The organism is Streptomyces wuyuanensis (assembly GCF_900103455.1).
In the GTDB taxonomy this organism is placed as follows: Bacteria; Actinomycetota; Actinomycetes; order Streptomycetales; family Streptomycetaceae; genus Streptomyces; species Streptomyces wuyuanensis.
In genome coordinates this window covers 1-56,444 of sequence record NZ_FNHI01000026.1, presented here as the reverse complement: position 1 = coordinate 56,444, position 56,444 = coordinate 1, and the positions used below count along the sequence as shown (strand labels likewise).

Sequence of the window (56,444 nt, the reverse complement as noted above, 5' to 3'; positions counted from 1 at the left end):
GCGGTGCGCAGCGCGATCGCCGACCTGCGCTACGGCACCTTGGGCGTCAACTGCTGGTCGGCGGTCGGCTTCCTGCTCGGCTTCACACCGTGGGGCGCCCACCCCGGGCACAACCGCCAGGAAATCGGCAGCGGCATCGGCTTCGTGCACAACGCCTTCATGCTCGAGGACATCGAGAAGACCGTGCTGCGCGCCCCGTTCACGCCCGCTCCGCGTGGTCTGGTCACGGGCGACCCGTCACTGTCCCCTCGCCCGCCGTACTTCGTCACCAACCGCACCGCACTGACCACCGTGGAGCGCGTCACCCGCTTCACGGCCGCGCCCAGCGTGATGAAACTGCCCGCTCTCCTCGTATCCGCGTTGCGGGGCTGACTTCTTCGCGCCTGGTGCAGGGATCGGTTCAGCGCAGCGCACCAGGATGTTCCGCCCGCGCACTGCCCTTGCCGTGACGTGCCGTTCCACGGACCGGCTCCGGTGGCCGATTCCTCTTTCCGCCGCTTCCACCGACACACCCCACGGAGACCTCACATGCTGAATCTCGCCGTCGCGCTGGAGAACAGTGCCCGTGCCGTGCCCGACCGCACGGCAGTCGTGCTGGGCGACCAGCGGCTGACCTATGCGGAGCTGGACGCGTCGGCCCGCCGCGTGGCCGGCCTGCTCCGCTCACGCGGCATCGGGCCGGGCGACAAGGTCGCGCTGTCCTGCCCGAACGTGCCGTGGTTCCCGGTCGTCTACTACGGCATCCTCAAGGCCGGCGCGGTCGTCGTCCCCCTCAACGTGCTGCTCAAGGGCCGGGAGATCGCGTACCACCTGGCCGACTCCGAGGCCAAGGCCTACTTCTGCTTCGAGGGCGGCGCCGAGCTCCCGCTGGGGCAGGAGGGCTGGGCAGGCTTCGGCGAGACGCCGGGCTGCGAGCACTTCTTCCTGATGCCCGCCACCCCCACCGAGGACTCCCCGATCACGGGCGCCGAGACCCTGACGGCGGCGCTGGCCGGGCAGAGCACGGACTTCGAGACGGTGGCGACCGAGTCCGGTGACACGGCGGTCATCCTCTACACCTCCGGCACCACGGGCCGGCCCAAGGGCGCCGAGCTCACCCACTCCAACCTGATGCTCAACGTGCTGACCTGCCACAAGCTCTTCGGCGAGATCGAGCACGACGTGCATCTGATCGCCCTGCCGCTGTTCCACTCCTTCGGCCAGGTCGTTCAGATGAACGCCGGCCTCGCCTCAGGGGCGACGCTGGTGCTGCTGCCGCGCTTCGACGCCCGGGCCGCCCTGGCCCTGATGCAGCGCCATGCTGTCACCTTCTTCGCGGGCGTCCCCACGATGTACTGGGCCCTGCTCGAAGAAGAAGGGTCCGACCTCGACCTGCCGCGGATCGCCGAGAATCTGCGCATGGCCGGCTCGGGGGGCTCGGCGCTCCCGGTCGAGATCCACCGCCGTTTCGCCGAGCGGTTCGGCGTCACCATTCTGGAGGGGTACGGCCTGTCGGAGACCAGCCCGGTGGCCACGTTCTCGCCGCGCGGCGAGAAGGTGCGGCCGGGCTCCATCGGACGCCCGGTGTGGGGCGTGGAGGTGGACCTGGTCGGCAAGGACTGGACCCCGGTCCAGGGTGCCGACGCGATCGGCGAGATCGTCATCCGCGGGCACAACGTGATGAAGGGCTACTTCAACCGGCCCGAGGCGACCGCCGACGTGATGCGCGACGGCTGGTTCCGCACCGGTGACCTGGCCCGCCGGGACGCCGACGGGTGGCTCTACATCGTCGACCGCGCCAAGGACATGATCATCCGCGGCGGTTTCAACGTCTACCCGCGGGAGATCGAAGAGGTGCTCCTCACCCATCCCGCCGTGAGCATGGCGGCCGTCATCGGCCTGCCGCACGAGCGTCACGGTGAGGAGATCAAGGCCTGCGTGGTCCTCGCTCCGGGAGCGACCCTCTCCGAGGAGGAGCTGATCGATTGGTGCAAGGAGGAGATGGCCGGCTACAAGTACCCCCGCCTGGTGGAGTTCTTCGCGGTACTGCCCACGAACGCCACCGGCAAGATCCTCAAGCGCGAGCTCCGGGACGCGGGCACCGTGGATGCCGCCGCGATCGAGGGGGCCCGATGAGTGCGCTGCCCGGCGACGTCGACCACGTCGTCGTCGGAGCCGGCCCGGCCGAGCCGCGCTTGCCGGAAGGCTGACCGAGAGGGGCGCGGCCTCGGTCTTGCTTTTGGAGGCGGGCGGCCCGGACGAGAAGGCGGCCGTCCACATCGCCGCCGCCTTCTCCACACTGGAAAGAGGCGCTGAACCAGTTCTCAATGTTCTTCGAGGACCGGCTCAGCATCCAGTGAAATCAGGCCGCTTACACAAGATCGCTGACACGTCCGTGACGGCACAACTCCTGTGGTGCCGCACGGTGTCCGACGTACCGGCGCTGACTTCGCGAAGTGCACCGCTCCGAGCCCGTCGGCGAGCCGACCGAGAGGTCCTGAACAGCGACGCGCAGGTTCGGTTACACCAGCCCGGTACGGCGGGCGATGTCCTCGGTGTGCCTCATGTGCTGATGGGCCTCGTCGCCGAGCGCCGTGATGAGGCCCGCGACGACGGTCTCGATGACGGCGAGGGTGGGCACGAGGCTGTCGTACGGGGAGGGGGTGGTGACCTGGCTGGGCAGGACGACCTCGGCGTGCGCGCTGGTGGGTGAGAGCCAGGTGTCGGTGAAGACGACGACCTTGCCGCCTCGTTCCTGCGCGAGCTGAGCGAGGGCCGTCTTGTCGCTCTCGTAGCGGCGGTAGTCGAGGACGACGAGGACGTCGCGACGGCCGAGCCGGGCCAGCGCGGCGGCGCGTTCGACGTCACGTTCGGGCAGGATGTGGACGTCGTCTCGCAGCTGCATCAGGTGCAGGCCGAGGTACTGGGCGAGCAGGTGAGTGAACCGGCCGCCGACCAGGGTGATCCGGCGCTTGCGGTCGGACAGCAGCGTGATGGCCCGTTCGAGGTCGTGCGGTGGGGTCTCGGCCATGGTCTGGGCCACGGCGGTGGTGAACAGCCTGCTGCTGCGGGCCATGAGGCCCGCGGCCGAGTCGTCGCCGGGGGCGTCCTCCGTCTCCTCGTACAGGGACAGTGGCGAGGCGTTGCGCTGGTCGAGTTCGGCGCGTAGGGCAGCCTGGAACTCCGGGAACCCGCTGTAACCGAGGCGGGCGACGAAGCGCAGGACCGTGGGCGCGCTGACGGCGGCACGTTCGGCGATCGTGGCGACCGTCTCGAAGCCCGCCGCCGGGTAGGCGGCAAGGAGCACCCGCGCGACCTTCCGCTCGGCGGGGCTGAGAGTGCCCAGCTTGAGGCGGATGTCGTCGGCGAGGGTGCCGGAGGTCATGAGGGCTCCTTTCGGACCTTGTGTGCGCCGGTGCCGAGCCTAATGCCCGAGCGGGCGGCTCGGGTCGGCCGGGCGTGCCGGCCGGCCCGAGCCGCCGACGGGGTCGGGAACGCGGTTACCGGGGTGCGATGTCGATGCGCAGTCCGACCAGGGACTGCGCGGTGGTGCCGTCGCTCGTCCAGGCGGTGAAGCCCGGCCGCTTCGTGAAGGTGACCGTGAAGCGGGGAGCGCTCTCGTAGGTGGTGGCGGTGGCAGTGCGCTGGTCGCGGGTGGCGGCGAGTGCTGCGGCGGTGCTGAGGAAGGAGTACGGGACACCGGCCGGGTTGTCGGCCGAGTGGAAGACGTCGTTGTTGGCGGGCACGGGAGACGCGCCGCTCGGGGTCAGCGGGCGCTTGCCGGGAGCCGGGCGGGCGGCCCAGCGGCGGGCGTCGTAGCGGTCGCCGTCGGTGAGGTGGGTGTACCTGGCTCCGCTCAGCGTCCAGCCGTCCCGTGTGGTGCGGGCGCAGGCGTCGCGCAGGTCGAGGATGCCGATGCCGTTGGTGCCGAGGACGGTCATGGACTCGTCGCGTGTGCCCGGCTGGTCGACGACGAGGGCGCTGTTCTCCTGCAGGGCGTAGACCCGGTCGTGACCGGTGTCCGCGGTCAGGCGCAGGGCCCGGCCCTCCCTGCCGTAGGCGCCGGTGTGGGTGTCGACGAGCCCGGAGCGAAGGAAGCCGAAACCGCCCGCGGGAAGGTAGCCGAGCCGGGTGGGGTCGTCGAAGTAGCCGGCCGCGCTGCCGTCCCGCAGGCCCTGGTAGGACTCGCCGCCGGTGACCATGTCGCGCCCGGCGGCGATCTGGGCGCCCGCGGAGGTACCGGCGACGACGGCGCCGTCCGCGAGCTTGGCCCGTATGGCGGCGAGCACCTTGGAGTCGGTGTGCCGGTCGCCGTGCAGGAGGGTGGTGACGTAGCGGTACTGGTCGCCGCCGCCGAAGAAGAACCCGGTCATGGAGTTGATCTGGTCGACGACGGTGTCGGAGTCGGCGTTGGCGACGTGGTCGAGGTCAACGGGGATCCACTGGGCATCGGCCGCGCCGTGCTTCTCGAACAGCCCGGCGTAGTAGGCGCCGTTGCAGGCCGAGTTGCTGCACCGGTCGGGGTCGTTCGCGTGCGGGTCCCGGCTCTCGGGCACGGAGGCGGCGGTGAGGACACCGATACGGGCGCGGGAGCCACCGGCCCGCTCGATGATCTCCCCGTACACCTGGGTGTTGTTCTCCTTCAGCGCGCCGCCGATCAGGACCAGGGAGCCCGCCGCCCGGCCGGCGTCGGGGCGCGTGGTCGCCTGGGCGGCCGCCGGAGCGGCGGTGAGGGCGAGGGCGGTGGCGGCGGCGAGGAAGTGGCGCCGACCGGGTCGAGGACGCTCGCGCATGGTGTCTCCTTGGGTGGTCTCGGACGTCGGTGTGGGGCCGGGCCCTCGGCCGGGATGCACGGCCGAGGGCCCGGCGGTCATGCGTCGCCGTCGCCGAGCGCGGTGATCAGCGAGGCCAGCAGGGCGATGCGCTCGGGCACGGTCGCGGTGTCGAGCCACTCCTGCGGGCTGTGGTCGGCGCCGCCGACCGGACCGAGGCCGTCCAGGACCGGAACGCCCGTGCCGGCGATCAGGTTGGCGTCGCCGACGCCGCCGGTGGCCGTGGCGCCGAGGGTGAACCCGAGCGCGGCGGCCGCCTGCTGGGCGACGGCGAACATCCGGTGCGTCGCCGCGGTCGCCTCCATCGGCGGGCATTCGTCGAGTTGTTCGACCGTCACGGTGGTGCCGGGCACTGTGGGGCGTGCGGCTGCGTCTTCGATGGCCCACCTCACGGTGCGGACGTCGACGGCCGTGGCCGCGCGTACCTCCAGGCGGAGTTCGGCCTCGGGGCAGACGATGTTGGGGCGTTGGCCGGCCCGGACGACGCCGACGTTGACGGTGACGCCGTCCCAGCGCCCGTTGAGGGCCTGCAGAGCCACGACGAGGTGAGCCGCGGCGAGGGCCGCGTTGGCGCCGCGCTCGGGTTCGATGCCGGCGTGGGCGGCGCGGCCGGTGACGGTGAGCCGGAAGTCGGCGACGCCCTTGCGGGCGACCACCAGATCTCCGTTCTCGCGCGCGCACTCCAGGCCGAGGGCGTAGTGCATGTCGCGCGCGACCTCCTCGGTGATTGGCCGGCTGACCGGGGAGCCGATCTCCTCGTCAGGGGTTGCCAGGAACACCAACTCGGCGTACTCCGACGTCCCTTGCTCCTGGAGCAGTTCAATCGCGGTCAGACCGGCCAGCAATCCGCCCTTGTCGTCGCTGACTCCGGGCCCGTGCGCGTGTGTGCCGTCGAGGGTGAACGGCCGCTCGGCGGCGGTCCCGTCCTCGAACACGGTGTCCATGTGGGCGACGAGCAGGATCCTGCGCCCGCCGTCTGCCTCCGCGAGGCGGCCCGCCTTGCGGGCGACGAGTACGTCGCCTGTGCGGAGGGCGTCAGAGGGCGCGCCGGCGGCGGCAGGCGGCCGGATCCGTTCGACGGCGAATCCTCGTGACGTCAGGCGCGCCTGCACCCAGTCGGCGACCGCGTTGACCCCGTCGGGGCTGTACGAGCCGGAGTCGATGGCCACGAGTTCGGCGAGGTCGTACAGGTAGTGCTGAAGACGGCTGCGGGCCGGGCCGAGCAGGTCGGCGGGGTGGGGGCGGGGCCGCTGCCGGGAGGGGGCGCTCACAGGACCTTCGACAGGAACGCGCGGGTACGTTCCTGTTCGGGGTTGACCAGAAGCTGCCGTGGGTCGCCGGCCTCGACGATGACTCCCTCGTCCATGAAGACCGCCGTGTCGCCCACTTCGCGGGCGAAGCCGATCTCGTGGGTGACGACGACCATCGTCATCCCCTCGTCGGCCAACTGCCGCATCACGTCGAGGACATCGCCGACGAGTTCCGGGTCGAGGGCGGAGGTCGGCTCGTCGAACAGCATCAGCTTGGGTTTCATCGCGAGGGCGCGGGCGATGGCCACGCGCTGCTGCTGGCCGCCGGAGAGCTCGGAGGGGTAGTGGCCGGCGCGGTCGGCTAGGCCGACCCGCTCCAGCAGCTGCACGGCCTCCTCGCGGGCCTGTGCCCTGGCCACGCCGGCGACGCGCACAGGTGCCTCGATGACGTTGTCCAGCGCTGTCATGTGCGGGAAGAGGTTGAAACGCTGGAACACCATGCCGATGTCGCGGCGCCGCTCGGCCACTTCCCGTTCCCGCAGTTCGTGCAGCTTTCCGCCGTGCTGGCGGTAGCCGACGAGTTCGCCGTCGACGGTGAGCCGGCCGCCGTCGACCTTCTCGAGGTGGTTGATGCAGCGCAGGAAGGTGGACTTGCCCGAGCCGGACGGACCGAGCAGGCAGCACACACTGCCGCGCCGGACGGTGAGGTCGATGCCCTTGAGGACCTCCAGCCTGCCGTAGTGCTTGCGCACGCCCTCCGCGTGCACCAGCGGCACGCCCTCGACGTGCTCCGTGGGGGCGCTCACCGGCCCGCCTCCTTGTTCATGACGCGGTTGCCGACGCGCGCGGTCCGGGCCGTTCCGCCGAGCAGGCGCTGCAGGGGGGACACCTGCTGGGCCTGGGCGGTGCCGCGCCCGTAGCGGCGCTCCAGCCAGGCCTGAGGGATTCCGAGCAGGGTCACCAGGGCGAGGTACCACAGGCTTGCGACGACGAGCATGGGGATGACCTGGTAGTTCTGGGCGTACACGTCCTGGATGTTGGACATCAGGTCGTGGGCGGAGATGACCGAGACCAGGGCGGTCATCTTCAGCATGTTGATGGTCTCGTTGCCCATCGGGGGGGTGATGACGCGCATCGCCTGGGGCAGCACGATCCGGCGCATGGTGAGGGCGGGACGCATGCCCAGCGAGTGCGCTGCCTCGGTCTGCCCCGTGTCGACGGACTGGATACCGGCGCGCACGATCTCGGAGGCGTAGGCGGCCTCGTTGAGCCCGAGGGCGAGCAGTGCCGCGACGGCCGGGGTCAGCAGGGAGTTCGTCTCGGCCCGGAAGAAGGTGATGTCGGTGAACGGGATGCCGATCATCACGTACTTGTACAGGGCAGCCGCGTACCCCCAGAAGATGATCTGCACGAGCAGCGGAGTGCCGCGGAAGATCCACACGAAGAAGGTGGCGAGCCCGTAGAGGACGGGGCTGGAGGACAGCCGCATGACCGCGATCAGCGTGCCCAGGGCGAGTCCGAGGACCATGGCGGCGGCGGTCAGCCACAGGGTGGTGAACAGGCCGTCGAAGATGAGGTCGGCGAAGAGGTACTGACCAACGATGTCCCAGCGCAGGTTGTCGTTCCCGGCCAGCGAGCCGACCAGTCCGACCAGGGCGGCCAAGGACGCCGCGGCGGCCACCCAGCGGCCGTGGTTGCGCACCGGCACGACGACGAGATCGTCCGCCGTGAGGCCGTGGGCGGGCGCGGCGGTGTCCCGGGATGTCTTCAGCTCGACCATGCTCAGTCGACCGCCGCGTTCTTGGTGGCTTCCTTCACGGCGATGGAGGCGACGCCGTACTTCTCGAAGATCTTGGTCGCGGTGCCGTCGTCTATCAGGGCCTGGAGGGCCCTCCGGATCGCGTCGGTCAGTTCGGGCAGCTTCTTGCTGACGGCGATGCCGTTGGGCGAGGCGTTGTAGCCGCCGGGTGCGGCAGGGTCCTCGACGAGGTCGAAGGTCGTGCCGTCGTCGGCGGTCTTGGCGGTCCAGCCGGCGGCAGGCTTGGTCAGCACCTGGGCGACGACCTTGCCGGAGCGCAGGGCGAGTTGGGCGTCGGAGTCCTTGGGGAAGGTCTGGATGTCGATCTGGCCGCCGCCGGCCTTCCTGCACTCGGCCTGGTGGCTCTTGAGCAGGTCGAGCTGGTTGGTGGCGGCCTGCACGGCCACCTTCTTCCCGCACAGGTCGTCCACGGTGGCGATGTTCTCGGGGTTGCCCTCGGCGACGAGGATGCCGGAGCCGGACTGCGAGTAGTCGACGAAGTCGACGACCTTCTGCCTCTCCTTGTTGTCGGTGATGGCCGACATCGCCGCGTGGAACCTGCCGGCCTGGATGGCCGGGACGATCCCGTCGAACTTCTGCGGGGTGAAGGTGAACGGCACGCCCAGCTTGGCGCCCAGGGCTTGGCCGAGGTCGTAGTCGAGGCCCGTGAGCTCGCTCTCGCCCTCCTTGACGTACATCTCGAAGGGCGGGTACGGCACATCGGTGGCGACCTTGACGGTGCCCGCGTCCTTGATCTCCTCGGGCAGCGCGTCGTGCAGCGCGGGATCCTTCTCGATCTTGACGCCGGCGACGATGACGCTACCGCTCGCGGCCGGTGCGGAGTCGTCGCCGCCGGAGCAGGCGGTGAGCGCGGTAAAGGCGGTGGTCACTACGGCGGCGGCCGCCAGGCGGCGGACCGTGTGAGGGTTCATGGGGGATCGGACCTCTCGGATGACGTGGCCGGCGGAGGTGCCGCCGACCGCGCTCCGGAAGTTACAGAATGCCTCACAAGTTGGCTAGATGTATCGCACGTTACGTTCGTGTAACGCGCCGTCCGACGCCCCCTTTCGCTTCCGCATCTGCCTGTTCACCTCGAATTTCTCCAGAAGTGCCGGGTTCTGCGGAGCGGATCGCGTGATACATCTGCCAGGCTGGAGTGCTCGTTTGTACCGTCTGCTAGCACCCTTCGACTCGACTCTTGAGGATTCATGTCCCGACGACCGGGACACCGCGGGCGGCGAAAGGGGGTCAGGCCGGTGAGCGCGCCCGCTTCTACGGCGAGGTCGTGGCCGCCAAAGAAGAAGATCGTTGCTGGCGTCGTGCTCGCTGGCGGGCGCAGGCCGGGCTCGACCGCGCCCACGGTGCCGAGACCAGCCGCGTCAACGCCGCCGCGGACGCCTGGTCTCCCTCGACGACCAACTGGCCACGCTCCTGCGGGACAGGGCCCCGGATGAGCGAGCCGCTCCGCGTAGAATCCGGTGCCAGGTGCCGTTCCGCTGCCATCGGAGGAACAGGTCGTAGGCCCGGCTCCAGGGTCCGTACTCGACAGGGACGTCCCGCCGCGACGGACCGGCCGCCCAGCCCCGTAGAGCAGATGGAGTCCCATCCCCAGGCCCTGACCCGGCCGACGCACGTGGCAAAGCCGGCCGGGCCCATGGCGTGCCGTCAGTACGCGAACGTGATCCGGCTGCGCGGATGCGCGTTGCTCTCCAGTTCCTCCACACAAGCGGCCGCGTAGTCCTCCGCGCTGATACGGCTGCGTCCCTCGGCGTCGACCAGCAGCTCGTCCCCGCCGACGCGGGAGTTGCCGGTCCGCGTCCCCGGAGCGATCTCGGCCGGCGGGGACACGTTGGTCCACTCAAGATCCTCCACGGTGCGGTAGAAGGCGAGGGCATCGCGGTGCGCCAGCGCCACACCGAGAAGATCGGCGGGGAAGACGGGCTGCACGACCAGCTCCTCACCCGGCGCCACCAGCAGACTCCCCGCACCGCCGACCACCAGGAGCCGGGAGATCCCCGCGGCCCGCGTGGCGTCGACCACAGCGCGGTTCAGGGCCACGAAGCGCTCCCGCTGCTCGCCGCCGTCGCCCGACGGCGCCAGCGCCGAGACGACCGCGTCGTGCCCGGCGGCCAGCTCCGCGATACGGCCCGAGTCGGCCGCGTCCGCAGCGGTCGCCGTCACCCCCGGCACCGGAGGCCTGCCGGAGCGACTGACGCACGTCACCTGGTGGCCCCGGTCGACTGCCTCGGCGGCGATCCGGCTGCCGATCATGCCGGTGGCGCCCAGCAACACGAACTTCATGTACGACTCCTGTTCGGTGATGTGCCCTCAGCGGCCGGGGAACCGCTCCGTGATCTCCTGCAGCACCCAGCCGTTGCCGTCCGGGTCGGCGAACGAGGCGAATGAGGAGTAGGTGTTGCCCTCCGGGTGGCGGCCCGCCAGCCGTTCCTGGCCGGGAAGGTTGTGGGTGACGTCCCCGCGCTCGTGACCGTGGAACAGCACGCCGTTCGCGTCGTGGAAGACGTCGCTGACGTCGATGCCCCGGTCGGCGAGCTCGGCCCGGGCCGCGTTGATGTCGGAGACGATGAGGTACAGGCCCTGCACCGAGCCGGGCTCGGCGGCGGTCATCCCCTCCCCGAACATGATCGAGCACCCGGAGCCGGGCGGGGTGAAGTGCACGCACCGGAAGTCGGTGCTGGGACCCGTGTCGAGATCCAGACGGAAGCCCAGCTTGTCGTAGAAGGCCTTGGCCCGGTCGGTGTCGGAGACGGGAAGCACGAGCACTTCGAGCTTCAGATCCATGAGGGTGTCCTTGCGTGTGAGCGGTGGAGCTGTGTCTACCGTGTTCGACCGCCGGTCACACTGCGGCGCGCACATGGCGGTGGCGCGCAACCGCACGTTTGGCTGCCTTGGTCGCGACCGGGGGCCGCTCGCAAGGGCGAGCCCGGACTGGCCTCCCTCCGGTTCACGCCGCTGACGGCCCACGCCATGCGTTGCTTCCCAGCCGGTCCAGCGGGCTGCTGCCTCGCGGGAGCGTCCGCCCCGGACGCCGCCTTCCTGCGGGGCGAGTCGACCGGTGTACGAATCGTCCTGTCCTCCTCTGTTGCGGCGCATCGCAGCCGGGAGGATCGTGGGATACGCGCTCGGGCGAAGAGGCGATCACGCCTTGATGGGCTCGTCGCCGCGGAAGGGCGCGGGAGTCCCGCACCCCGACACGCTTGCGGACGCTGCCCACGACTTTGGCTCCACGGCCTTGGGTGCGGCCGACTTGCACATCAGGGGCGTGGCGCTTCGACTCAATCGTCGGAGTCGACCGGGCCGGTCAAGGAGACGCCATACCCGCCCACCGCGCCGTCGTCGTCGTGCGCATCGCAGAACCGAGGGACCGGGGAATGTTCACAGAGCCCTGCTTCTCCGTGGACCACTGGAGTCTGAAGGAGTCACCGCTCAAACTGGACCTGCTGCCGCAGAGCGAGTCGGTGTTCGCGCTGGCCAACGGTCACCTCGGCTGGCGGGGCAACCTCGACGAGGGCGAGCCGCACGGGATACCCGGCTCGTACCTCAACGGGCTCTACGAGGCGCACCCCCTGCCGTACCCAGAAGGAGGATACGGCTATCCGGAGTCCGGTCAGACGGCGATCAACGTCACGAACGGCAAGGTGCTCCGGCTGCTGGTCGGCGATGAACCCTTCGATCTGCGCTACGGCAGGCTCCACAGCCACGAGCGCACACTGGACCTGCGTTCCGGCCTGCTGCTCCGCCACTGCGAATGGACTTCGCCCGCCGGCTCCACCGTGCGTGTGCACTCCACCCGGCTGGTCTCCTTCACCCAGCGTGCGATCGCGGCCGTCGCCTACGAGGTGGAGGCCGTCGACGCCCCGGTGCGCGTCGTCGTCCAGTCGGAACTCATCGCCAACGAACAGCTTCCGGCGGTCTCGGGCGATCCCCGCACAGCGGCAGTCCTGGAGTCGCCCCTCGAGTCCGAGGAGAACCGCACGATGGGCAACCGTCTCCTGCTGGTGCACTCCACTCGCATGAGCAAGCTCCGCATGGCGACCGCGGCCGACCACACCGTCGACGGACCCGCCGGGACGCGAACCAGCAGCGAGAGCACTGCGGACGTCGCACGCCTGACCGTCACCTCCCGACTGGGAGCCGGCGAGAAACTGCGGATCGAGAAGCTGGTCGCCTACGGCTGGTCGGGCACGCGGTCGCTTCCCGCAGTGCGAGACCAGGTCGAAGCGGCGCTCGCGGCGGCGAGCAGCACACGCTGGGAGGGCCTGGTGGAGGAACAGCGGGACTACCTGCAGGACTTCTGGGCACGGTCCGATGTCGAGGTCGACGGCGACGACGAACTTCAGCAGGCCGTCCGATTCGCCCTGTTCCATGTGCTGCAGGCCGGTGCGCGTGCCGAACAGCGTCCCATCCCCGGCAAAGGGCTCACGGGGACGGGGTACGACGGGCACACCTTCTGGGACACCGAGACCTTCGTGTTGCCGCTGCTCACGTACACCTCGCCGGGCGCCGTGGTCGAAGCGCTGCGCTGGCGGCAGAGCACGCTTGCGGCAGCGCGCAACCGCGCACGCCAACTCGGGTTGCGCGGGGCCGCGTTCCCGTGGAGGACCATTGACGGATCGGAATGCAGCGCCTACTGGCCGGCCGGTACCGCGGCCTTCCACATCAACGCTGACATCGCCGATTCGGTCATACGCTATGTCTCCGCGACAGGCGACGAGGATTTCGCCCGCAGCAGCGGTCTGGAACTGCTCGTGGAGACCGCCCGGCTCTGGATGTCGTTGGGCCATCACGACCAGCGAGGAGCATTCCACATCGACGGCGTCACCGGGCCGGACGAGTACAGCGCAATCGTCAACGACAACACCTACACCAACCTCATGGCGGCGAGGAACCTTCGCGGGGCCGCGCACGCAGTCGACCGTTACCCCGACGAGGCGGCGGACCTGAGCGTGGAGGACGAGGAAGCCGCAGCTTGGCGTGCCGCCGCGGAGTCGATGCATGTCCCCTACAACGCGGACCTGGGGGTGCACGAGCAGCACGCCGGGTCCACCGACCGCCAACCGTGGGACTTCGCCGCAACCCATCCTGACCAGTACCCCTTGATGTTCAACTTTCCGTACTTCGACATCTATCGGAAGCAGGTCGTGAAGCAGGCCGACCTGGTGCTGGCGATGTGCACCTGCGGCGAGTGCTTCGACGCGGAGCACAAGGCGCGCAACTTCGGATACTACGAATCCTTCACCGTGCGTGACTCCTCCCTTTCCGCCTGCTGCCAGGCGGTGCTTGCAGCGGAGGTAGGCCACGGCCACATGGCTTACGAGTACGCGATCGAAGCGGCGCTCATCGACCTCAACGACCTCCACATGAACACCCGGGACGGGCTGCACATCGCCTCGCTGGCGGGCACCTGGATGGCCCTGGTCGGCGGTTTCGGAGGCATGCGCCACTACGAGGACACCCTGGTGTTCGCACCGAGGCTGCCCCAAGAACTCAGCCGTCTGGCATTCCACATGAACATCTGGGGCCGAAGCCTGAGGGTGGAGATCACGGCCGGATACGCGACGTACCTCCTGCTCACAGGGGAGCCGATGTCGATGTGTCACCACGGCGAAGTCGTTACGCTCGCAGTCGGCTCCCCCACGAGGTGCCCCATCCCCGACGCACCCGCCCAACCGTCCCCGGACCGGCCGCCGAACTGTCGGCCCGGACGAGGCAGCCCCCGACGGGAGCACCGCCGTCCGGTCTGAATCCCGGTCCGCGCGCGGAGTTCGTGGGTCGGCTTGTCCGCGTACGGAAACCACCGGCAGATTGCGGGCGAGGAAGCGATGCAGCCGGGGCTTCGGTCTGTGCCGCGGCAACGGCACGCCCGTCGGCATGGGCCACCGACAGACCCATCAGCGCTGCAGGTGAACGGTGAAGTGCCGCTCGGTCTCACCTGCGGGGACGGTGCGGATGAAACCCTGAGCGGTGCGGAAGTCGCCCGATCCGCCTGTGATGGCTACGTCCACGGAGGACGGAGCAGGCAGGTGCAGCAACGACTGCGCGGCGAACTGCCCCTCGGGGAGCGCGAAGGTTCCCAGGCACTGGAGGGCGGCCGGACTGACCTGGGTGAAGGTACAGACCGCGCTGTGATCGCCGACCTTCTTGCCGTCACGGTAGAGGTCCTCGTGTACGATGCGTTCGTCACCCACACTGATTCCCGGCTTGCCCAGATCTACCTCGCCGGCCGAGGTCTGCTTGCCGACCAGTTCGAAAGTCTCCACCTGCTGCTTCGCGGCGGGCACACCGGCCGACGCAGACGGTGTGAGCGATGCCCCGCCTGCGAGAGCCACGGCTGCTGTCACAGCTGCGCCCAGGTATCGCGTCCTGCTTGCTTTGATGAGGTTCAGCACCTGACTGCTCCGTTTCAGTGGTCGGTGGCGTTGTTGATCACGGGGACGTCGCGGCGGGAAGCCTTGGAGCAAGGGGCCATCGCGGGTGACACTCGACATCACGCGGTGCGGTTGTCCTCATACCAGGGTCCGACTTGAAAGACCGTTTGCGTAGTGGATCAAGGTCGGGCGGTTCGTTCGTGGCCATGAACCGGATGAGCGTCACCGGCTCCGCTGACGCGAGTGCGGGCAGAGGGCGGACTCAAGAAGGACTACCGGGGGCATCCAGGGGTGGTCTACAAGAGCCGGAACGGAGCTTCCCGGCGTGACTGCCGGAACGCTACGGCCCTTGGAAGACGGACCGCACCCCTTCCGCAGCTGCGCCGCCGCCGGTGTGTTCACCTGGGCCTTGCAACGGATCCAGGCGCCGGGGCCGGTGCCGCCCGTGACATGGACTGGCTGGTTCGGATCGATTCCACCATCGCCCGTGCCACCACCAGACGCCGCCATCGTCCGAGGAGGGGAGGAGTGCTGGGTTGAGGACCCGGAAGATCACCTCGGCCGACCCCGAGGATGCCTGAGCTTGGTAGCCCGCAGGACGTGTCCCATGTGATCTCCGCGGACCGTCTGCGCGATCTCCCTCTGGGTGCGTCAGCAGGCGCGGCGGATACGAATGGGCCCTCGGGCCTTGCTCGGTTCGACGGGAAGTCCCCCCTGGGTGATCTCCACAATGCCGGCCGTGGCCAGCCGCCGGGCCGCATGGCGGGCCGGTTCCATGAGTGATCGCCAGCCGTCGTTGCCCTGCGCGTGCATCGCTCGGGCGGCCTCGGAGGGGCAGATCGTCGCCTCCGGGCCGCGGCGCTCCAGCAACTCGAGGATGACGCGTTCCAGGCGCCGAACCGTCTGTCGTTCGCTGTCTGTCACCTCATCAGTGTGGCACCGTTGCGAACTGCGGCCTCTGGACAATGGTCCCGTATCGGCTCCACCAGCAGGTCCGCCAGGGACCGGCGGGCACGGGCTCCTCACCGAGAGCCTCGGGCCGTGGTTTGCGATGTGCAGCCCCGGGGCGCGACCGTCATCACGACCTGCTGCTCGTCGCCTGCTGTGGCCCTCCAGACGGCGATGGTCCTCGTCGGTCCACTGCTGTGGCTCCGTGAACCCGCCGGATGATCATTTGCCAGACAGGCCCGGCGGGAGCTGGGAAACCGCCCTGGTCGACTGGTCGATCAACATTTCGGCAAGTTCTCGGGCGTCCCGGTACGGGAGCGTGTCGTTGAGCGAGGTGGACAGGGCGCGGGCGCCCTCGAAGAGCAAGGCGAGCTGCCGTCCGAGGGATTCGGGCTCGCGCGCGCCTGCCTCGGTGGCGGTCTTGATCAGACGCTCGGTGAACTCTCGCTTGTGACGTTCGACCAGTGCTGCGGCCTCGGGCATCGTCCCGGCCGCTTCGACGGTGGCGTTGTGCAGGGGACAGCCGCGCACGACCTTTGCCGGTGGCGAGTCGGCGAACAGCGCCAGGAGACGCTCGCGCGCGGTGAGGTCGTGGCGCTCCAGAACGGTCTCGATGTGTACGGGCCCTTCCGAGTCTGACGCGACACGTTGCAAGTAGGCGCTGACCAGTGCCTCCTTGCTCGGAAAGTGCTGGTAGAACGTGCGAGTCGACACGTGCGCCACGTCTGTCAGCTTCGCGATGCCGGTGACGTGTATGCCGTCGCGCGCGAACAGCTCGACCGCGGCGCGCAGGATGCGCTCCCGCGCTCCGCGCCCGCCTCGGGGTGCAGCGGCCGTCGTTTCACTCGTTGCCATGCCCCCAAGTATATCGATCGCTTTACCTTCCCTCGGTGTCGTGTTACCTTCAGCAAAGTACAGCGATCACTTTACTTCGTGAGGGTCTGCGCGCCACCCGGACACCACCCGTCCGGTGATCGTGTCGGCGACGACCCTCGCGATCGGAATCGCGTCCGGCGGCACGGCTGCCGATCGGGCCGGTCAGGGTGATCGGCAGGCCTCATTTGCCGCGGTGCGGGAAGAGGCCGCCCCTGAAGAGAGGTAATCATGCAAAACAAGGAAGCCCCCGTCGGCGCGGTGCCGGCATCGGGAGACAACGAACTGGCCGAACTCGGCCTAGCGGCCGCGGCCGCCGCAATCCGTGACGGCGACATCACATCCGAGGCCTACTCGGCCGCGCTTCTGCGGCGCGCATGGCGATATTCCGAACTGAATTCTTTCATCACGATCGATGAATCCGCAGTGCTGTCCGCGGCCGAACAAGCGGACAAGTCGCGCGCGGCGGGTTCCAGAGCGCCTTTCCTCGGCGTCCCCATCGGCGTGAAGGACAGCTACTCAACGCGCGATCTTCCTACAACGCTCGGTGTGAGAACCCTGGACGGTTTCACACCGGCAGAAGACGCCGACGTTGTCGGCTCCATCAAAAACGCCGGCGGTATTGTCTTCGGCAAGAACAATCTCGTGGAGATGTCCTGGGGGCTGACCGGACACAACAGCCGCTACGGACAGGTGAAGAATCCCTACGACGCTGCCCACGTGCCGGGAGGATCTTCGAGCGGCGCGGGAGCGTCTGTCGCGGCCCGCATCGTGCCTGCGGCACTCGGGGGCGACACGGTCGGCTCCATCAGGGTGCCCGCTTCGCTGTCTGGCGTGGTGGGCTTCAAGCCGACCACGGGACGGTGGCCCAGTCGTGGCATCGCGCCGGTATCGCGCACGCTCGACACGGCAGGCATCCTGGCGCGCAGTGTCGACGATGTCGCTCTGATCGACCAGGTCGTCACGAAGAATGCGGCCGCACCCCTTTCTGATCGTTCCGATCTCCAGGGGGCGCGGTTCGCTTACGCTCCCCGGCAGCACATGGAGCTGATCGATGCCGATATCGAAACGCATTTCAAGAGTGCGCTGCTGCGGCTGCAGGACGCCGGGGCCGAAGTCGTCGAGATCGATCTCGGCGAGGATTTCTCCGCGCTGACGGAACGGATAGCATGGAGTCTTTTCTTCCGGGAGACGATGGAAGCGGTGACCGAGTTCCTTCGGCAGAACGACTTCCCCGTTTCGTTCTACGGTATTTACCACGATCTCAAGCCGGAACTCAAGGGAGCGTGGGGTCATCTCGTTCTGCCGAGTGGACAGGGCTATATTTCGGAGGAGACCTACGAGGCAGCCCTGTCCGTCGATCGACCGGAACTTCAGCGCCGACTCGGCAAGATATTCACGCACAGCGGCTTCGATGCGCTGCTCTTTCCGACGACGCCCAGCCCCGCGCCGCTGATCGAGCAGCGGTCGATGTTCACGGTCGCGGGGGAAGAGGTCCGTGACCTGTTCCTCGCGAAGAATACCGTTCCGGCCAGCGGAGCCGGCCTGCCGGGCATCAGCATCCCCATTGGTCTGACCGGGCACGGCCTGCCCATCGGGCTCGAGATCGATGGCGCGCACGGTCATGACAGGAAGCTCCTCGACCTGGCGCGTCGAGTGGAATCCCTCTTCGATGCCCTGCCCGCGCCCGCGTGAACAACCGGGGCCGCATCACCCGGAGTCATCCGGACGGACGGCAGTCGGTAGTCCGTGACTCGAGCGGCCGCCCCGTGGACAGGCGCTCAGCGACGTGACGAGGACCGCCCGACTGGAGTCGGGCGATGTCGGGGTTCGCGGGGTCGCCATCGGTCGGGGCGTATTGCCAGGGCAGGCACGGACGTTCGTGATCGTTGAGGTGGCTCCGACCGATGATCATGAGGTCGCCCGTGCCTGTCCTGCTGCCTCTCTCATCCCCGCAATGCCGGTGAAGCGGCGATCCGCCGGACCCCGCCGGATCGCTGCGCTCCCACTTCGCCTCGGTGCTGGACCTGGGTACGGCGGGCCCGTGGTCTCGCACTGCGTGGTTCAGCTGGTGGTGGGCCAGGTCTGCAGGAGTGCGGCGATCTTCTTTGCAGTGCAGGCGGGGTCCAGGAGCAGGTCCTTGAGTGCGGTGGCGTCGTGGCGGGTGGGTTTGACGGTGATGCCGGAGGCTTCCAGGTACATGACGCCGGTGGCGGCCGCGACGGCGAGGTTGGAGCGTTCCAGCCATCGGCAGCGGCCCAGGGTGTGGACGAGTGCGGCTGCCCGGGCGTAGGGGCCGCCGTAGACGGGGTGCTCGAACAGCTCGGCCCGGTGGCGGGCGACGGCGGCGACCGGCACGCCGTAGTCCTCGGGTGCGGGGTCGCCGGCTCCGGCTGCTTCGGTGACCTGCAGGATCCAGGGCACGTCGATGCGCAGTTCCATCACGCGGCGCGCGCTCCGGGCGAGGTCTGCTGGGCGTCCTCGGCTTCGTCGAAGACGTCCTGGTGCTCGGCCAGGAACCGTGCTGCCGCGTCGACGGCGCGGGCGCGCAGTCCGCTGGCGTCGTCCTGCACGAGGCGGGCGAGGTAGTCCCCCACGCTCAGGCCCAGGTCGGCGGCCCGCTTCCTTGCAAGTTCCGCGACGTCTTCGTCCACCCGTGCACCGAGTTGTGTCTTCGCCATCCGGACATGGTAACAGCTGTTACCGACTCTTGACGCGGGCGGTCCACGATGCGTGCACGCTGCTCGTCGTCTGTTCGCCGTCACGCCCCAGCCCGCCCCCCCGGGATACCGCTCCGTCCCACCCCGCACATCGCGCCGTGGATCGGCGATGCCGTGGCCGTGAGCGCCCCGGGCGGGGCCGCGCCCCGCCGCCCGCTGCTGCATACGACGCGCCTCACCACTGGGCGGGGTCTCGGGCCCAGTTCGGCAGATCGGTGCCCCATGTCGTTGTTGCATGGTTCCAGTTCGTCGGTGCGCCGCCGCAGCGGACCGGGGGAGGGCATGTCGGAGCAGACCGCACGCAGGGCGATTGGGTCTCGGCGAGCCAGGGTCCGGCGTCGTAGGGGTCGACACGGGGCCCGGCGTCGAGGCCATCGGCGAGGTGGCAGGGCTGCGCGTGCTCGACCTCGGCAGCGGGCTCGGCCGGCACGCCGCCCGGCCGGTCGCCCTGGGTGCCGAGGTCACCGCCGTCGACGCCTCCCAAGCCCAGCACCAGCGTGCCCTCGCCCGCTACCCGGGCACGCCCGGCTCTGCCTGGTGTGCGCCGATGCCGTCGCCCATCTGCAGGAAGCGGCTCCCTACGACCTGATCTACTCAGTCGACGGGGTGCCGTACGTGGACCCGCACCGGCTTCTGCCGGCCGTGGCGCACGGCTTGGCACCCGGAGGACGCCTGGTGTTCAGCGCGAACCACACCAACTCCTACGGCACCGGCCCCTCGACCGCGGTGGCCCCGCGGCCCGAGGCTCTCCGGTTGCCTGGTAGCGACGAACACCACTCCGTGGGCATGTGGTGTCCGCGTACTCGTCGGAGTGCTCAGGCAGGTACGGATGATCGTGCTCAGCTCGACGTTCGGTAGCGCGGGGGCTTGGAGGATTTCGGGAAGCCACGGAGAGGTCGTACTTGTCTAGCGTCTTGTGGTGGGGCAGCTTGGGCAGCCGCAGGCCCGGGCGGAAGCGCCGGTCGTCACGACCGGCGAGTTCCTCGGCCAGGACCAGGTCGAGGAAGTCGAGGTAGCCCATCTTGGCCTCGTCTGCCCGGCTGGCCTACTGATTCAGGCTCTCGGCCAGGTGGGGCAGGCCGAGCTTGGCGGACTGCCGCTCCAGCGCGTCGCCCCTGCGCCCGCAGGCATCGTCCGCACCTCGACACTGCGGCGAAGAAGCTCGATGAGTAGCCCTGGCACCCGCGGGGTTGGTCCGTTGCCCTCCCGGGCCGGCCAGTCCTGGCTGCGGTTGCCCCCGCGTCGGCGGGGTAGGTCCCCTGAACGGGCTGACCCCGCACACCTCCGTCATGTTGGCCCGGGGATCGTCCCGACCGTTCGCCGGCAAGGACTAGAACCATGAGTTGCCCCGTGCGCCTGCGGGGATCGTTCGTCGCCCGGCGTCCGCGACTCGCCGTCCGCGCCGTCGCCCCGCGTCCGCGGGGATCGTTCGACGTACAGCCGCGGGGCACTCTCTCGTACGCCTGTTGCCCCCGCGTCCGCAGTGGTGCTTCGGATTGGGTGTTGCCGTCCGGGCGTTCAGTGTGTCGCCCTCGCACCCGCAGGGATTGTCCGCAGCGGAGCTGATCGCGCAGGCGGTGCGGGTGTCGCCCCTGCGCCCGCGGGGATAGTCCGGACCATCACTTCGGCTCCGGATCGTTCCTCGCAAGCCGACAAGCACGGTAGCGGCCAGAGGGCTGATTGGGGATCAAAGTTGAGAAAACGCCTGCCTGATCGCCTGCGGGATGCAGCTTGTGAGGCTGCTTGCCGCTCGCTAATGGGGGCGCCGGGTGGGTGGCCGAGGGTCGAGCTTTTATCATACGGGTCGACTCGTATGGTAAAAAGGGTGGTATGCCTGCTGAGACAACTTCGCGTGGGCGCCCTCGAGATGCGCGTTCGCATGCGGCGATCCTCGCCGCCGCCGCCGACCTCGTGACGGAGACGGGCTATGCCGCCATGTCCCTCGGGGCCGTGGCGACCCGGGCCAGGGTGGGGAAGGACACCATCTATCGCCGGTGGTCGGGCAAGGCCGAGCTGGTCTACGAGGCGGTGTTCACCACGACCGACACCGCCCCGGTTCCCGACACCGGCACCCTCGAAAGCGACCTCACCGTCCTCGTCCAGCAGCTGATCGACGAGTTCAGCGCACCGCCGGCCGCCGCGGCGCTTCCCGGCCTGCTGGCGGACTTCGCTGCCGCCCCCCAACTACGTGCCAGAATCCGCTCCGCTTTCCTCGCACCCGCCAAGCAGCGCCTGGCCAGTGTCTTCGAGCGGGCCCAGGCGCGCGGGGAGATGGGCTTGAGCGTCGAGACCGATCTGGTGCTCGACGCCCTCGTCGGCACTGTCTTCTTCCGGATGGGCATCCTGGGTGAGCCTGCCAGTCTCCAACTGGCTCGGAGTGTTGCCAGGATCGCTGCCAAGGGAATCGAGCCCCGATGAATGGATGGCTGCTGGCTGCGGGCGCCCTGGCAACCGTGACGGCTCTGATCCACCTCGTCGCCGGCGGGCGAGACGTGGTCCGCCCGCTGCTGGGCTGCTCCCTGGAGGCCGAGGCGCGGCGTACCCTGCACGCCGTGTGGCACTTCGCCACGGCCGACCTCTTGTTCAGCGGCGTCGCCTTGGCCACCCTCGCGACACGCCCCGCACCGTATGCCCCGCTCGTCCTGTTCATCGCGGCCCACTTCCTGGCCTATGCGGCGGTGTTCGTGGTGATCGCGCTCCGTGCGGACTGGTCGCGGCCCCTGCTGCGATTGCCGCAGTGGATGCTGCTGCTGCCGGTGGCCGCTCTGGCCGGAGTCGGGGTGCTGTAGCGATCCCGGCTACCGCCGGGAGCGGTGACCGGCCGCAATCGATCAACGTTCGGACCGGAGGCCCTGATGGGGCTCGTAGGGGACAGCCCGGACCGCGTGGGTGTTCACCCGGGAAGGCCGAGAAGGGCTCCACCCGCGCCGTGGCCGCCCGGCTCGGCACCTCCCGGCGGACCGTGGGGCGATATGTGAAGAGCCAGATCCGCCGGCCCGCTCGGGCGGACCGAGGTACGCCTCGACTGGCAGCCCCGTGTCCAGCAGCGGGCTCGCCGGCAGAGGGACTGTTCGGTGTAACTCCCGATCACGGAAGATGCATCGATGACCAGCAGCAACATGCCCGAGGCCGAGTCCGTCGAGCCATCTGAAGCGGCGCCGGCGAAGTCAGTGGACGACCAGCTGCTCGACGAGCTGGTGGGCCGCGCTCAGGCCGAGGGCCTTCAGCTGACCGGCGAGGGCGGGCTGCTCCAGCAGCTGACAGTGAGGATGTAGGCGGCATCGCTCGGGGGTCTGACTCTGGGTCTGACTGGCGCTTCGGCTGCCTGTGCGTTGAATCGTCGGCCCTCGTGGGATGCCACCGCGTGTGCGCGTGGGCGTCTGTGACCTCATAGGAGCTTGGCCACCAGCCTCTTCACTGTCTTGTCCGTCCGCCCGGACAGCACACGCTGACCCGGTACCCATACGGAAGGACGGCAGAGCCAAGCATGACAGCGCCCGAGATAGCGGTGATCGGCGGCGGAATCGACACCCACACCGACGTCCACCAGGCCGCAGTGATCGACTCGGTCGGCCGCCACCTGGACACGCAGCCGTTCGAAACGAACTCGGCCGGCTACGAACAGCTGCTGGCCTGGTTGCGTGCCCAGGGCGAGGTCATCGCGGTCGGGATGGAGGGCACCGGCGCCTACGGCGCCGAACTCGCCCGGTTCCTCACCGCCAGCGGCATCACGGTCGTCGAGGTCGACCGGCCGGACCGAAAGGCCCGGCGGGCCCACGGCAAGTCCGATCTGATCGACGCCTATGCGGCGGCCACCGCCGTCCTGTCCGGTCGCGCGAGCGGAACGCCGAAGAGCCGGGACGGGATCGTGGAAGCGATCCGCGCGCTGCGTGTGGTCCGCAAGAGCGCGGTCAAGGCCCGAACGCAGACCTCAACCAGATCCGCGCTCTGATGGTCACCGCTCCCTCCGCCCTGCGGGACAAGCTGCGTGGGTTGCCCACCGGCCTGCTGATCGACACCCTCGCCCGGACCCGGCCCGCCGCTGATCTCACGGACCCGGCCTGCGCGGCCAAGACCGCACTTCGCCGCCTGGCCCGGCGCTACCAGGCTCTTCAGCAGGAGATCAAAGAGGCGGACGCGGACCTGGCTCCCCTCGTGACCCGGGCGGCACCCAGCCTCGTCGCACTGCCCGGGGTGGGCACGGAGACGGCCGGCCAGCTGCTGATCACCGCATGAGACAACCCCGGCCGGCTCCGGTCCGAAGCGTCTTTCGCGCACCTGTGTGGGGCTGCCCCGGTCCCCGCCTCATCTGGCCGGACCAACCGTCACGGCGTTAACCGCGGCGGCGACCGCAACGCCAACAGTGCCCTCTACACCATCGTCCTGGTCCGCATGCGGTACGACCATCGAACCCGTGACTACGTTGCCAGACGCACTGCCGAGGGCATGTCCACCAAGGACATCATGCGGTGCCTCAAGAGGTTCGTCGCCCGCGAGGTCTACAGGCACCTCAGGACCACACACAGCCTGGACACGCAGGCGCGGGCCGAGCCCAATCACGACGCTGACCGACTCCCGCCCGCGTCATCGAGGTCGAACGACGCGGCCGCAGTCAGCCGCTCGACAAGCGCCGTGAAGTCCGTCGCCAGCGGGAGCTCGGTGTCACCTTCCACGTCGAACCACGTCACGGATGGCTCCCCGAGCTGGCCGCATGACCGGTAGTCGAGAGCGATCCAGCAGTGACCATCACCGGAGAGCAGAACCAGAGGCGACGGCAGACCCCACTCCTCAACCAAGTAGGCCGTGTCCAGCAATGACAGCCGGCCGTCGTGACGGCCGATGCCCATCATGTCGTCGAGCGGAACATGATTCTCGCTCCACGAAGTCGGCCCATCCGTCGGGAACGCGTTCCACGACTCCGCCACCAGTCCGCCGTTCTGAACCCGCAGGATCTCCAGCAACGAAGCCGGCAGGCGGACACCAAGCTGGCGCTCGGCATCCTGAACGACCGCGTCGTTCAGCGGGGGCTGAACCCCATACAGCCCCTCGCCCCAGAACGTCGCCTTCACCTCATCAAACCGAGCCACAAACGCATCCTATGGACTCACCAGACCAGCTTGACGATCTATAGGAGCTTCCAAGCGGCTTCTGGAGTCCGCTCTCGAGGGCGAGCTCACCGACGTCGGCCCGGTCGAGATAGCCCTTCCCCGCGACCGGGAAGGCGGCTTCGAGCCGAGGATCGTCAAGGCGGCAGAAATGCCTGACCGGCGTCGACGAGATGGTCATCTCGCTGGCACTGCTCGGCGCCGAGACCACGGCCGCCGACTCCGTGGATATCGTGAACGGCGACGGTGCAGCCCGAGGACCGGTCACCCTGCCCCCGGCAAGCTCGTCGAGTTGGAGGAGGGGCGCGTCCACCTGATGCTCCGAGGCCTGCGCCGGCAGATCCGCGGTGGTGACTTCGTGTGGATCACCCAGCGCTTCGAACGCGCCGGCGAGATTGCCTTGCAGGTGCACTCCCAGATCCCCACCTACGTGCACGACAACGTCACCGGCGTACCGGGGTTGACCTCACCGTCGCCTGAATGACACTTGCAAACGGTCAACCACGAGAGGGACCGGGGCGTTCCGGCTCCCGCGCCGGGACGACGTCGCCATGCGGGAGGGGAAGGGACGCGGGTCCGTCGGGTTCGTCCTCTCCCCTTGGCCGCCTGTGCGGGTGTGGGACGCATGTCGCCGTGCCGTGCCGTGCCGTCCTCGTCCAGGGCAGCGACCTCGCTGTGTCACCGCAGTCAACGCGGTCAGCCCATTCTCGGGCCAGGGACAGTCGCATCCGGTCGCACGGTCCGCGGTGGGGACTACCGAGCCCATGGGGTCCGGGCACACGCAGCAGGCATGGGGGAGTCTTTGAGTCAGCGCTGTACGAGTTGTGTCACGTGTCGTGGTCTGTAACCTGATCCTGTGCTGATGCCGAAGCGCTCCCTCTGGCTTCCAACAACGGGAACCTCCGTGGCAGCGGCCGGCGTGCCCGCCCGCATTCCTCGCGCTCATGCGTGAGGGACTCCGGACCCAGCTGTGGCCTCTGCCGACGCTGGGGGTCGCTCTCGCCATCGTCGCCGGTGTGGGACTTCCCGTGCTGGACGGACGGACGCAGCACGACATGCCATCCTGGCTGCGGGCCTACCTGTTCGGCGGCAGCCCGGATGCCGCTCGCTCGGTGCTGGGGGCGATCGCCAGCTCGATGGTCACGGTGACGGCGCTGACCTTCTCACTCACCGTGGTGACACTCCAACTGGCCAGCAGCCAGTTCTCCCCGCGGCTGCTGCGCACCTTCACCGCCGACCGGTACGTCCAGGCGACCTTGGCGCTCTTCCTGGCGACATTCACCTTCGCCTTGACCGTGCTGCGTACTGTCCGCACCGGCGATGACGGGCAGGCTGGCTTCGTCCCGCAGACGTCGGTCACCGTGGCCTTCGTTCTCACCCTGGCGAGCGTGCTCGCTCTGGTGCTGTTCTTGTCGCACCTGGCACGCGAGATCCGGATCGAGGCGATGATGAGCAGCGTCCATTCCGCCGCCGACCGCACCATTCACCGGCTCCTCGCGGAGACGCCGGACCTCACCGGTGAGGAGTCGACGAAAGGGACGTCTGCTGTCGCTCCACCGGTACCGCCCGCGAACGCGCTCACCCTGACCGTCGCAGTGTCCGGCTTTCTCCTGTCCGTGGACGAGGTGGCTCTGCTGAAAGCAGCTGTCGAAGCCGACGCCCTGGTGCACATCGACCGCCACCCCGGAAGCTCGCTGATCGCCGACACACCCGTCGGCGCCGCGTGGCCTCGCGCCGGGAAACCGTTCACCCCCGGCACCCGGGCGCGTCTGGCCGAAGAAGTCTCGCAAGCGGTGCGGACCGGTGCCGAGCGCACTGACCTGCAGGACGTCGCCTTCGGACTTCGCCAGCTCACCGACATCGCAGCCAAAGCGCTCTCCCCGGGGATCAACGATCCGACCACCGCCGTACATGCCCTGTCCCACTCCTCCGCCCTGCTGTGCGGGCTGGCGCGCCGTGAACTCGGACCTCGGCTACTGCGCGACGAGCACGAGCAGATCAGGGTCGTGTTGCGACGCCCGGACCTGGAGGACCTGCTGGACCTGGCCGTGGACCAACCTCTCCGGTACGGTGCCGCCGAGCCCGCCGTCCTGGCACGAATCGCGATGCTCCTGCGCGAACTCACCTGGTGCACCGAACCCACCCGCCACCCGCCCATCGCCGCCGCACTCGCCAGGTTGCGTTCCACCATCGAGGCTCAGGACCTCCACACCTCCGAGCGTCTCCGGCTCACCGAACTGGCCGAACACGTCGACGAGGCCCTGACCGGGCGATGGGCACAAGCCCGCAGGCCCTGACCGCACTGGCGGGTCTCGCGCGGCGATGAGCGCCGGTGCGTTGCGTGGGTGTAGCGGGGTAGCCGCGAAGAAGAAGCCGGAGGCGGGTCAGGCACTCGCCGGTTGTGGCACAAGCCACCTGGCCCGACGCAGCCCAGGTCTACGTCTCCGCTTGCGGACGGTGCTCGTTCGGGCGGACGGCACGGTCCGGCACACGCGAACCACTCGCCTGAAGCCGAGGCGTCTTCGGAAGGGAGGATCGCCATGCCCAGGAACGGCGGTACCGTGTCGCCTTCGCCCCCGTACAAGGTCCATCCCGCTCCGGATGCCAGGGGAGTGCGGAACAGTCTGATCAGCGTCATCATGCTTCTCGGGTCCCTTTGGCTGTTCGTCGGCGCCGGGTCATCGGCCACCCGTTCACCGAGGCCTCTGGAGACGCCCATCTCACGGAGATTCTCGTCGGCGTCGTGGTGCTGCTCGTGGCTGTGGCCCGCTTGGTCCAGCCGAGGGGAAGAGTGTCGGACATCCTCGTGCTCATCGGCGGAGCGTGGCTGATCGCGGCCCCGTCCTGTTCGGCTACGGCGACACGGAGGCGGCAGACGCAGCCCGGGTCAATGACCTCACGGTGGGGAGCGTGCTGGTGCTCCTTGCCACGCTGTCACTGGCACTGACGGTCAGGCAGAGCCGGGGTCGGGAACGTGCTCCCGGTGAGGTGGCCGTGGGCGAGCACACGGCCCGGTGCGGGTCCGCATCCTTGATGCGGGTTCTCGCGGACATCACGATCACAGGCTCCGTGATCACGAACGTGGAGGTGGATTCTGATGGAGTGGTGGATCTGGCTGATCATCGCCGTCACTGTGCTGGCGGTGGCCGCCTCGTCAGCGGTGGCGCTGCAGGCCTGGCGGCGCAGTGGCGGCGTCATCGCCGGCGGGAAGCCGCAGACCGGAAAGAGGGGCGGGACGACATGAGCATGTACCTGCGCGCACGAGAGATCAGCAAGAAGCCCGTGATCACTCTCGGGGCGAGGACGTCGCCGACGTCAAGGACATCGTCTTCGACCCGGTAACGGCGGCATCAGCTGCTTCACTCTCAATGGCCGGGGACTGTTCGCCGGCCCGCTGAAGCGTGCGCTCCTGTGGAAGAAGGCCCATGCACTCGGCCCGGACGCGGTGATGATCCAGGACGAGACGGTGCTCAAGGACGACGAAGGAGCCGTGCGGCAGCACTGGGACGCCCCAGGCGGGGCGAACGTCCTCGGCGCGCGCATGCTGACCGAGGCAGGGACCAGTCTCGGCACGGTCGCCGACGTCATCATCGAGACCGGCAGGACTCCCAAGGTCGTCGGCTCCGTTTCGGGGGGAAAAGATCGTCGTACCGGACGACTGTGCCGACTTCACGGCCGGCGACATCGCCGGACTGGCGGCCGCCGCAGAGGGTCTGCGCCGCCGTTCCCGAGAGGAGGAACGATGAGGTTCAGCAGCGCCCGAGGGCGCAGCGTCGTCGCCGTCTCGACCGCTGAGACCGTCGGAACCATCGCCGCGTGCACGGTCGCACCCTCGCCGCCGCGCGTCTCGACCCTTCGCCTGAAGACCCGCGGCCACAGCGGCCACGTCGTGGCCTGGCGCGACGTCCAGTCCTTCGGCAAGAACGCCGTCACGGTTCGCTCGGCAGGCCGCCTGGAACCTGAGAAGGAGGTCGATTCCGACCAGGAGGCGCACAAGAACCACGACCCCGTGGGCAAGCCCGTCATCACCGAGACCGGCGAGAGTCAGGGAACGCTTCAGGACATCGAGTTCGACTCGGAGGACGGGCACATTCACACGCTCATCACCACGGACGGGCAGCTGCCGGGCGATCGGCTCCTGGGCGTCGGGAACTTCGCCCTGATCGAGGACCTCGGAGCCCTGGTCCGACGGCACCGCGCGGACGACTCCATCGCACGGGCTCTCGCGAAGATCATCCGCTCGGACCTGATCATCGTCGATGACATCGGCCTGCTGCCGGTCTCGCCGAACGACGGGCTTCGACGAGATCATGCCCAAGACCCTGGCCACCGCGACGGTCGACCGGCTCATGCACCACGCTCATATCGTTGTCACCCAGGGTGACAGCTATCGGCTCACCCAGGCCACCAGCGGACAGGGAGTGAAGCCCTTCAGCTGACCGGACCGACCCGAGGGCGGGGAATTTTCTGGCCGCCACCGGGGACATCTCGATGGCCGCCAGCGGGGCGAACTACTGGCCGCCTACGGGGAGAACGAAATGGCCGTTGACAGTGGACCATCAGGATGGCACACCGACAAGACCCTGGCGTACCGCTTCTGACAGAGCAACCATTCCACGTACTGCCCTACGAGAAGACGACCTGAACGTGCGGGTCAGCGCGGTTCCGATGTGGGTGCAACCGGCGACGCGGCCCAGCGTTCGGAGTCCTCTGTGGAGCTTTCCTTGAGCACCATTAGCAGCTCCTTGCTGGCGGAAGAGCCGACAGGGACGACGACCTGGTCGGGTCTCGGCTGGGACCGGATTGCCCCGCTCGCGCCGATAGTGAAGGTCATCCGTGCGCGCTTCTCCGGGTCGTCGGAGGTGCAGGGGCGGATGCCGACGCCGGCAGCCTCATCGTCGACTTTGAGGCAGAAAGCGGGATCGGCCATGTTGTGCAGGTGTCCGTCGGCGTCAAAGGTCCATCGCTGGGTCGCTCCCGAACTGCACGGCGCAGCAATGGCGTTGACGCGCTTCTCCACCACTTGATTCTCCACATCCAGGCACAGCCCGGTGGCCGCATGGACTATCTGAGCGGCCTCACCGGTGGGTATGGGGACGGCCGCGCCGGGGACGGAGCCGGAGTTGCACCGCCCGACGGTGCTCCAATAGCGGAACGGGAGGGCGCGGTGGACGGAGACAGGTCGGCTGACCGGCTTGGCTGTGAGCGCGCAGGACCGCTGACGTCCCAGATCTCGGGCACGACGTCGCTGACGGCCACTGCGGCTACAACGATCACGGCGACGATGCCGCTGATGGCTTTGATGGTCCGGTATCCCGGAACAAATCGATACGCGAGTACGGGGCGGTCGGGATCCTTCGATGCCTCACCCGCCATGGCGGGTGCGTCCAGCGTGGTCTCCCGTCCGTCCGTGAACGCACGGCTGTGCCCGGGCGACCTCGCGCCGACGATTCCGTGCGCTGGAACCCTCCTGGTGTAGGCAGCTCCGCCCCACACCAACAGTCCCTCGGCCAGAAGGGTCCGCGGATTCTCGTACAGCTTCGCGAGTCTGGCGAGGCCATCCGACTGCGCAAGGGCACCGCCACCCAGAAGCAGGTGGACGCCGTCATCGACATGATCAAGTCGAACCCGAAGCTGCGAGAAGACATGATCAGGGTGACGAAGGCCGCCAAGGAGGTCTTCGAGTCAAGCGCCAAGGCCATAAAGCAAGGCCGCAATCCTCAGTGGCGTTTCAGCAACGACCGGACCGAGGAGGTTCGCCCGTTGATCGACGCCATGGAGAAGATCGCCGGTCCCGGCAGGCGCAGCTGCCGACGCAAGGGCAAGTGCACACGGCGGGCCGGGGCGCCGCTCGGCCATCCGCTCCTTCAATGCGGTGCCGGGGCGGTCGATGGAGCACCTGCCGTGTCCACGGTCCCGCACACCGCGGCGATGCCCTGCGCCAGGTACGGGATCCTGTGCGCCGGAATCCCCGCGATGTTGATGCGTCCCGAAGCTGTGCCGTAGATGGCGAACCGCCTGCGCAGCCGGCGCATGTCGTCCGGCACGAGCGGCAGCATCGAGAACATGCCCTTCTGCCGTGCAAGCAACTTCGCCTCGGCGCCGCAGCCCAGCGCATCGAGGTGCCCGACCAGATCCGACCGGTTGGCCGTGATCCGGTTGCGCATGACCTCGAGCTCAGCCCGCCACGCGGTCCGCAGCACCTCGTCCTCGAGAATGGTGGTCACGATGGCGGCACCGTGTTCCGGCGGCATCGAGTACAGGGTCCGTGCGGCGTTCTGCAGTGCCGTTTCCACGTGGCGCAGCGCCTGTCGCGTCGGCCCGAGGACGATCGCGCAGCCGGTGCGGTCGCTGTAGAGGCCGAAGTTCTTGGAACAGCTGACGGCGATCAACATCTCCGGAAGCCGGTCGGCCAGCATCCGGGTGGCCCGCAGGTCGGCCTCGAGCCCGTCGCCGAGTCCGTGGTAGGCGAGGTCGACGAAGGGCACCCAGCCGCTCGTCGCGGCGAGCTCGGCCAGCGCCTCCCAGGTCTCGAAAGAGGGGTCGACCCCGGTGGGGTTGTGACAGCAGCCCTGGAGGAGGACCACGTCGTTGCGTCCGGCTGCGCGCAGGTCGTCGAGAATGCCCCCCGTGCCGGACAGCCCTTCCGGGTCGGGGCTGCCGTATGTCCGGACCTTCAGGCCGGCGGCCTGAAGGATGGGCCGGTGGTTGACGTATGCGGGGTCGCTGATCCACACCGTCGCACCCGGGCGGGTCTGGCGCACCAGGTCGGCGAGCAGCCGCAGGGCTCCGGTGCCCGCCACGGTCTGGACGGCCGTGGCCCGTGCGGTACGGGCCTCGCTCCCCAGCACCATCGACAGCATGACGCGGTTGAAGGCGGTGTTGCCGGAGAGACCGCGGTACTCCTTGGAGGCCGAACGTTCCGCCAGGCGTATCTCAGCCTCCCTGACCGCCGACATGACGGGCGTGGCCCCGGTGTGGTCCCGGTAGACACCGAGGACGAGGTTCAGTCGTTCCGGGCGAGTGTCGCCTGCGAACTCGGCAGCAAGATCCCACAGCGGGTCGGCCGGCGGGGGAGCAAGAAGTTCAAGCATCTGCGGAAACCTTGTTTCGGGGGCGTCGATTGGCGAGAACGACGCCGGCGGTGATGAGAGGGACGCCGACCACGACGGGCAGGGTCGGCGACTCGTCCAGGAGCGGGATGGCGAGCAGGACGACGGCGGCCGGACTGAGGCTGCCGACGACCGAGCAACGTTGCGGTCCCAGCCGACGGATCGCGAACGCGTACAGCAGCCCGGCGCACAGGCCGACGCCCAGACCCTGGACGACGAGGAACAGTACGAGGTCACCACCGGTCGCCCGGGCGAGGTTGGTGGGCAGGACGCCGGTCAGGACCAGGAACGCGATGACGGCGAACGACGGAAGGCACAGCAGCCCTATGGATCCGACGGGGTCCAGGTCCACATCCCGCAGCCCCACCGTGTACAAAGCCCACAGTCCGCTGGCGACGAGCAGGATGCCCGAACCGAGCAGGACGTCTCCGTCCAGAACCACGGTGTAACGGCAGACCAGCGCGACAACTCCGGCTACGATCAGCACCAGCCCCGCCGTCTGCGTACCCCGCGGAGCGCCACGCCCGCTCGCGACGAGGAGAGCGGAGACGAACAACGGGACCATCCCGGGGACGATCGCACCGACGAAAGCCGCGGACGTCAGCGAGCCGCCGTGCATCGCCGCGAGAAAGAACGGCACCCCCGCACCGCAGATGATCTTGGCCGCGGGGCCCGGCCGCACGGCGGCCAGCCGGCGCCGACGCCGCCACAGGGCGGGCGCCAGGATCACCAGGGGCACACCGAACCGCAGCAGGGCCGCGTCGGCGGCCAGCAGAGTGGAGGTACTGAGGGCGCGGGCGCTCAACGCGAACGCGGCCCAGATCGCCACGGTCAGCAGCAGTGCCAGCATGCCCGCCACCTGCGGCGAGAGCTCTCCGCTCCTGGCGGCACGGAACGTAGGTGATGCGCTCCGCGTCTCGGAGGACGTTGCCGCCGCGGCCGTGTTCGTCGCGACCACCAAAGTTTCCTCCGCCCATGGACCGATCGGGCGGAACCGATGCCGCGCCCTGACCTCGGCGGCAACGCTAGAGCAATCGCGGGGGCAGCCGATTGCCAGTTGTGCCCTTCAGGCCTAGTTTTGAGGCAGAATCTGCCAAGGAGTGCCCATGGACGCTGTCGATCTCCAGATCGTTCACGAGCTACAGGCGGACGGTCGCCTGTCCAACCAGGACCTCGCCGACCGGGTACGGCTGTCCCCGTCGCCCTGCCTGCGCCGAGTCCGCCGCCTTGAGGAGTCGGGTCTGATCAGTGGCTACACAGCCATGGTGGACCAGGTCGCCTTCGGTCTCCCGATCACCGTCTTCGTACGGGTCCGTCTGGAACGCCACACCGCCGAAGCCGTCAACGTGTTTGAACAGCACGTCGGCCTCATCGAGCACATCCAGGATTGCTACCTGATGGCGGGCAGCAGCGACTACCTGCTCAGAGTCGTCATCGAAAGCCTTGAGGCGTACGAAGTCCTGGTGCGCACGCAGATCCACGCTATCCCCGGCATCACGTCGATCGAATCCAGCTTCGCGTTCGGGAGCGTCAAGCAGTCCAAGGTGTACCCACGCCCCGGCATCCCGTCCCGCGCGGCGCCCGGCCCTCATTGACGTCCCGCGCCAAGATCCGTGGGCAGAAGCGGGCGAGGGGGCGAGGAGGCTCGGGGTCGCCCTCTGACCATCACCCCCTTCGACCACAAGGAGCATCCTCGGTGGGTTTCACGCAACAGGGCGAATGGCATGACCACTACGCCCGCGGTGGGAGCTTCCGGGCCCTCACCGACTCCGAACGCACCGTGCTGCGGACCGCCCTCCAGCCGGACAGCCCAGCCGTCGCCCTGGACGTTGGATGTGACCTGGGCGAACTCGCCCTCTATCTACACGAGCTGGGGTACGTGGTCGACGCCGTCGACTACGCCGAGTCGGCTGTCGAACTCGCCGCCGCTCAGGCGCCGGATGACGCCGACGTGCGCTTCCTGCTCCACGACATCGAACACGACGGCTTCGCTGACCTGCCGCACGCCGCGTACGACCTCGTCGCCTTTCGCTTGAGCTATGCCTTCCTCAAGAACCGCGCCTGGCTCCTCAACCGCCTGCGCGAGCATCTGAACCCCGGCGGCACGGTCTGCATCATCACACCGCTCGCGGACGCCCTCCCCGCAAACCGGCGCGACATCGCTTTGGACGATGACGAGATCGCCCTGGCCACAGCAGGCTGGGCCACGGCCGACCGTTTCGACTCCGACGGCATGGCCGTGCTGGTGCTCCGGGGGCCCGCCACGGGCCCGGTCTCGTTCGCCGACAAACGGCGCCCTCCGCGGGTGTCGTGATCAACGACGAGCAGGGCCGTACTGCTGGGCCGGTCCGTGCGCGGGGTGTGGGAATTACCCGGCGGCAAGCCCGCCCCGGGCGAATCCATCGAGCAGGCCGCCGTACGCGAACTGACCGAGGAGACCGGGCTGACAGCTTCGGCGGACGACGCTCGGGTAGTCGCCTTCCTGATGGACACCACCTACGACGTTCCCCGTCTTACCGCCGCCGTCCGCGTCACCGCCCACCACGGCACCCCCGCTGTGACTGAACCTGAGCTGTTCCACCGCTGGGAATGGCACCGGCCCGACGACCTCCCTGCCCTCGCCGGCACGCTGTTCACACCGCCCGCACACGTCCTGGACGCCGTGTGGCCCGGCCTCCTCAAGGGCCTGCCGCCCGTACACCGCGGCCTCGTGCGCCAGCTCGCCCCGCCCGAGGACCCCGAGCAAGTGCGCGAAAGCCACCGACTGCGCCAAAAAGACGACTGACCAGCTGATCACCCAGGGCTGCATCGCGACCCCACCGTCGAGGCGGCCTTCCGGCGTGTGCACCGCCACCTCTTCCTGCCCGGGACCGAGCTGAGGACGGTGTATGCCGCGGCCGACGCGGCCGTCACCGTCAAGCAGGACCGCAACGCCAACATCACCGCCAACCTCCTGCGCGACGCCGGCATCCCCGTAGACATCACCGACCAGCTGCGGGAGGAGATCGACACCGAGTGGACCTGGGCCAGTCACCCGATGACGTGGCTCGACCGCGACGGCATCCGGCTCGTGTCCGCAGACGCCCAGAAGATCCACGACGACATCCCCCCCTGCCTCCTCACCATCCACCTCCACGCCCACGACGGCCACACCACCGTCGCCGTGGGGACCTACCAGCACGCCGACAGCGTCCACCTCCACGGCGAGAGCCACCTGCGGGTCGTCAGCGGATCCTACGACACCCGGGGCGAAGCCATCGCCGACTTCGAGCGCCTCTACGGCGACGCCGTCCGCCCCGGCCCCCCGCCGCCCACCGACACCGAACGGCAGGCCGCCCGGGCCTTCACGAGCATGCCGACGCGAAGGGCGGCCGGTGCCGCTGACGCGCCGGCGGCGAAGCGGAGGTGGTACCGGTGTATGCAGCCGACCCCGGATCCACGGCCGACATCACGCTTTCAAGTTCAGTAGCCGCACTCACCATGGGGTAAATCGTCGAAGTCTCGTGTGGAGAAAGCGGTGTGCTGGAAAACTGGGCGCCAACTGCGTCAGGAGGTCTGATGACCGAGGTGGATCTCGTGGTGGCGGCGCTTGCCGCCGGTGCGTCGGCTGGGCTGATGGACACTGCGAGCACAGCTGTGCGGGACGCGTACGACGCGCTCCGTGAGGCGGTGCGCCGTCGGCTGTCCGCACGTGGCGAGGAGGTGTTGGACGCTGAGCAGATGGAGCCGGGAGTCTGGGAGGCCCAGCTGCGTGAGGAGCTGATCGCGTCCGGTGCCGACCGGGACCAGGAACTGCTGGCGGCGGCTGAGAAGTTCCGGGCGCTGGTCCGCTCGGAGGGCAAGTACCAGGTCGACGCGCGTGGTGCCAAGGGCGTGCAGATCGGCGGCGACCACCCCACCCAGTTCAACACGTTCAACTGAGGGTGTAGCTGGTGGACAGCCAGGACGGCCAACCTCCGCGGATCGACGCCCGAGGAGTGTCGGGGTTACTGATCGGTGATGGCCTGCAGATCAATGTGCTGGCCAGCGAACCGATCCCGGTCCGCTCAGCCTATCTCTACCAGGTGCGGTCGATCGCACCGGACAGGCTCCATGGCCGGGAGGCGGAACTCGCCGAATTGGCCGAGTTCTGCACCCGCCCCGGCGGGAGCGCCTACCGGTGGTGGCGGGCGAAGGCGTGGGCGGGCAAGTCGGCCCTGCTGTCCTGGTTCGTGCTTCACCCACCGGCGGGCGTGCACGTCGTCTCGTTCTTCGTCACTGCGCGTTTTGCAGGGCAGAGCGACCGCGATGCGTTCATCGATGTCGTTATGGAGCAGCTCGCGGCGCTACTGGGCAGGCCAGTGCCCGCGCACCTGACCGGGGCGACCCGCGCCGCGCACCTACTTGCGCTGCTCGACGACGCGGCCACCGTCTGCCGGGAACAGGGGTCGCGGCTCGTCCTGGTCGTGGACGGGCTCGACGAGGACCTGGGGGTGACCGCCGGCCCCGACGCGTACAGCATCGCCGCACTGCTCCCGGCCCATCCTCCCGCGGGGATGCGCGTCATCGTGGCCGGACGCCTTGCACCGCCGTTGCCCGGCGACGTGCCCGACCATCACCCACTGCGCGAGCCCGCAGCCGTACGGCTCCTGGAACCGTCCCGTGACGCCGCGGTCATCCGTGACGCCGCCGCGCGGGAACTCAAACGGCTGCTGACCGGCACACCCACCGAGCAGGATCTGTTGGGCCTGCTGACGGCGGCCGGCGGCGGTCTGTCCGTCCAGGACCTGGTGGAACTCACCGGCACCCGCGACCCGTGGGAGATTTCTGAGACCTTGGACACGGTGTCGGGCCGAACTTTCGAGCAGCGCCCGGCATTGGTCCGGCACGGACCGGAGCGGCCTGAGCACGTCTACCTGCTGGCCCACGAGGACCTGCAGCAGGAGGCGGTGACCTTCCTCGCTGGAGACCGGCTGGCCGATTACCGTCGGCGCCTGCACAACTGGGTGGACGGGCACCGGGGACGGGGCTGGGGCGCGCACACCCCTGGCTACCTGCTGCTCGGCTACTTCCGCAGTCTGCGCGCGGACGGCGATGTCCCCATGATGCTCGGCCTCGCGCTCGACCCTGGTCGCCACGCCTGGCTGCTCGACACCACCGGCGGCGACGCCACCGCCCTCGCCGAACTCACCGCGACTCGAGAGGCTGTCCTCGCCGCCGCGAGCCCGAACCTGCCCGATCTGACCAAAATCGCCCTGTGCCGTATGCGCCTGTCGGAACGTAATGCCTCGCTGCCCCTGGACGTGCCCGTCGTCTGGGCGCTGCTCGGCCGCGTCGGCCGGGCCCGGGCGCTGGCCGAGTCCATGTGGAGCGGGAGCTCGGCGAGGGCGCTCGCCGGGGTGGCGAGGGAGGTGGCCGAAGCCGGCAACCGGACGCTCGCCGAGTCAATCGCACGGAGCATCACTGAACCGGACGAGGGGGCCAAGGCGCTTTCGGCGGTTGCCGCGGCGGCAGCCAGGGACGGCGACGGGCATCGGGCCGCTGAGCTGGCCGATGCAGCTGATCGGGCGGCCCGCCGGATCGACAACTTCCTTACCCGGGCGTCCTGCTGGGCCACGATGGCAAGGGACGCAGCTGCGGCAGGTGACCGGCGGCGCGCCGCCGAGCTGGTTCGCGAGATCAGGGCGCTCGCCGACGATCCGGAGGCCGCTGCCGGGAGATGGTGGCTCGACGGCGATTTGGCCGAGGCGCTGGCCGCGGCCGGCGAGCACGGCGACGCCCTGGCGGTGGCCCGCGCCATTGACGACCCTGATCGGCGGGCGAAGGCCCTTGCCGCTGTGGCGCGGGCGGTGGCCCGCAGCGGCGACCTGACCTCGGCATACCGGTCGGCTGCTGAGGCAGAGGCCGCAGCCCGCGCGGTCAGCGGAGTCTGGCTCCAGCCTCCGATGGCAGCGGTGATCGAGGCGATGGCCGCCGCTGGGGCCCCCGATCGTGCGGCCGAGCTCACAGCCGAGGCTGTCGTCGGACTCGTCGACGGCTCCGACGACCGCCCGACCTTCCAGGTGGGAGGCGACCTGGCCGTCCTCACCGGTGCCGTAGCGCGGGCGGGCGACCACGGCCGTGCCGAGGCACTCGCCCGGGCCAACCCCGACGCGGCGTCCAAGGCGCGGGCGCTGGCTGCAGTGGCCGAGGCGGTTGTGCGGTCGGGTGACCACCGACGCGGGCTCGAGCTCGTGTCGGAGGCCCAGGAAGTGGCCCGGGCGGTCCGGTCCCCCGTGCATCACCAGGTGGAACTCGCGGCCTTGGCCGGCGTGGCGGCCAGATCGGGAGACCTCGACTGGGCCCTGGCCATCGCCGGGACGGTGCACGACCCCGCCCGTGCAGTGGCCGCGCGGAGAGCTGTGGCCAGGGCCGCGGCGAACGCCGGGCAGTGCGATCGTGCCGAGGCCATCGCCCGTGCCATCGACAACGTGAGCGGCCAGCGCGACGCTGTACTGGCCATCGTCGCCGAGGCCGTCCTCGAAGCGGGTGCCGTGGAGCGGGCCGTGGAGATCATTCTCACGATGGAGACGTTGCGCCCGCGGATACTGGCCATGGCCGCGATGGCCGGCATGAGAGAGGCATCTGGCGACCGCGATGATGCGATCAAACTGATGGACTGGCTCCTGGCCGGCATCCCCGAAGCGGGCGAGGACCTGAACGAGTCGAGCGTGCTCGCCCTGGCCGAGGTTGTCGCCGACACCGGTGGCGTCGACCAATCCGAGCGCGTCGCCCGCGTGATCAAGGACTTCGCGCTACGGGCCCGGGCACTGGCGGCGGTGGCGCGGGCAGCCGCCCGCAGCGGCCAGGTGAGCCGAGCCACTGTGCTCGTCGACGAGGCCGAGGCGGTGGCCCGCAGCATCGGAGGACCTCACGATCGGGGACGTACGCTGGCATCTCTCATCGAGACGATCAACGGGACGGGAGACCAGGAGCAGGTCGTCGTGGCCGTCGGCGGCGACAGGGCGCTGGCCCGCCCCGTCGACGGAACGTCGGTGCGGATACGTACCCTGGCGGTGGTTACCGAGGCGATCGCCTGGATCGGGGATCACGGACGGGCTGCCGCGCTCGCCGCTGAGATCGAGGACGCACTCGAGGCGGCGGGCTCGCACAAGAGCGATGAACTGCTCGCGGGGCTCGCCCGGGCAGCGGCCGAGACGGGACAGCCCGAGCGGGCGGAGGAGCTCGCGGACCGGATCACCCGCCCGGAGATCCAAGCGCGAACCCTGGCCCACCTGGCCAACGCGGCCGACCCCGGGGCAGCCCAACGCCTCACGGCACGGGCTTTCGCCATCGACTTGTGGACGGCTGTGGACGCGCTGCACCGGCTGGAACTGGATGTGCTGCTCTTGCTCGCGGAGGACTTGGGCGTCGCTGGGTTGCGCACCGCACCGCCGGGCCCCGTCGACCCTCCGCCAGTCAGGCCGGCGTCGGCCCGTAGCCCTCGGATGCGCCGCACCTTGCGCTGGAACCGCCGTACCAGTCGAGAACCGTGATCACTTTTCTAAGGCTCCGCTCGGCAGGACGATGCTCACATCCCGGGCGTTTTCAGGGTCGAGCGCACTCTTCTGGTTGACCAGGGGTAACCGTTGGCCGAGGTGGGCCGCTGGTGCCGTTACTGACTTCGGCTGGTCAAGGTGACGTTGGGACGTCGAGAGCCAGGTCGGTTCCTGCTATGAAACCGTCGAGGTGTCGGGCCGGTACTGGAGGCGTTTGAGCCGGTTGTGTACGAGGGCTTCGAGCCGGTCGAGGGCGACGACGACGAGGTTGGCCAGGCTGCGCTTGACGTGTGCCCAGACCCACTCGACGGGGTTCGGGAGTGTCTAATCAACGGCCCTGTCTCATATTCGGTGGTAACGGAGCGTCGTGAGGGTCGTTGACATGCGTGTGAGGCTGTCAACGATCTTGTCCAGATGGTGTTTTCGGGCCTGCTCCCGCTGGTCGTAGACGACGTGCTCGACGAGGGTGAGCGGATCGTGGTGCGGGCGCGAACGCCGCCGGACATGGCGCCGTGTCCGGTGTGCAGGGTGTCGTCGGGGCGGGTGCACGGCTATCACTGGCGGACTGTGGCTGACGTGCCGGTCGACGGGCGGCGGGTGGTGGTCCGTGTGCGGGTGCGGCGTCTCGTGTGCCCCACCCGCGGCTGCCGACGTACCTTCCGCGAGCAGGTGCCCGGAGTCCTGGACCGATACCAGCGACGCACCACACGCCTGACCAGGCACGTCAAGGCGGTGGTCAAGGAGTTGGCGGGCCTGGCGGGGGCACGTTTGCTGGCGATACTCGCGGCGGGCGTCTCGCGTCACACGGCTCGGCGTACTCTGTTGCGCATCCCGCTGCCCGCAGGGCGGACGCCCCGCGTGATCGGCGTCGACGACTTCGCTCTGCGCCGACGGCACCGCTACGCCACCGTGATCATCGATACCGAGACGCATGAGCGGATCGATGTGCTGCCCGACCGCACGGCGGACACCTTGGGACTGCGGCAGAGCATGGGCCGAACCGGCTCGTGCTATGACAATGCCGTCGCCGAGAGCTTCTGTCTACACCGCACCTTCGGAGGCCGCCGCCACCGAGCGGTTCCTGGAGTTCTCCGAGAAGTGGGGTACCAAGTATCCGGCCGTAGTCAAGCTGTGGTCCGACGCCTGGGCCGAGATGGTCCCCTTCCTCTCCCTCGACGTCGAGATCCGCAAGGTGATCTGTTCGACGAACGCAATCGAGAGCGTCAACGCACGCATCCGCAAGGCCGTCCGGGCCCGGGGCCACTTCCCGTCGGAGAACGCCGCGTTGAAGTGCATCTACATGGCGTTGATGAGCCTGGACCCGACCGGCAAGGGCCGACGCCGCTGGACAATGCGCTGGAAGGCACCGTTGAACGCCTTCCAGATCGCCTTCGAAGGCCGCCTCACCCCCACCACCCACTGACACCTCGACAACCAAGATCAGCCGTTGATTGGACAGACCCAACGAGCGTGAGCCCAAAGCGCTTCTGATCAATAGCCTCGATCTTGCACGAGGGTCCGTCAGCTTGCTGACGGACCCTTTCTGCTCGTTCGGAGGGGTGATTTCTGCTTGTGGGCAGGTTGAGCGCCCGGCTGTCGCGTCGGGTGTGCGCCGGGTTCCACGGCTCCGGTCGGGATGGTGCTGCTCGCTGGGGCGGAACGCTGCTGGTCAGCCGGGGTTCGGGAGGGTATGGAGCCGGTCCAGGGCATCGGTGATCACGTCGGTCCAGGGCCAGTGCCCGGCGAGGCGGAGAATCCTGCGTCGGCCGGTGGTGACGAGCTGAGCAGCGGTGGAGAACAGCCGAAGCCGCAGCCGGCGGGGCTCCCAGAGTCGGGCTTGGCCGGTCAGAGCGAGCAGGGGCATCCAGGCGAGCAGGTCCAGGGCGATCTGGACGATCTCCAGCCAGATCTGGTTCTGCGCGGCGTCGTGGAGGGGGAGGTTGCGCAGGCCGGTGGCGCGGGCGGCGCGGATGCGGTCTTCGGCCGGGGCTCGCTGGCGGTGGCGCAGTTCGAGGGCGGTGATCGCCTCGCTGGCCGTGTTGGTGGCGAAGCAGGTAAGGCGCATGCCATCGGGGTCGGTGAAGCGCAACTGGGCACCAGGGTGCGGCCGTTCCTTGCGTAAGATCAGCCGCAGCCCCTTCGGCCAACCCTTGAGGCAGTCGCCGGCGAGTTCGGTGACCCAGGCGCCGTCGCGGATGTCGCCGTCGGGTTCCACGGCCGGCGTCCAGGCCGAGGCCGGGACCTTCAGGACGGCCTGGTGGATGGCGTCGGTGATGGTCATGCCGACCGAGTACGACAGCCACCGTCCGCGCTGGGCGAGCCAGGCGACGAACTCGTGGGTGCCGCCGCCGGAGTCGGTGCGGATCAGCGTCTGCCGCCCGCGCCGGAGCCGTTTGGGCCAGAGCCCAGCCTGGTGGCCTCGATGTGGTCGGCGGCGGTGTTGGAGCCCGCGTTGCCGGGCCGCGGCAGGCCCACGACCGGCTCGCCGGACCCGCCGCGGCCGTGGTCGACGAACACCATCAGCGGGTGGTGGCCGAACGTCTCCTTCCAGGTCGCGGCGGCGTCCTGTTTCTCGGAGTGCGCCAGGACGAGGACGCCGTCGATGTCCACGACCACCTGCCCGCCTGCATCCGGCGCCGCATTCCCGGCCAACCGCCATACCCGTTCGCGCACTTCAGCACAGGCGGTGCGCAGCGCGGCCAGGACCCGATGTCCGCCCGACGCCAGCGTGCTGATCAGCCGGGAAACCGTCGGGTCGGAGGCCACCGGCCCGAACACGGTCGGCTCGGCCCGCAACATGCCACATCGGCCAGGCAGTCCCCGCCCAGCGCGACGGCGAGCGCGACATCCAGCAGGATCTTGCCCGGATCGTGCACCGCCCGGGCCTTCCGCCACGGCTCAAGCGCCGCCGATATCGCCGCATCCAGACCGGACTTGCGGACCGTCTCCGCCAGGAGCACCGCGCCGGCCTGCGAGACGACTCCGCGACCGTCGCCCTCGACGCGGACACGCGAGTAGGACCCGATACGCTTCTTCACCTGGAAAGTGCCTCCGGCGGTGGCGGGAACAAGGACCTCAGCAATCCTCATTCTCGCTGTTCAGAGGCGCTTTCCGCTTTCTTGATCACCAGCTGGACAGCCCGTCTCGTGAAGCGCGAGGCGAACGCATGCGGTGCATGGCCCTGGCCTGACGCGCGTCGGCATTACCGCGGGGAGGTCAGGTAGTGAGCGGGGCAGGCACTCGGTGGCGCCTACCCCTTCCGTCACACGCTGAGCGCTGCTCGTACGGTCTGCTCGGACTCGGTGCCTCCCGCTCCGGAGGAGGTGACGCGTCCCGCTTCCAGTACGTAGTACTGCTGGGCGGCCCGCATGGCGAAGCCGACGTGCTGTTCGACGAGGAGGACGGACAGGCCGCCTCGCCGGGTGAGGGCAAGGATCGTCTCCTCGATCTCGGCGACGACGGAGGGCTGGATGCCCTCGGTCGGTTCGTCGAGGAGGAGGAGCCTGGGCCGGGTGATCAGAGCGCGGGCGATGGCGAGTTGCTGGCGCTGGCCGCCGGAGAGGAGCCCTGCGCGGCGGCCGGACAGCTCCCGCAGGACCGGGAAGAGGTCCAGTGCCTCGGCGATGGCCTCCTTGCCGTCGGGGCGTCCGTCGGCGACGAGTTGGAGGTTCTCGGCGGTGGTGAGGTGCGGAAAGGACTGCTGGCCCTGGGGGACGTACGCCATACCGCGGGCGACCCGCTGGTGCGGAGCGAGGCGGGTGACGTCCTCGCCGTGCAGGAGGATCGTCCCGCCAGTCGGCTTGATCAACCCCATGGCCGCCCGCAGCAGGGTGCTCTTGCCTGCACCGTTGTGGCCGAGGACAGCCGCGACGCCGTCCTTGGGCACCGCGACGGTCACTCCGTGCAGCACGGTGGTGCGGTCGTAGCCCGCTCGGATGGTGTTGATCTCCAGCATGGGCGTCACGCCTCCTCGGCGACAGGAATAGCAGCGGGCTCGGGTTCGGAGGCGCGGCCGAGGTAGACCTCCTGGACCTTGGCGTCGGCCTGGACCTCGGTGACCGTGCCCTCGCTGAGGATCTTGCCGGCGTGCAGGACGGTGACGCTGCGGGCGAAGGAGCGCATGAAGTCCATGTCGTGCTCGATGACGACGACCGTGTGGTCACCACTGACCCGTTGCAGGAGTTCGCCGGTGGCCTCGCGTTCATCGTGGCTCATGCCGGCGACGGGCTCGTCGAGCAGGAGCAGCTTCACGTCCTGCACGAGCAGCATGCCGATCTCCAGCCACTGCTTCTGGCCGTGGGCCAGCACACCCGCCGGGCGGTCACGGAGGTCGGTCAGGCCGGTGGTCTCCAGCGCCTTCGTCACCGGCTCGGGGGTGCCCTTGCGGCGCCGGAGCATCGTCAGCGGACCGCGTTTGGCGCCCGCCGCGATGTCGAGGTTCTGCAGGACGGTCAATTCCTCGAAGACCGTGGCCGTCTGGAAGGTACGGCCGATGCCCATGCGGGCGATGCGGTGCACGGGCTTGCCGAGGAGTTCCTCGCCGCCGAAGCGGACCGACCCGGTGGCCTTCACCAGGCCGGTGACCGCGTCGACGAGGGTGGTCTTTCCGGCGCCGTTGGGGCCGATGAGGAAGCGCAGGTCGCCGGGGCGGATGTCCAGGTCCACGCCGTCGACGGCCTTGAAGCCGTCGAACGTCACCCGCAGGTCGCGGACGATCAGTCCCAGGCCGCTCATGCTGTCTCTCCTGTAGGAGCCGTGGAAGCTGTGGGAGTCGTGCGGGTCTGGGTGCGACGGTTGCGCAGGAGGGTCACCAGGGAGGCAAGGCCGCCGGGCAGGAAGCCGACCGCCAGGACCAAGAGCAGGCCCTGGAGGTACGTCCACGCGGCGGGGAAGGCGTCGGAGAGCGTGCTCTGCGCCCAGGCCACCGCGATCGCGCCGAGAACAGCGCCCACCAGGCTGGCCCGTCCGCCGACGGCCGCGCCGACGACGAAGCCGATGGACGGGACGATACCGATCAAGGCCGGGGAGATGATGCCGACGGCCGGGACGAACAGGGCGCCTGCCAGGCCCGCCATGCCGGCCGCCACGACGTACGCGACCAGCTTGACGTTGGCCGGGTTGTAGCCGAGGAAGCGGACCCGTTCCTCGGAGTCCCGTACGGCGATGAGGAGTTCGCCGTAGCGGCTGACGAACAGCTGGCGGGCGGCGGCCATCAGCAACAGCAGCACGGCGGCGATGATGAAGTACACCATCCGCTGGTTGACCGGGTCGTTGAGCGAGTAGCCGAAGAAGCCCTGGATGTCGGTCAGTCCGTTGGTGCCGCCCGTGGTGGCCTGCTGGCCGATCAGCCAGATGGACAGCGCGGCGGCCAGCGCCTGGCTGAGGATCGCGAAGTAGGCGCCCTTCACCCGGCGGCGGAAGACGAGGAAGCCGAGCAGCGCGGCGACCGCCATGGGCAGCAGCACGGTCACGGCGAGAGCGAAGGCCGGGTTGGCGAAGGGTTTCCACCACCAGGGCAGCGCGTCCGAGGTGCCGTACAGCTGCATGAAGTCGGGCAGCGTCTGGCCGGTGTCGGCGGCGTCGGCGAGCTTGAGGTGCATGGCCATGGCGTAGCCGCCGAGGCCGAAGAAGACGCCCTGGCCGAGGACGAGCAGCCCGCCGCGGCCCCAGGCAAGACTGACGCCGACGGCCACGATCGCGTAGCACAGGTACTTGGCCAGGAGGTTGAGGCGGAAGTCGGAGAGGACGAGCGGGGCGATGCCGAGCAGTAGCACGGCGCCGAGGAGGAAGGCGCCGGGCACGCGGAAGCGTTCCAGGAGGGACACCGACGGCTGCGCCACGGACGTCGTCTTGGTCGGGGAAGTCGTTGTCGTCATGCCAGGCTCCGGGTGCGCAATGTGTACAGGCCCTGGGGTCGCCACTGCAGGAAGGCGACGATCGCCACGAGCACGACGACCTTCGCGACGCTCACGGTGGTCGAGTACTCCAGCACCGACTGCAGTACGCCGAGTCCGAACGCCGTGATGACGCTGCCCTTGAGCTGGCCGATGCCGCCGACGACCACGACCAGGAAGGCATCGACGATGTAGTTGGTGCCCATCGTCGGGCCGATCGGGCCGACCAGGGTCAGCGCGACGCCGGCCACACCCGCCAGACCTGAGCCGATGAAGAACGTCGTACGGTCCACCCGCTCGGTGGCGATACCCGACACCTCGGCCAGGTCCCTGTTCTGCACGACGGCCCGGATGCGGCGCCCGAGGGACGTCAGCCGCAGGATCAGCGTGAGGCCGAGGACGCACAGCAGGGCGAGGCCGAGGATGAACAGCCGGTTGTTGGCGAGCGTGACGCCCGCGACCGAGACGTTGCCGATCAGCAGGTCGGGGGCGTGCGTCTGTACGTTGGGGGCGCCGAAGATGTCACGGGCGAGCTGCTGGAGCATCAGGGAGACGCCCCAGGTGACCAGCAGGGTGTCCAGCGGCCGGGTGTACAGGCGCCGGATGAGCAGCCACTCCAGCAGAGCTCCCATGGCGCCGGCGACGAGGAATGCCAGCGGCAGGGCGACGAGCAGGGAGAGGCCGGCGCTGCTGATGGACTTCTGCAGCACGTAGGTGGTGTAGGCGCCGGCCATGATGAACTCGCCGTGCGCCATGTTGATCACGCCCATCTGCCCGAAGGTCAGGGTCAGGCCGAGCGCGATGAGCAGGAGCACGGCGCCGATGCTGATGCCGGTGAAGGACTGGTTGAGGATGACCGTCATGAAGCGGCTCCGGGTCGGGGGCGAAAGGTGCGGGCTTTCCAAGGGCGTGACCCGGCCTCGCGACGAGGCCGGGTCCCACCACGAGAGGACTGGGCTCAAGAAAGACCGGAGGCCCAGGAGTAGCCCTTCAGGTACGGGTCCGGCTTGATCGGCTTGCCCGAGTTCCAGACCTCCTCGATGAGGCCGTCCGAGCCGACCTTGCCGATCCGGGCCGTCTTGTAGACGTGCTGGGTCGCGCCGTCGACGGTGACCTTGCCCTCGGGGGCGTCGAAGGTGATGCCGTCGGAGGCGGCCTTCACCTTCGCCACGTCGAAGGAACCGGCCTTCTCGACCATCTCCTTCCACAGGTAGACCGAGATGTAGGCGGCCTCCATCGGGTCGGACGTCGGCTTGTCCTTGCCGTACGCGGCCTGGTACGCCTTCACGAACTTCTCGTTCGCCGCGCCCGGAGTGGTCTGGTAGTAGTTCCAGGCCGTCAGCTGGCCCTCCAGGTACTGGGTGCCGATGCTCTTGACCTCTTCCTCGGCGATGGAGACCGACAGCACCGGCAGGCTCTTCGCGGTCAGCCCGGCGGACTTGTACTCCTTGAAGAAGGCCACGTTGCTGTCGCCGTTGAGGGTGTTGAACACGGCGTCCGCGCCGGCGTCCTTGACCTTGTTGACGATGGTGCTGAACTCCGTGGAGCCCAGCGGCGCGTAGTCCTCGCCGACCACGTCCATGCCGTTGGCCTTCGCGTACGCCCTGATCTCCTTGTTGGCGGTGCGCGGGAAGACGTAGTCGCTGCCGACCAGGTAGAGCTTGGTCAGGCCCTGCTTTTTGAGGTAGTCCAGCGCGGGCACGATCTGCTGGTTGGTGGTCGCGCCGGTGTAGAAGATGTACGGGGACTGCTCCAGCCCCTCGTACTGCACGGGGTAGAACAGCAGCGACTTGCTGCGCTCGAAGACCGGCTTGACGGCCTTGCGGCTGGCGGAGGTCCAGCAGCCGAAGGTGGCGACGACCTTGTCGTCGGTGATCAGGGTCTGCGCCTTCTCGGCGAAGGTGGGCCAGTCGGAGGCGCCGTCCTGGCTGATGGGCTTGAGCTTCTTGCCGAGCACGCCGCCTGCGGCGTTGATCTCCTTGACCGCGAGCAGCAGCGCGTTGTGGACGGTCACCTCGCTGATGGCCATGGTGCCCGAGAGGGAGTTCAGCAGACCCACCTTGACGGTGTCGCCTGAGGTGTCCGCCTTGGCGCCGGCGCCTGACGACGTGTCACTGCCGGTCTTGGCGCCGCACGCGCTGAGGGCGGCCGATGCGCCGAGGGCGGATACGCCTGCCAGGAGACCGCGTCTGCTGATGCTGAGCCCGGACATGCAAAACCTCCTTGCCCCGAAGGGCGGTGCGAAGTGAGCGGAAGACGCTGGGGAAGGGATGGAAGGAGTGGACGGGACGCGCTTCAGAGACGGCGGCGTTGGCGCACGAGTCCCCCAGCCGTTCCGGGGTGACCTCCGGGCTGGTCGCTGAAGTGCGTCCACAGCCTGCGGCGGAACTGTTTCAACCGCGTTTCGGCGCAATTGAAGAACAGTTTCCAGCGGAAGTATTGCCGTGGGTCAAGAAAGAGAAAAGCCGTCACTGAAGACGCACGGTTGACGGCATCTCAGCAACGGCATTTATTGCTTCCATCAGAAAGGATCAGATTCGGGGAATTTTCTGTCAAGAGTGAGGTGATCGACGGTAGGCTCACGGCATCCCCGCGGCGGGGACCGTGCGGATGCGAGCCGAGGAGTGCAATGGCGAGGCAGCCCCAGGAACTGCTCCACCTGCTGACACGGGCCGAGCGCCTCTCGGTGCGCCGAGTCCAGTCGGTGCTCGACGAGTTCGACTGCTCCATCGAGGCGTGGCGGGTACTCGACCTGCTCTCCGACGGCGCGGGCCACAACATGACGGCCCTCGCCGACCACGCCTTTCTGCCGGCACCGACCCTGACGAAGCTGATCGACCAACTCGTCGACGAGAACCTGGTCTTCCGCCGCGTCGACCCCGCTGACCGTCGCCGCATCCTGGCCCAGCTCACCCCACGGGGCATGCAGCACTTGCAGCGGCTGTCCCGCGCGGTCCGAGCCGACTGGGGTGAGTTGAAGCCCCCGCTCGGGCATGACGAAGACGAGCAGCTGAAGACCCTGCTCGATCAGCTGGCCGGGACACTGGAAGGCGACGGCAGCGTCACAACAGTTCGTGCGGAGCGCGCAGTTGGGCGAGCACGTTGAAGTCGAGCCCGTCCGCCTGCGCCAGGTAGATGCGCTGGCGCACATGCCGGCCGTCCAGACTCAGCAGGCCGCGCGGACCTTCGTACGCGACATTCTCGGCGGCCGCTGCGATGGCGGACACATCCAGGGTGCGGGCCCGTTCGAAGAGCGCCGCGAGCAGCAGCACACCCTCGTAGCAGGACTCGCCCAGGCTGCCGGGTACCGGAGCGTCCACCCCGTAGCGGCCGGCGTACCGGCCGTGGAAGTCCATCGTGTTCTGATCCGCCAGTGAGGCGAAGAACCCGGCCGTGCTGTAGAGGTCGGCGGTTGCCTCGGGGCCGCTGCCCAGCAGCATGCTCTCGTCCATGAGCGTGCTCAGCCGCAGGCACCGTTGGTCGAGTCCGGCAGCGGCGAAGGCCCGGTTGAAGCGGACCGCATCGCTGCCCACCAGGAGCATCAGCACGCCGTCGGCGTCGGCCCGTTCGATGCGCCGCAGGACGTCGGTGAAGTCGTCGGTGCCCAACGGAAGGTACGCCTCATCGCAGACCCGGCCCCGGCAGTCGCGCGCGTAACGGCGGGCGGCCCGGGCGGTGCGCCGGGGCCAGACGTAGTTGTTGCCCACGATGAACCAGCGGCGCACGCCCCGCGCCTCGGCGAGCAGCCGCATCGCGGGCAGCAGCTGCCAGGCGGGGGTCTCGCTGGTCATGAAGACACCCTCGGTACGCTCGCCGCCTTCGTACAGAGCGGTGTAGACGTACGGCACACGGTGCGCGATCCGCGGAGCCACCGCCTGCCGCACCGAGGAGATGTGCCAGCCGGTGACGCCCTGCACCGCACCCGTCGCCACCAGTGCCTCGACCTCGTCCGCGACCTGCCAGGGATCCGCGCCGCCGTCCACCTCCAGCAGCCGCAGCTCCTTGCCGAGCACGCCGCCCGCCTTGTTGATCTCCTCGGCGGCCAGCCGCGCGCATGCCTCGCAGGTGGGGCCGAAGATCCCGGCAGGCCCCTGCATCGGATACACGAACGCGACATTGAGGGTCGACTCGTCGACTGTGAACCACTCGGGAGCGTGGAGGCTGAGCGGCGACCGGTGCATGGCCCCATGATTGCCGCACCGCCCTCGGCGCCCAAGCGGCGGCCCGGTTCGAGACCGATTCGTAGAACTAGGACACGACTCGCTGTCTCGGCAGCCGAATCAGGTGTTGGCTACCGTCTGCCGGCGGACGCAGGGCTCGAACAGGTCCTCGTAGTGGTCGGTGACCTGCTGCGCGGAAAGCGGTCGAGGAGGTGCCGGAACGGGGCAGACAAATCCGCCGTATGTCGCCGAAGGGGCCGCCCACCGAGGCTCGGTGATCTTGATCTTGTGCTCGGGGCGTGCTCGTCGACGGCACTGGTCCTGGTGAGGCCCGCACAGGCGAGGAGGCCGACAGGGCCAGGCGCTGGCGCAGGGTGACGGAATCCGTCGTCCTCACCGGCGGCCCGTGGCGCGCGGTGGCGCGGTGACGGTCCGGGTCATCGGGCTGATACGTCTTTCCCTGTGCCGTCCCAGTGGACCGTGCGGTCGCACCAGCGCTGCAGGAGGGTGCGGTCGTGGCCGACCGCGAGCAGGCTCGCGCCGGTGGTACGGCGGTGGTCCTCAACGGCCGCGACCAGGGCGGCGCTGGTGGAGGCGTCGAGCATGGCGGTCGTCTCGTCGCAGATCAGCCGGCGGGGGCGCAGCACCAGGGCGCGGGCGAGGCAGGCGCGTTGGAGTTGGCCATCGCTGACTTCGTGAGGGCGACGGGTCAGCAGGTCCGGGGTGAGACCGAGGGTTGCGGCCAGTTCGGCGACCCGGTCGGGTACTTCGGCGCGGCGGCCCGTGGCGCGCAGCGGTTCGGCGATCAGGCCGGTGAGCCGCAGGCGGGGGTCGGCGGAGAGCCTGGGTTGCTGGAAGACCACGCCGGAGGCTGTGCGCTGTTCGCGTGGCGCCCGGTGGCGCCCGGTGGCGTATGGGTTCGCCGTCGAGGAGCAGGCTTCCGGAGTCGGGGCGGTGCAGCAGGGGCGTGACGCGGGCGAGAGTGGATTTGCCGCAGCCGCTGGGGCCGAGCAGGCCGACGGCTTCGCCGGGTGTGATGTTCAGGGAGACATCCCGTACCACGGGGGCGCGTCGATTGTAGCCGGCGGTGATGGCGCGTAGTTCAAGCACGGGCGTCCTCCGGCACGTGCGGGTGGTGGCAGGCGACCGTGTCCGTCATGCGCGGCCTCGCTGCGCAGGTGTCGGTGGCCCGGTCGCAACGGGAGGCGAAGGCACAGCCGTTGGGGAGGTCCCCGAGTTCGGGCGGCATGCCGGGGATAGGGGTGAAGGTCCGGTCGGGGAGGGCTTGCAGGAGGCGACGCCGACCGGGCCCTGCTGGTGATCACCCACGACCTGTCCGCGGCCGAGGGCATCGCCGACCGGATCGCCGTCATGTACGCGGGCCGCATCATCCAACTCTCCGACGCGACCACCTTCTTCGGCACGTCCGGACCCCGCCACCCCTACAGCCGCGGCGGCCTCGAGACACATTCGCGGACTTCGGCATGCGCCCGCCGGATCGCCGCCAGTGCACGGGGCCCGGCTGCGGCAAGGGTATCGACCAGGCGGGAGACGGGTCGGAGGCTACGGCCCGAACACGGCGGGCTCGGCCCGCAGCATCCCAACATCGGCCAGGCAGTCCCCGCCCAGGGCCACGGCGAGCGCGAGGTCCAGCAGAATCTTGCCGGGATCATGGACCGCGCGCGCCTTACGCCACGGCGCCAGAGCCGTTGACGGTGCAGCGTCCAGCCCGGCCTTGCGGGCGGTCTCGACCAGCAGGACGGCGCCGGACTGTGAGACCACCCCGCGGCCAGTGCCCGCAACGCGGACATGCGGGTACGACCCGCTACGGAAGGGCGAAGTCGCCTCCGGCGTCGGCGCCGCACGCGACCAGGTACGGCTCGTCGACCTCAACGGGGACAACCGCGTCGACTACCTCGTTCTCGGCGACCACGGGCAGGTACGTGCCTGGCTCAACGACGGCCCCGCCGCAGGTGGAGGCTGGGCATGGAAGCGGACCGGCGAAGTCGCCTCCGGGGTCGGTGCCCCCCGCGACAACATCGACTTCGCCGACCTCGACGGAGACAAGCGCAACGACTACGTGGTGGTCCGGGACAACGGGGCGGCCTCCGGCTGGCTGAACGACCGCATCCCCCGCAGCTGACGCCAGAGCGCCCATGCCGCGCCCCCTGCCAGAGCGTGAACCGTTCCGGCAGGGGTGCGGTCGTTGAACGGCCGGCGTGTGAGGGCGGAGTTGTTGTCGGTGAGCCGGCATACCGTCGGCGCTTGGCGGGATGTCTGAATCTTCCCCTGCCCGCCCTGAGATCGCAGTAGTTGGGCGATTATCCGAACAATGAGAGGTGGCGGATGATCGAGCCGGCCCCCGGCTATCTCGCCCCTGCCGCCCCGCAATCAGCGCAGCGCCGAGGCTGCGTTTGCTACAGCCCAGAGGTTCGGGTGGGTCCGCCGTCCGGCTATACGCGGCGTGCGACATCGACCCGACCCTCTTGCAAACGTAAGGAGTGTGCGGGATAGGCCCCGCTCCCCGCTGATGGCGGGACGCAGTACGACCGGGGCCGCCCCACCCCATCGAGCGATTTATTGCTGCCGTCTCGGCTGCCGGAGTGCCCCGTGAAGGCGTGGCGCCGACCGCGTTGGCGTTCTTGTTCTGCAAGGCGTTCGGCGGGGACGGTCGTCGATGTAGTGGGGCGACGGGCTACTGGAGGACAAGTGCCGAGCGGGTGTCCTGCCGGGGGTGCCATCTCCAGGTCAGGGGTGGGGGCCGGCGATGTTCGCGAGGATAGCGGTCCCGCGCGTCCGGACTGTCGGATCGGTACGGGCGACTGGCGGGTGGGCGGCCATGGGGTCAGCGGCGCGGTTCCCACCGGAACATGCGGGAGGCCAGCGCGACGGCGAAGACGACCCAGGCCAGCGTCGGCAGCAGGAGTGACAGGGAGTCCGCCGCGGGTACGCCGCCGTTCCAGGCGTTGAGGACGAGTTCGGTGGCCGAGCCGCCCGGGAGGAGCCGCTTGAGCTGGGTGAGCTCCTCGGTGCCGGTGATCCCCACCCAGGTGGAGACGCCGATGGCACCGAGGCTGACGGGGAGGGTGGTCACCTGGGCGTGCTCGGGGGAGTTCGTCAGCCCCGCCGTGGCCAGGCCCAGGGCGAGCATCATGACCAGTGTGGAGAGGACCGCCACGGCGAGCAGCGGGACGCTGTCCGGGGCGCCGGTGACGGCTGCCAGCACGGCGAGGATCGCGACCATCTGCACGATCGCGAGGACGGTGACCGGGAGCATCAGCCCGACGAGGATCCCGGCGTCACTCGCCGGGGTCGAGCGCAGCCGTTTGAGGAAGAGGTTCTGGCGCCGCGAGGCCAGCGTGGTCACCGTGGTCGTGTAGAGCCCGAAGGCTCCCACGGTGAACATGACCACCGCGGCGATGTATCCGAGGCTGCCCAGTTCGGCGAAGATCTCGTGCCGGTAGATGAAGAACGCGCAGGGCACGATCGGGATGACGAAGCTGGTCAGCAGCACCAGCCGATTGCGGAAGATCTGGATCAGCTCACTCAGAGCGATGGAGAGCATCGTGATGGTTCATTCCTGTGGTTTCCGGCGGATGGGCGTCGAGTGTGCGGCGGCTTCCGGTGGGCGGCCGAGCTCTCTGTGGTGTCAGTCGGCGCTGATCGCGCGGAAGACGTCGTCGAGTCGGGTCGGTCCGGCTTCGAGTTCGCGCAGTTCGGCTCCATGGGTGTGCGCCCAGCCGAGCAGGGTGTAGAGGTCGTGCGGCAGGTCGAAGGTCTCGATCAGGAACTTCCCGCGGTCGTCGCTCCTGAGGAGCAGTGGCAGCGGCTCCGGCGCGGGGGCTGCCAGGGAGAAGCGGATGGTGGCCGGCAGGGTCCGGGTCAGCTCCGAGACAGTGCCTTCCTGGTGAAGGGTGCCCTTGTGCATGAGCCCGATGCGGTCGGCGTGCTGCTGGGCTTCCTCCAGGTAGTGCGTGGTGAGCACGATGGTGGAACCGTCCTCGCGGAGTTTGTCCACGGCCTGCCACAGGGCGTCGCGGGACTGGATGTCCAGTCCGGTGGTGGGCTCGTCGAGGAAGATCAGCTCGGGCTGGCCGTAGACGGCGGTGGCGAAGTCCAGACGCCGCTTCTCGCCTCCGGAGAGCTGAGACACTTTGGTGTCGGACTTGCTCTTCAGATCAACAATATCGAGCACACGTTCGACCCTGTCGGTGCGCCGAGACAGCGTGCCGATCAGCTGTACGGACTCCTTCACCGTCAGGTCCGGGGAGAACCCACTCTCCTGCAGCATGATGCCCATCCGGGAGCGCACGGCCCGCCGGTCCCGGGGGCTGCGCCCGAAGACGCGCACGGTACCCGAGTCGGCCGCGCGGTGGCCTTCCGCCGTCTCCAGGGTGGAGGTCTTGCCGGCACCGTTGGTGCCGAGCAGCGCATAGAGCTCACCCTTCTGCACATGGAACGACAGGTCCTTCACGGCGTGGAAGCCGCCGTAGCTAAGGTTGAGCCGGTCAACGTCAATGACGGTTGTCGAGGTCATGTACCGATTCCAACCGAAGCCCCGGACGCCGGGCAGTGGCGTGGTGTCACCAACGGTCCGTGACATTCTCCCGGGGGCAGGCATGACGTGGTGTCACTGGTGGCACCCGGGAAACCGGGGGAAACTTCGGGACCGACCCCGCTGCCGATCCCGAACATCGCTCTCGGGCGCACCTCATCGTTCGATTCCGGAGAGACCTCCCATGGACACCCGGCCCCAGCGCGTCCTGCCTGCGACCAATGCCGCCGCTTTCGTCACGGTCTGCACCGCCTTCGCCCCTCAGTACCACGGCGCCGGCCTCTACCCTGATTCCATGGAGTCATGGCTGGACGACCACCAGTGGCTCGCGTGGACGGCCGCGGGCGCCGTCGTGCCCAGAACCCTGGCCATCCCCGTGCGCAGCCCGCGGACTCCGCGGTGAAAGCGAAGCGGGCCCACACGACGACCGGACCCCGTGCGCAGACACGCGAACGGTTGCGCCGGCTCAACGTCGTCACGATGGCCGTCGTCACCCTCTCGGCGGGCACGCTGGTGGTCGCGGTCGACGCCCGGACCTGGCCGCAGGCGCTCGTCCTGAGCGCTGGTGCGATCGCCGCCTTCGTCGCCTCCGTACGGTGGACGGCGGTCGGCATCCCGCGCGTCGTCCTCCCGTGCCTGATCGTCACGGCCGCAGTGTGGATCGTCGGCGCGCTGGTACTGGACGCCCACGCCGCGTTCTTCGGCATCTCCGTCGTCGGTTCGCTCTACGCCCCCAAAGTGCCGCGCCATCGCGTCGTGGCCGCCGTCGGACTGGTCACCTTCGTCGCCCTCGTGGGCGCGGCAAAGCTGCTGATCGCGCCGGACGACGTGACGGACGTCCTGCCCCTGTACGTCCTGCTCCCGGCGGGTGTCACCGTGGTGATGGCCGGCAGCATGTTCGCCGGCCAGGTCTTCTACGACCTTGTCGAGGAGCTGGAGGACGCACGGGAACGGGAGTCGGAACTGGCGGTCGTACAGGAACGCATGCGGTTCGCCAGCGACCTGCACGACATCCAGGGGCACACCCTGCACGTGGTGAAACTGAAGATCACGCTGGCCGAGAGGCTGCTCGGAACCGACGTCAGGCGCGCGGGGGAGGAACTACGGGAGGTGCGCGCCCTCGTCGGCGACACCATCACCCAGACCAAGGAACTCGCCTACGCGCAGCGACGGCTCAACCTCTCCGCTGAGCTGGAGAACGCGAAGAACCTCTTCGAGGCAGCCGGTATCCACGTCCGGGTCGAGCGGGAGGCCGAGGTCGACGAGCGGGCCAACGAGCTGCTCGGCCAGGTGCTACGCGAGACGACGACCAACATCCTGCGTCATGCGCAGGCCACGTACGTGAGGATCACGCTCTCCGAGGCGGGCATCGCCGTCCTCAACGACGGCGCAGGCACCACGCCCCTGTCCGGACTCAGCGGACTGTCCACGCTCAAGGAGCGCATCGCGGACAACGGAGGCGAGCTGACGGTGGAGAAGAGGGACGGGCGCTTCCTCACACGCGCGCAGTTCCCGTTCAGGAGGTCAGAGAGGTGACGACCGTGGTGCTGGCCGACGACGAGGCCCTGCTGCGCAAAGCGCTCGCGGCGCTGCTGACCCTGGAGGGCGGGATCACCGTGCTCGCCGAGGCGCAGGACGGCGAATCCGCGGTCCGGGCGACGCTCGAGCACCGGCCCGACGTGCTCGTCATCGACCTGGAGATGCCCGGGGTGGACGGCCTGGGCGCGGTCGCCGAGATCCGCCGTGCCCGGCCGGAGCAGGTGATCCTCATGCTGACCCGGCACGCCCGGCCAGGCGTGCTGCGCAAGGCCCTGAAACTCGGCGTCCAGGGCTTCGTCAGCAAGTCGGCGGAACCCGCGCACATCACCTCCGTGATCACCACCCTGCACGAAGGCAAGCGGTGGATCGACCCCGACGTCTCCGCGCTCGCCGTCGTCGACGACTGCCCCCTCACCGACCGCGAGATCGACGTCCTGCGCGGCACCCGCGACGGCTACTCCGTCGCCGACATCGCCGCCAGCCTCCACCTGGCCGAGGGCACCGTACGCAACTACCTCTCGAACGCCATGCAGAAGACCCAGACCCGCACCCGCCACGAGGCGGCCCGCTACGCACGGACGCACGACTGGCTGTAGGGGCGTTCCGGTTGGGGCGCGTCGCGGGTCGTCCTATGCGCCGGTGCGAGAGCCTCAGGAGCCACACGGTAGAAGTGGTTACGCCCCTGTGTGTGCACATGCACCAGGCCGGCCTGTCGGCACACGCAGAAGATGGGAGATCGCCGGCTGCGACACCAGGAACTGGCGCCCCGGATCGCCGGCCAGCCGGGCCTGGCCAGGCATCAAATGCGTGGGTGTCGGGACGAATACCCGAGGGTGCCGCTCGGCGGCGGCCCCAGCATCCTCTCCGATGCCCACGCGGCGATGGCGCGGCTGTCGGAGGACAGCCGCGCCCTGCTGGCCGAGTCGGCCTACCGCTACGGGCCCTTTTTCGACCTGCACGGTGTGGGCGAGGAGTACAGGCCGTTTCCGATCCTGGATGGCTCCTCCCCGGGCGGCGGGTTCGTCCGGTTCACCGCCAAGATGCCGGAGAGGTCCGAGCTCGGCCAGGCGCATGCCGAGGCCGCCAGGGAGCTCGCCGAGGAGCTGGTCCGGGGGCAGGTCTCCTTCATGCTCCAGCCGGGGGACTACCTCATCGTGAACCAGCGTCGCTTCCTGCACGGTCGGGAGGCCCTCCACAGCGGGCAGGAGACCGTCCCGGTTGCCGACCGGCGGCTGCTCCTCCAGTTGTTCCTGCGCGCGCGGGCCGGCGCCGGCTCGGCCGCGTAGCCGGCCGAGGCACCGGTGGCCTACCGAGTCCCGCCCCTGGGTCCAGCCCCTGAGCACGCGGCACGGCCACGGGGCGGGGCCCGGTCGGGCATTCCCGGAGACGGTCGCGTACCGGGCTCCCCGGGCCCGTGCACGGAGCTAGTAGTACTTCGTTAGGTCGGCTTGGTGGTGTGGTGGTGGTTCGGGCATGGTGGTCCGGTGGACTTGGGGGAAGTTGAGGAATTGCGCGGTGAGTTGGCTGCGTTCGTGGCTGAGGTGTTCGCTTCGGTGCCCCGGCGGGATCAGCGGGCGAAGGGCGACTGCTATCTGCGTGGGCTGATGCTGGAGGGGCGGAGGAAGTCGATCCAGCCGATGGCCGAGCGGCTGCCGGACGGTGACATGCAGGCCTTGCAGCAGTTCGTGAGCCAGTCGCCGTGGGACCACGCGGCGGTGTTGCGGGCGGTTGCGGTCAAGACGGTGCCGGTCGTCGATCCCGTGGTGTGGGTGA

Annotated in this window: 48 protein-coding genes and 13 pseudogenes (1 of these 61 running past the window's edge); 30 read left to right on the top strand and 31 right to left on the bottom strand. The window is 69.1% G+C overall.

The window, feature by feature from the left end:
* Positions 1-372: the end of an aldehyde dehydrogenase family protein gene (locus BLT82_RS30475; protein WP_093660668.1), read on the top strand. The gene continues 1,335 nt to the left of window position 1, outside the view; only the last 372 of its 1,707 coding nucleotides appear in the window; the start codon falls outside the window, past its left edge; the stop codon is at positions 370-372.
* A 156-nt stretch (positions 373-528) separates the two neighbouring features.
* Positions 529-2,115, top strand: coding sequence for a long-chain-fatty-acid--CoA ligase (locus tag BLT82_RS30470; RefSeq protein WP_093660666.1), 1,587 nt, complete (start codon positions 529-531; stop codon positions 2,113-2,115).
* Between the two features lie 385 nt (positions 2,116-2,500).
* Here BLT82_RS30470 and BLT82_RS30465 read toward each other — a convergent pair whose 3' ends face one another.
* From BLT82_RS30465 to BLT82_RS30425, 8 genes are all read right to left on the bottom strand, one after another.
* Entirely contained in the window at positions 2,501-3,364 is an 864-nt protein-coding gene (locus tag BLT82_RS30465) for a MurR/RpiR family transcriptional regulator (protein ID WP_093660664.1), read from the bottom strand.
* A gap of 115 nt (positions 3,365-3,479) precedes the next feature.
* A complete protein-coding gene (locus BLT82_RS30460) occupies positions 3,480-4,772 on the bottom strand; it encodes a cyanophycinase (protein WP_093660662.1) in 1,293 nt (430 codons plus the stop codon).
* 77 nt (positions 4,773-4,849) lie between these two features.
* Positions 4,850-6,082 carry a M20 family metallopeptidase gene (locus BLT82_RS30455; protein ID WP_093660660.1) on the bottom strand — a complete coding sequence of 411 codons (1,233 nt, stop codon included), beginning with the start codon at positions 6,080-6,082 and terminating at the stop codon, positions 4,850-4,852.
* Complete coding sequence (locus BLT82_RS30450; protein WP_093660778.1) at positions 6,079-6,831, bottom strand: amino acid ABC transporter ATP-binding protein; 753 nt, start codon at positions 6,829-6,831, stop codon at positions 6,079-6,081. Before BLT82_RS30450 ends, BLT82_RS30455 begins: the two co-directional genes overlap by 4 nt.
* A gap of 32 nt (positions 6,832-6,863) precedes the next feature.
* A complete protein-coding gene (locus tag BLT82_RS30445) occupies positions 6,864-7,841 on the bottom strand; it encodes an amino acid ABC transporter permease (protein ID WP_093660658.1) in 978 nt (325 codons plus the stop codon).
* Between the two features lie 2 nt (positions 7,842-7,843).
* Positions 7,844-8,791 carry an ABC transporter substrate-binding protein gene (locus tag BLT82_RS30440; RefSeq protein WP_244529764.1) on the bottom strand — a complete coding sequence of 316 codons (948 nt, stop codon included), beginning with the start codon at positions 8,789-8,791 and terminating at the stop codon, positions 7,844-7,846.
* Positions 8,792-9,524: 733 nt separating this feature from the next.
* Positions 9,525-10,160 (bottom strand): NAD(P)-dependent oxidoreductase, encoded by a 636-nt coding sequence (locus BLT82_RS30430; RefSeq protein ID WP_093660654.1) that lies wholly within the window; start codon positions 10,158-10,160, stop codon positions 9,525-9,527.
* A 27-nt stretch (positions 10,161-10,187) separates the two neighbouring features.
* Positions 10,188-10,661, bottom strand: coding sequence for a VOC family protein (locus BLT82_RS30425; protein WP_093660652.1), 474 nt, complete (start codon positions 10,659-10,661; stop codon positions 10,188-10,190).
* Positions 10,662-11,251: 590 nt separating this feature from the next.
* On the opposite strand from BLT82_RS30425, the gene BLT82_RS30420 reads away from it, so the two are divergent.
* The gene (locus BLT82_RS30420) at positions 11,252-13,624 is read left to right on the top strand and encodes a glycoside hydrolase family 65 protein (protein ID WP_093660650.1); all 2,373 of its coding nucleotides are present in this window, start codon (positions 11,252-11,254) and stop codon (positions 13,622-13,624) included.
* Between the two features lie 147 nt (positions 13,625-13,771).
* Here BLT82_RS30420 and BLT82_RS30415 read toward each other — a convergent pair whose 3' ends face one another.
* The 3 genes from BLT82_RS30415 to BLT82_RS30405 all read right to left on the bottom strand — a co-directional run bounded on the left by BLT82_RS30415 (position 13,772) and on the right by BLT82_RS30405 (position 16,051).
* Positions 13,772-14,269 (bottom strand): dirigent protein, encoded by a 498-nt coding sequence (locus BLT82_RS30415; RefSeq protein WP_143041564.1) that lies wholly within the window; start codon positions 14,267-14,269, stop codon positions 13,772-13,774.
* Positions 14,270-14,899: 630 nt separating this feature from the next.
* A complete protein-coding gene (locus tag BLT82_RS30410) occupies positions 14,900-15,172 on the bottom strand; it encodes a DUF3253 domain-containing protein (protein WP_093660646.1) in 273 nt (90 codons plus the stop codon).
* 246 nt (positions 15,173-15,418) lie between these two features.
* Complete coding sequence (locus tag BLT82_RS30405; RefSeq protein WP_093660644.1) at positions 15,419-16,051, bottom strand: TetR/AcrR family transcriptional regulator; 633 nt, start codon at positions 16,049-16,051, stop codon at positions 15,419-15,421.
* 249 nt (positions 16,052-16,300) lie between these two features.
* On the opposite strand from BLT82_RS30405, the gene BLT82_RS30400 reads away from it, so the two are divergent.
* The gene (locus tag BLT82_RS30400; protein ID WP_093660642.1) at positions 16,301-17,764 is read left to right on the top strand and encodes an amidase family protein; all 1,464 of its coding nucleotides are present in this window, start codon (positions 16,301-16,303) and stop codon (positions 17,762-17,764) included.
* Positions 17,765-18,133: 369 nt separating this feature from the next.
* Here BLT82_RS30400 and BLT82_RS30395 read toward each other — a convergent pair whose 3' ends face one another.
* Together BLT82_RS30395 and BLT82_RS30390 are read right to left on the bottom strand one after the other, a co-directional pair.
* Positions 18,134-18,511 (bottom strand): fic family toxin-antitoxin system, toxin component, encoded by a 378-nt coding sequence (locus tag BLT82_RS30395; RefSeq protein ID WP_093660640.1) that lies wholly within the window; start codon positions 18,509-18,511, stop codon positions 18,134-18,136.
* Positions 18,511-18,750, bottom strand: a complete 240-nt coding sequence (locus BLT82_RS30390; RefSeq protein ID WP_093660638.1) for a hypothetical protein — start codon at positions 18,748-18,750, stop codon at positions 18,511-18,513. The genes BLT82_RS30395 and BLT82_RS30390 overlap by 1 nt, the downstream gene beginning before the upstream one ends.
* Positions 18,751-19,099: 349 nt before the next feature.
* Between BLT82_RS30390 and BLT82_RS36925 the strand changes: the two genes are divergently transcribed.
* Positions 19,100-19,378 (top strand): class I SAM-dependent methyltransferase, encoded by a 279-nt coding sequence (locus BLT82_RS36925; protein WP_143041563.1) that lies wholly within the window; start codon positions 19,100-19,102, stop codon positions 19,376-19,378.
* A gap of 300 nt (positions 19,379-19,678) precedes the next feature.
* On the opposite strand, the pseudogene BLT82_RS38740 reads toward BLT82_RS36925, so the two are convergent.
* Positions 19,679-19,894: pseudogene (locus BLT82_RS38740) on the bottom strand (ATP-binding protein); the annotation flags it as partial.
* Between the two features lie 725 nt (positions 19,895-20,619).
* Between BLT82_RS38740 and BLT82_RS30375 the strand changes: the two are divergent.
* The 4 genes and pseudogenes from BLT82_RS30375 to BLT82_RS30360 all read left to right on the top strand — a co-directional run.
* Positions 20,620-21,207: a TetR/AcrR family transcriptional regulator gene (locus BLT82_RS30375; protein ID WP_093660636.1), complete on the top strand. Its 588-nt coding sequence runs from the start codon at positions 20,620-20,622 to the stop codon at positions 21,205-21,207.
* Positions 21,204-21,578, top strand: a complete 375-nt coding sequence (locus BLT82_RS30370; protein ID WP_093660634.1) for a hypothetical protein — start codon at positions 21,204-21,206, stop codon at positions 21,576-21,578. Before BLT82_RS30375 ends, BLT82_RS30370 begins: the two co-directional genes overlap by 4 nt.
* A gap of 315 nt (positions 21,579-21,893) precedes the next feature.
* A pseudogene (locus BLT82_RS30365) lies at positions 21,894-22,061 on the top strand (IS256 family transposase); the annotation flags it as partial.
* A gap of 215 nt (positions 22,062-22,276) precedes the next feature.
* A pseudogene (locus BLT82_RS30360) lies at positions 22,277-23,292 on the top strand (IS110 family RNA-guided transposase); the annotation flags it as partial.
* A gap of 53 nt (positions 23,293-23,345) precedes the next feature.
* Here the strand turns inward: BLT82_RS30360 and BLT82_RS30355 are convergent.
* Positions 23,346-23,876 (bottom strand): SMI1/KNR4 family protein, encoded by a 531-nt coding sequence (locus BLT82_RS30355; protein ID WP_093660630.1) that lies wholly within the window; start codon positions 23,874-23,876, stop codon positions 23,346-23,348.
* Between the two features lie 49 nt (positions 23,877-23,925).
* Here BLT82_RS30355 and BLT82_RS38295 point away from each other — a divergent pair.
* From BLT82_RS38295 to BLT82_RS37635, 6 genes and pseudogenes are all read left to right on the top strand, one after another.
* Positions 23,926-24,094: pseudogene (locus BLT82_RS38295) on the top strand (transposase); the annotation flags it as partial.
* A gap of 92 nt (positions 24,095-24,186) precedes the next feature.
* Positions 24,187-24,378 carry a copper chaperone PCu(A)C gene (locus tag BLT82_RS37355; protein ID WP_167746133.1) on the top strand — a complete coding sequence of 64 codons (192 nt, stop codon included), beginning with the start codon at positions 24,187-24,189 and terminating at the stop codon, positions 24,376-24,378.
* A gap of 460 nt (positions 24,379-24,838) precedes the next feature.
* Entirely contained in the window at positions 24,839-26,191 is a 1,353-nt protein-coding gene (locus BLT82_RS30350; protein ID WP_093660628.1) for a DUF2254 domain-containing protein, read from the top strand.
* An 800-nt stretch (positions 26,192-26,991) separates the two neighbouring features.
* Entirely contained in the window at positions 26,992-27,138 is a 147-nt protein-coding gene (locus BLT82_RS37350; protein ID WP_167746132.1) for a hypothetical protein, read from the top strand.
* A gap of 204 nt (positions 27,139-27,342) precedes the next feature.
* Positions 27,343-27,978 (top strand): annotated as a pseudogene (locus BLT82_RS38735) (PRC-barrel domain-containing protein); the annotation flags it as partial.
* A gap of 78 nt (positions 27,979-28,056) precedes the next feature.
* Positions 28,057-28,333: pseudogene (locus BLT82_RS37635) on the top strand (ATP-binding protein); the annotation flags it as partial.
* Positions 28,334-28,548: 215 nt separating this feature from the next.
* On the opposite strand, the gene BLT82_RS37345 reads toward BLT82_RS37635, so the two are convergent.
* From BLT82_RS37345 to BLT82_RS30325, 3 genes are all read right to left on the bottom strand, one after another.
* Positions 28,549-28,962, bottom strand: coding sequence for a ricin-type beta-trefoil lectin domain protein (locus tag BLT82_RS37345; protein ID WP_280142512.1), 414 nt, complete (start codon positions 28,960-28,962; stop codon positions 28,549-28,551).
* Between the two features lie 799 nt (positions 28,963-29,761).
* Positions 29,762-30,988: an amino acid aminotransferase gene (locus BLT82_RS30330; RefSeq protein ID WP_093660624.1), complete on the bottom strand. Its 1,227-nt coding sequence runs from the start codon at positions 30,986-30,988 to the stop codon at positions 29,762-29,764.
* On the bottom strand, positions 30,981-31,856 hold the full coding sequence (locus BLT82_RS30325; protein WP_093660774.1) for a DMT family transporter: 876 nt from the start codon (positions 31,854-31,856) through the stop codon (positions 30,981-30,983). Before BLT82_RS30325 ends, BLT82_RS30330 begins: the two co-directional genes overlap by 8 nt.
* A 256-nt stretch (positions 31,857-32,112) precedes the next feature.
* On the opposite strand from BLT82_RS30325, the gene BLT82_RS30320 reads away from it, so the two are divergent.
* The 6 genes from BLT82_RS30320 (at position 32,113) to BLT82_RS30300 (ending at position 38,520) form a co-directional block, all read left to right on the top strand.
* Complete coding sequence (locus BLT82_RS30320; RefSeq protein ID WP_093660622.1) at positions 32,113-32,601, top strand: Lrp/AsnC family transcriptional regulator; 489 nt, start codon at positions 32,113-32,115, stop codon at positions 32,599-32,601.
* A 101-nt stretch (positions 32,602-32,702) separates the two neighbouring features.
* Entirely contained in the window at positions 32,703-33,320 is a 618-nt protein-coding gene (locus BLT82_RS38290; protein WP_244529759.1) for a class I SAM-dependent methyltransferase, read from the top strand.
* Positions 33,321-33,341: 21 nt separating this feature from the next.
* Positions 33,342-33,791: an NUDIX hydrolase gene (locus BLT82_RS38285; protein WP_342029431.1), complete on the top strand. Its 450-nt coding sequence runs from the start codon at positions 33,342-33,344 to the stop codon at positions 33,789-33,791.
* Positions 33,792-33,848: 57 nt separating this feature from the next.
* Entirely contained in the window at positions 33,849-34,475 is a 627-nt protein-coding gene (locus tag BLT82_RS30310; RefSeq protein WP_093660620.1) for a hypothetical protein, read from the top strand.
* An 89-nt stretch (positions 34,476-34,564) separates the two neighbouring features.
* A complete protein-coding gene (locus BLT82_RS30305; RefSeq protein ID WP_093660618.1) occupies positions 34,565-34,927 on the top strand; it encodes a hypothetical protein in 363 nt (120 codons plus the stop codon).
* 11 nt (positions 34,928-34,938) lie between these two features.
* A complete protein-coding gene (locus BLT82_RS30300) occupies positions 34,939-38,520 on the top strand; it encodes a hypothetical protein (RefSeq protein ID WP_143041562.1) in 3,582 nt (1,193 codons plus the stop codon).
* A gap of 136 nt (positions 38,521-38,656) precedes the next feature.
* Here the strand turns inward: BLT82_RS30300 and BLT82_RS38280 are convergent.
* Positions 38,657-38,838 (bottom strand): annotated as a pseudogene (locus tag BLT82_RS38280) (IS630 family transposase); the annotation flags it as partial.
* Between the two features lie 99 nt (positions 38,839-38,937).
* Here BLT82_RS38280 and BLT82_RS30290 point away from each other — a divergent pair.
* Together BLT82_RS30290 and BLT82_RS30285 are read left to right on the top strand one after the other, a co-directional pair.
* Positions 38,938-39,508 (top strand): annotated as a pseudogene (locus tag BLT82_RS30290) (transposase family protein); the annotation flags it as partial.
* Between the two features lie 54 nt (positions 39,509-39,562).
* Positions 39,563-39,946, top strand: a pseudogene (locus BLT82_RS30285) (transposase); the annotation flags it as partial.
* A gap of 246 nt (positions 39,947-40,192) precedes the next feature.
* Here the strand turns inward: BLT82_RS30285 and BLT82_RS30280 are convergent.
* From BLT82_RS30280 to urtA, 6 genes and pseudogenes are all read right to left on the bottom strand, one after another.
* Positions 40,193-41,561 (bottom strand): annotated as a pseudogene (locus BLT82_RS30280) (IS1380 family transposase).
* A gap of 224 nt (positions 41,562-41,785) precedes the next feature.
* Entirely contained in the window at positions 41,786-42,478 is a 693-nt protein-coding gene (gene urtE, locus BLT82_RS30275) for an urea ABC transporter ATP-binding subunit UrtE (protein WP_093660614.1), read from the bottom strand.
* Positions 42,479-42,483: 5 nt separating this feature from the next.
* Positions 42,484-43,257 carry an urea ABC transporter ATP-binding protein UrtD gene (gene urtD / locus BLT82_RS30270; protein ID WP_093660612.1) on the bottom strand — a complete coding sequence of 258 codons (774 nt, stop codon included), beginning with the start codon at positions 43,255-43,257 and terminating at the stop codon, positions 42,484-42,486.
* Positions 43,254-44,399, bottom strand: a complete 1,146-nt coding sequence (urtC, locus tag BLT82_RS30265) for an urea ABC transporter permease subunit UrtC (RefSeq protein ID WP_093660610.1) — start codon at positions 44,397-44,399, stop codon at positions 43,254-43,256. Before urtC ends, urtD begins: the two co-directional genes overlap by 4 nt.
* Positions 44,396-45,280: an urea ABC transporter permease subunit UrtB gene (urtB, locus tag BLT82_RS30260; RefSeq protein ID WP_093660608.1), complete on the bottom strand. Its 885-nt coding sequence runs from the start codon at positions 45,278-45,280 to the stop codon at positions 44,396-44,398. Before urtB ends, urtC begins: the two co-directional genes overlap by 4 nt.
* 95 nt (positions 45,281-45,375) lie before the next feature.
* The gene (gene urtA / locus BLT82_RS30255; RefSeq protein ID WP_093660606.1) at positions 45,376-46,629 is read right to left on the bottom strand and encodes an urea ABC transporter substrate-binding protein; all 1,254 of its coding nucleotides are present in this window, start codon (positions 46,627-46,629) and stop codon (positions 45,376-45,378) included.
* Positions 46,630-47,046: 417 nt separating this feature from the next.
* Between urtA and BLT82_RS30250 the strand changes: the two genes are divergently transcribed.
* Positions 47,047-47,523, top strand: a complete 477-nt coding sequence (locus BLT82_RS30250; RefSeq protein ID WP_093660604.1) for a MarR family winged helix-turn-helix transcriptional regulator — start codon at positions 47,047-47,049, stop codon at positions 47,521-47,523.
* On the opposite strand, the gene BLT82_RS30245 is transcribed toward BLT82_RS30250, so the two are convergent.
* From BLT82_RS30245 to BLT82_RS30230, 4 genes and pseudogenes are all read right to left on the bottom strand, one after another.
* Positions 47,480-48,598, bottom strand: a complete 1,119-nt coding sequence (locus BLT82_RS30245) for a substrate-binding domain-containing protein (RefSeq protein ID WP_093660602.1) — start codon at positions 48,596-48,598, stop codon at positions 47,480-47,482. The two genes, BLT82_RS30250 and BLT82_RS30245, sit on opposite strands and share 44 nt — an antisense overlap.
* Before the next feature lie 416 nt (positions 48,599-49,014).
* A pseudogene (locus tag BLT82_RS30240) lies at positions 49,015-49,687 on the bottom strand (ABC transporter ATP-binding protein).
* Positions 49,680-49,895, bottom strand: a pseudogene (locus BLT82_RS30235) (oligopeptide/dipeptide ABC transporter ATP-binding protein); the annotation flags it as partial. The pseudogenes BLT82_RS30235 and BLT82_RS30240, both read right to left, overlap by 8 nt.
* Positions 49,896-50,040: 145 nt before the next feature.
* Positions 50,041-50,359: pseudogene (locus BLT82_RS30230) on the bottom strand (transposase); the annotation flags it as partial.
* A gap of 10 nt (positions 50,360-50,369) precedes the next feature.
* Between BLT82_RS30230 and BLT82_RS30225 the strand changes: the two are divergent.
* Positions 50,370-50,720, top strand: coding sequence for an FG-GAP repeat domain-containing protein (locus tag BLT82_RS30225; RefSeq protein ID WP_093660772.1), 351 nt, complete (start codon positions 50,370-50,372; stop codon positions 50,718-50,720).
* 702 nt (positions 50,721-51,422) lie between these two features.
* Here the strand turns inward: BLT82_RS30225 and BLT82_RS30220 are convergent.
* On the bottom strand, positions 51,423-52,142 hold the full coding sequence (locus BLT82_RS30220; protein ID WP_093660598.1) for an ABC transporter permease: 720 nt from the start codon (positions 52,140-52,142) through the stop codon (positions 51,423-51,425).
* Between the two features lie 84 nt (positions 52,143-52,226).
* The gene (locus BLT82_RS30215) at positions 52,227-53,114 is read right to left on the bottom strand and encodes an ABC transporter ATP-binding protein (protein ID WP_093660596.1); all 888 of its coding nucleotides are present in this window, start codon (positions 53,112-53,114) and stop codon (positions 52,227-52,229) included.
* A 202-nt stretch (positions 53,115-53,316) separates the two neighbouring features.
* Here BLT82_RS30215 and BLT82_RS37340 point away from each other — a divergent pair, with 202 nt between their 5' ends.
* The 5 genes from BLT82_RS37340 to BLT82_RS30195 form a co-directional block, all read left to right on the top strand.
* Complete coding sequence (locus BLT82_RS37340; protein ID WP_167746130.1) at positions 53,317-53,535, top strand: hypothetical protein; 219 nt, start codon at positions 53,317-53,319, stop codon at positions 53,533-53,535.
* A gap of 77 nt (positions 53,536-53,612) precedes the next feature.
* Positions 53,613-54,668, top strand: a complete 1,056-nt coding sequence (locus BLT82_RS30210) for a sensor histidine kinase (protein WP_208868090.1) — start codon at positions 53,613-53,615, stop codon at positions 54,666-54,668.
* On the top strand, positions 54,665-55,267 hold the full coding sequence (locus BLT82_RS30205) for a response regulator transcription factor (protein ID WP_093660592.1): 603 nt from the start codon (positions 54,665-54,667) through the stop codon (positions 55,265-55,267). The genes BLT82_RS30210 and BLT82_RS30205 overlap by 4 nt, the downstream gene beginning before the upstream one ends.
* A gap of 132 nt (positions 55,268-55,399) precedes the next feature.
* Positions 55,400-55,957, top strand: coding sequence for a TauD/TfdA family dioxygenase (locus BLT82_RS30200; RefSeq protein WP_093660770.1), 558 nt, complete (start codon positions 55,400-55,402; stop codon positions 55,955-55,957).
* A 198-nt stretch (positions 55,958-56,155) separates the two neighbouring features.
* The coding region (locus BLT82_RS30195) for a transposase (RefSeq protein ID WP_143041561.1) at positions 56,156-56,444 on the top strand (289 nt) is incomplete at its 3' end.

Excerpts from the sequence above, each read along its gene's own strand:
- BLT82_RS30370 (WP_093660634.1), top strand. The coding sequence starts at position 21,204 with ATGAATGGATGGCTGCTGGCTGCGGGCGCCCTGGCAACCGTGACGGCT.
- BLT82_RS30465 (WP_093660664.1), bottom strand. The coding sequence starts at position 3,364 with ATGACCTCCGGCACCCTCGCCGACGACATCCGCCTCAAGCTGGGCACT.
- BLT82_RS30425 (WP_093660652.1), bottom strand. The coding sequence starts at position 10,661 with ATGGATCTGAAGCTCGAAGTGCTCGTGCTTCCCGTCTCCGACACCGAC.
- BLT82_RS30440 (WP_244529764.1), bottom strand. The coding sequence starts at position 8,791 with ATGAACCCTCACACGGTCCGCCGCCTGGCGGCCGCCGCCGTAGTGACC.
- urtD (WP_093660612.1), bottom strand. The coding sequence starts at position 43,257 with ATGAGCGGCCTGGGACTGATCGTCCGCGACCTGCGGGTGACGTTCGAC.
- BLT82_RS30200 (WP_093660770.1), top strand. The coding sequence starts at position 55,400 with ATGGGAGATCGCCGGCTGCGACACCAGGAACTGGCGCCCCGGATCGCC.
- BLT82_RS30420 (WP_093660650.1), top strand. The coding sequence starts at position 11,252 with ATGTTCACAGAGCCCTGCTTCTCCGTGGACCACTGGAGTCTGAAGGAG.
- BLT82_RS30210 (WP_208868090.1), top strand. The coding sequence starts at position 53,613 with ATGGCCGTCGTCACCCTCTCGGCGGGCACGCTGGTGGTCGCGGTCGAC.
- urtA (WP_093660606.1), bottom strand. The coding sequence starts at position 46,629 with ATGTCCGGGCTCAGCATCAGCAGACGCGGTCTCCTGGCAGGCGTATCC.
- BLT82_RS30215 (WP_093660596.1), bottom strand. The coding sequence starts at position 53,114 with ATGACCTCGACAACCGTCATTGACGTTGACCGGCTCAACCTTAGCTAC.
- BLT82_RS30460 (WP_093660662.1), bottom strand. The coding sequence starts at position 4,772 with ATGCGCGAGCGTCCTCGACCCGGTCGGCGCCACTTCCTCGCCGCCGCC.
- BLT82_RS30350 (WP_093660628.1), top strand. The coding sequence starts at position 24,839 with ATGCGTGAGGGACTCCGGACCCAGCTGTGGCCTCTGCCGACGCTGGGG.
- BLT82_RS30250 (WP_093660604.1), top strand. The coding sequence starts at position 47,047 with ATGGCGAGGCAGCCCCAGGAACTGCTCCACCTGCTGACACGGGCCGAG.
- BLT82_RS30405 (WP_093660644.1), bottom strand. The coding sequence starts at position 16,051 with ATGGCAACGAGTGAAACGACGGCCGCTGCACCCCGAGGCGGGCGCGGA.
- urtB (WP_093660608.1), bottom strand. The coding sequence starts at position 45,280 with ATGACGGTCATCCTCAACCAGTCCTTCACCGGCATCAGCATCGGCGCC.
- urtC (WP_093660610.1), bottom strand. The coding sequence starts at position 44,399 with ATGACGACAACGACTTCCCCGACCAAGACGACGTCCGTGGCGCAGCCG.
- BLT82_RS37340 (WP_167746130.1), top strand. The coding sequence starts at position 53,317 with ATGGACACCCGGCCCCAGCGCGTCCTGCCTGCGACCAATGCCGCCGCT.
- BLT82_RS30395 (WP_093660640.1), bottom strand. The coding sequence starts at position 18,511 with ATGGAACTGCGCATCGACGTGCCCTGGATCCTGCAGGTCACCGAAGCA.
- urtE (WP_093660614.1), bottom strand. The coding sequence starts at position 42,478 with ATGCTGGAGATCAACACCATCCGAGCGGGCTACGACCGCACCACCGTG.
- BLT82_RS30330 (WP_093660624.1), bottom strand. The coding sequence starts at position 30,988 with ATGCTTGAACTTCTTGCTCCCCCGCCGGCCGACCCGCTGTGGGATCTT.
- BLT82_RS30220 (WP_093660598.1), bottom strand. The coding sequence starts at position 52,142 with ATGCTCTCCATCGCTCTGAGTGAGCTGATCCAGATCTTCCGCAATCGG.
- BLT82_RS30305 (WP_093660618.1), top strand. The coding sequence starts at position 34,565 with ATGACCGAGGTGGATCTCGTGGTGGCGGCGCTTGCCGCCGGTGCGTCG.
- BLT82_RS30400 (WP_093660642.1), top strand. The coding sequence starts at position 16,301 with ATGCAAAACAAGGAAGCCCCCGTCGGCGCGGTGCCGGCATCGGGAGAC.
- BLT82_RS30470 (WP_093660666.1), top strand. The coding sequence starts at position 529 with ATGCTGAATCTCGCCGTCGCGCTGGAGAACAGTGCCCGTGCCGTGCCC.
- BLT82_RS37350 (WP_167746132.1), top strand. The coding sequence starts at position 26,992 with ATGGAGTGGTGGATCTGGCTGATCATCGCCGTCACTGTGCTGGCGGTG.
- BLT82_RS30445 (WP_093660658.1), bottom strand. The coding sequence starts at position 7,841 with ATGGTCGAGCTGAAGACATCCCGGGACACCGCCGCGCCCGCCCACGGC.
- BLT82_RS30390 (WP_093660638.1), bottom strand. The coding sequence starts at position 18,750 with ATGGCGAAGACACAACTCGGTGCACGGGTGGACGAAGACGTCGCGGAA.
- BLT82_RS30245 (WP_093660602.1), bottom strand. The coding sequence starts at position 48,598 with ATGCACCGGTCGCCGCTCAGCCTCCACGCTCCCGAGTGGTTCACAGTC.
- BLT82_RS30320 (WP_093660622.1), top strand. The coding sequence starts at position 32,113 with ATGGACGCTGTCGATCTCCAGATCGTTCACGAGCTACAGGCGGACGGT.
- BLT82_RS30325 (WP_093660774.1), bottom strand. The coding sequence starts at position 31,856 with ATGCTGGCACTGCTGCTGACCGTGGCGATCTGGGCCGCGTTCGCGTTG.
- BLT82_RS30430 (WP_093660654.1), bottom strand. The coding sequence starts at position 10,160 with ATGAAGTTCGTGTTGCTGGGCGCCACCGGCATGATCGGCAGCCGGATC.
- BLT82_RS30375 (WP_093660636.1), top strand. The coding sequence starts at position 20,620 with ATGCCTGCTGAGACAACTTCGCGTGGGCGCCCTCGAGATGCGCGTTCG.